Consider the following 56,689-nt stretch of genomic DNA (forward strand, 5'->3'; position numbering starts at 1 on the left):
GGAGGCCGTCCCATCTCCAGTGTCGCCCTCCGGTTCCGCTTCGCTCCACCTACGGCCAACACTGGAGATGGAAGCGTCAATGCACTAACAATCCGCTCGGACCACTCGGTGGGGGCTGGTCACCTCTTCGCCGTGCAGCACGAGCGGGTAATCGACCCCGAGCTGCGCGGTCGGGAGTCCCGCGTCCCACGCAACCACCGTCGCCAGCGTGGGCACCGCCTTGAGCTGGCTTTCATAGATGAAGTGCAGGTCGCGCTCGTCCATACGGTCGGCGCCGAAGCCGATCGCGAGCGCGTACAGCATCGCGTCGCGCTCGGTATAGCTGAAGCGTTCGCCCGCCGTCTTGAGATCAAGAATGTCGGGATAGACGAGCGGCATGATCATGAATCCTTCGCTCACGCCCAGAGTTGCGGCTTGCGGCGCTTGCCGACCTCTGTTGCAAACGCGACCGCGACCGAAAGTGTGTTTTGCGAGCGGTCTGTCATACATTCCCACGAATGCCGCCGCGAACTTCCCGACAGGTTCGGCGATTGCGCTGTAACGTCGCACCATGATCGACCAATCATTCCGAGCGGTGCAGCCCCGCCACGCGCCGGAGCTGCGCGTCGGTATCATCCCGCTGCCGAACTTCACGATGCTCGCCTTTGCCGGCTTTATCGACACGTTGCGGTTGGCAGCGGACGAGGGCGATCGGTCGCGCCAGGTCCGATGCGCCTGGACCGTTATGAGCGAGCACCGCGACGCCGTGGCGGCGAGCAACGGCGTCATGCTGCAGCCGCCGATGGCGCTGCAGCCGCCCCTAGCATTCGACTATGTCATCGTCGTCGGCGGCACGCTCCATGATGGCGAACGCGAAAGTGCCGGCCTGCTGTCCTATCTTCGCACCGTCGATGCGGCGGGCGTGCCGCTGGTCGGCCTGTGCAATGGTGTGTTCGCGCTGGCCCGCGCCGGCTTGATGGACGGGCGCTACGCGTGCCTCAGCTGGTTTCACCACCAGGATTATGTAACGGAATTCCCCGGTCATCGGATCGTTTCCGACCGCATGTTTCTTGTCGATGGGAAGCGAATCACGTGCCCTGGCGGTGTCGGCGCCATCCACCTTGCCAGTTGGCTGATCGAGCGGCACCTGGGTACTGGAGCGGCGGCCAAGGGGCTGCGAATCATGCTCGAGGATGGGGCACGCCCGGGCGAGGCGCCGCAACCTGCTCCGCTGACTGTAGGCGTCTCGAACCTTGAGGATGTTCGCGTCCGGCGCGCGGTGCTGGCGATGGAGCGTATGCTCGATCAGAATGTCCGGCTTGCCGATCTTGCGCGGATGGTCGGATCCACGCCACGCACCCTGACACGGCTGTTCGTCGCGCATCTCGGCATTACCCCCGCCGCGGTGCTGAAATCGATGCGCGTCGATCGCGCCCGCCGGCTTCTGCGCAACACGCAATGGTCAATCGCGGAGATCGCGGCGGATTGCGGATTTTGCGATGCCTCGCACCTCATCCGCCATTTTCGCGAGGTGGAGGGGGCGACCCCCGGCGCGGTTCGCGCGGCCGGCGGCCCTCATCCCGCGTCGAGCGGCTAGTCACCGAACACGACGGTCGTGGCGCCGTTCAGAAAGGCTCGGCCATTCAGGTGGAAGGACACGGCCCTGGCGAGCACGCGCCGCTCGATGTCCCTGCCCTTGCGGATAAGGTCGGCGGGCGTGTCCTGGTGGCTGACGCGCTCGACATCCTGTTCGATGATCGGTCCCTCGTCGAGGTCGGCGGTCACATAATGCGCCGTCGCGCCGATCAGCTTGACCCCTCGCGAGTGCGCCTGATGATAAGGCTTGGCTCCCTTGAAGCCAGGCAGGAAGCTGTGGTGGATATTGATGCAGCGGCCCGACAGATGTGCCGCCAGGTCATCGGACAGGATTTGCATATAGCGGGCGAGGATCACGAGATCGGCGCCGGTATCCGTCACTAGCGCCTTGATCCGCGCCTCCTGCACGGCTTTGTTGCTTTTGGTCACCGGCAAAAAGTGAAATGGAATTTCGCCGAAATCGGTGTCCGCGAACGTCTCGCGCGGATGGTTGGATAAGATTCCGACCGGCTCCATGGCCAATTCCCCGATGCGCCAGCGATACAGCAGATCCACCAGACAATGGTCGAACCTGGAAACGAGGATCAGCACCTTCTTGCGCTCGTCGGCCGGCCCGAGCGCCCACGTCATCCGGCGCGATTCGGCGAGGGGCGTGAAGTCCGCCCTCACGGTATCGAGCTCGACCGCGCGCGACAGGCTGAAGGTGATCCGGACGAACAACCTGCCGGTTTCGCTGTCGCAATAGTGATGTGCCTCTCGCACGTCCGCGCCATGGCCGAACAGCGCAGTCGTGATGCTCGCCACGATCCCCGGCTTGTTCGGGCAGGACACCGTCAGTCGGCAGATCTGGGGCTCGGGCAGCTGCGCAGCGATGTCCGGCGCGGCCGTTTCGAGTTCGCTCGCCATGTTCATTATCTCGTCTCCGACGACACGGGAAGATTGTGGACCGCGTGCGCCAGGTGCCGGGTCAGGTAATTGGTAAAGGACCGCAGCGCGCGGACCTCCCACGCGCGTTCCGAAGCCGGACGCCAAAGAACAATTTCCGCCTGACCATAGATCGTCCGCGTAGCGCGGCCCGGGGGGAAGTGAGCGTCGGACAAATCGAGCGGGCATCCGCCGGCAAGCAAGCGTGACGCATGGTCGCCCGCAATTTCCCACCCGATTTCGCGGGCCGAGATATCGACGATCGAAAACGCAATGGTTTCAGCGAGCGCATGGAGCCCGTCGGCCGCCGATGCGGAATCGGCGATCAACAGCCATTCGTCCGGCCCGAGCCGCAGCGCGTGGCGACGGCCCGTGGAGGCGCTGGCCAGCGGCGCGAGGTCGAGTCCGCCGCCCCACGCCACGGAAAGCCTTTCGACGTCCGGCGCGCGGGCGCGCAGCGACCACAAATGGCACGGGGGAAGCTGGCGGATCGTGATTCCGGGGTCCGTCGCCAGCGGCATCGCCGGCATGTGATCAGGATCAGCCATTGAGGCGATGTCCCTTCGGATCGAGGAAGACCGGGTCGCAGACGCGCCACAGCCTGGGCTCCCCCACAAGGCTCGTGACGCGGACCAGCTCGCCGATGCGCGCACGGCCGTTGCGCAGGAGCCCGAGGGCGATCGGCCCGTCCAGCGCCTCGCTCCAATAGGCGGAGGTGACATGGCCCTGCGCGCTGAACGGGGTCGGCGCTGCCTCACCGATCAGTTGCGCGCCCTCGTCGGGCACCGTCTCGTGTCCGATCGGCCGCAATCCGACGAGTTGCTTGCGACCGGGCGCAGTCAGCCCGGGCAGGCTCAGCGAGCGCTTTCCCACGAAGTCCGGCTTGGTCTTTCCGATCGCCCAGCCAAGCCCGACATCGTCCGGCGTGGTGGTGCCGTCGGTTTCCTGCCCGACGATGATGAAGCCCTTTTCGGCGCGCAGGACGTGTATCGTCTCGGTGCCATAGACGACCGCGCCATGCTTGCGGCCCTCGGCGCAGATGGCTTCCCATACCCTCATGCCTTCGCTCGACGGCACATTCACCTCGAACCCCAGTTCGCCGGTGAAGCTGACGCGGAACAGGCGAGTCGGTACGCCCGCAATACGCCCCTCGCGCACCGTCATGTGCGCGAACGCCTCGGCCGACACGTCGACATCCTCCACCAACGGCGCCAGGATGGCGCGGGCGCGGGGTCCCTGGACGGAGATCACCGCCCACTGTTCAGTCGTCGAAGTCAGCCAGACACGAAGATCGGGCCATTCGGTCTGGAGATAATCCTCCATGAGGTTGAACACGCCCGCCGCCCCGCCGCTGGTCGTGGTGACGTGGAACCGGTCCTCGGCGATCCGGCCGACAACGCCATCATCGAAGATGAAGCCGTCGTCGCGCAGCAGCACGCCGTAGCGGCAGGCGCCGACCTTCAGCTTCGTCCACGCATTGACGTACATTCGGTTCATGAACTCGGCCGCATCGGGCCCGACGACTTCGATCTTGCCGAGCGTCGAGGCGTCGAGAACCCCCGCGACCGCGCGCGTGATCCGGCACTCCCGCCGAACCGCCTCGTCCATGCTCTCACCGGACTTGGGGAAGTAGCGCGCGCGTTTCCACAGCCCGACATCCTCGAACACCGCCCCCTGCGCAGCGGCCCAGTCGTGCGTAGGCGTCCGGCGGACCGGCGCGAACAGTTCGCCGCGATTATTGCCGGCCAACGCGCCGAAACTGACAGGCGTGTAAGGCGGACGGAAGGTGGTAATGCCCACCTGCCCCATCGGTCGATGCAGGGCATCGCCGACCACCGCCATTGCGTTGAGGTTCGACGTGCGCCCCTGATCGGTCGCCATGCCAGTCGTGGTATATCGCTTGAAGTGTTCGACTGAATGGAAGCCTTCGCGGACCGCCAGCCTCAGATCCTTGGTCGTGACGTCGTTCTGATAGTCGATGAACGCCATGCCGCCGTCGGCGGCGACGCTCATCGGCACGTCGCGCATATCGACCTCGGCCTCGGTGGAGGAACAGGTTGGTGGGCCATGGATCGCGCCCGGGTCGCCCCCTGCAGCGCCCTGCCCGGCCGCAAAGCCATCCTTAAGGGCCGAGGAGAGCGCGAATTCACCACGGCACGCCCCCGCGCAACGCACCGCCTGGGTGGCCGCGTCGGGAACATAGCCTTCGACCCGCTCCTCCCAACGCAGCTTGCCGCGCGACTGAGAGAATAGATGGACCACCGGCACCCAGCCACCCGCCATCAGCACCAGATCGCAGCGGAGCGTCCGCCGCTGGCCATCGGCCTGCTCGATCTCGACCGCCGTGACTCGCCTGCCGCCTTTCGCCCGGATCGGACGGGCAGCCGCGATCACCTCGATCCCCAGTCGCTCAGCCTCCGCCGACAGCGCGGGCGCGATCGATGCACGCATGTCTAGGACCGTCGTCGCGATACGGGCGCGCGCCATATCGAACGCCGTTTGGTAACCGCTGTCCGTGCGGGTCGCGACGACGCAGCGGCTGCCCAGCCGCACCCCGTAGCGATTGACGTAGATACGCGCCGCACTGGCCAGCATGACGCCGGGCCGGTCGTTGCCACGGAACAGGACGGGCCGCTCGTGCGCCCCCGTGGCCAATACGACCTGGCAGGCGCGGACCTGGCGCCACCGTTGCCGCAAGATGCCGGGCGTTGAACCGGCGAGATGATCGCTGACTCGCTCGACCAGACCGACCATGTTCTGCGTGCCGTAGCGGAATGCGGTGGTACGCGTGAGGATCGTGACGTTGGGCCGTGACGACAGCTCGGCGACGACCTTTCCGACCCAGTCCCAGGCGGCGAGGCCGTCGATCGCCGCCGCCGGGTCGCCCAGCAACGCGCCGCCCGCTTCTGCCCCTTCGTCGCACAGGATGACCCGGCCCGGCCCCGCGCTAGCCGCCAGCGCCGCCGCCAGCCCGGCCGGCCCCGCGCCGACGACGAGGACCTCGCAGTGGTCGAACTGCGAGGCATAGCTGTCGGGGTCGCGGTCCACCGGCGGCGGTCCCAGCCCGGCCATGCGCCGGATGGCGGGCTCATAGACCGACTTCCACGCCGCGCGCGGCCACATGAATGTCTTGTAATAGAAGCCGGCGGGTATGAATGCCGAGAAGATATTGTTCACCGCGCCCAGATCGAGCGTCAGCGACGGCCATCGGTTCTGGCTGCGGGCGACGAGCCCGTCATGGATTTCAAGCGTCGTGGCCAGGATGTTGGCATCAATCCGCCCCCGACCGCGATCGACGGTGACGAGCGCATTCGGCTCTTCGACGCCGGCACCCAAGACGCTACGCGGGCGATGGTATTTGAAGGACCGGCCCATCACATGCACGCCATTGGCCAGCAGCGCGCTCGCCAGGGTGTCGCCAACATAGCCCGTCAAGGTGCGCCCGTCGAAGCTAAAGCTCACCGGGCGGCTGCGATCGACCCTTCCCTTGTCGCGCAATCGGAATGACTGGCTCATTGCCCGGCCTCACATTCAGGGCCTGGCGTGCCGGCCGGGTAGCTTCCCGAAAACAGGTCGGTCACCGTATGACGCCGGGCGTTGAAGAAGCGGCGGCAGCCGTGGACATGATGCCAGCGCTCGGCATGGTCTCCCGCCGGATTGCGGCGCCGATAGAGATAGGCCGCCCATTCTTCGTCTTCGCACTCACGCGGATCGATCGGGCGGAGGACATGGGCCTCGCCGGCGTAGCGGAACTCGATTTCGGGGCGCTGTCCGCAAAAAGGGCAATCGATCAGCAGCATCGGACAGTCCTCAATGCGCGACGGCGGCTGCAGCCGCCTCGTTGATCAGTCGCCCGGTGAGGAAGCGATCCAGCGAAAACGGCGCGGCGATCGGATGGGGATCGCCGGTGGCCAACGTGTGGGCGAAGATGTGGCCCGACCCGGGCGTCGCCTTGAACCCCCCGGTACCCCATCCGCAATTGGCGTACAGTCCGGGGACCGGAGTCTTGCCGATGATCGGCGAGCGATCCGGGGTCAGATCGACGATACCGCCCCAGTTGCGCAGCATACGCATGCGCGCGAATTGGGGGAACAGCTCGCAGACCGCCCCGATCGCCTCGGCCGCGACATGCGCGCTGCCCGCCTGGCTGTAGCTCACATATGCATCAGATCCCGCGCCGATCACCAGTTCGCCCTTGTCCGACTGGCTGACATAGCCATGCACCGTGTTCGACATGACTACGCAGTCCAGGACTGGCTTGGTCGGCTCGGACACAAGGGCCTGCAAGGGATAGCTCTCGATCGGCAACCGCACGTCCGCCATCGCCATGACCTGCGAACTCCGGCCGGCAGTCACGACACCGATCTTGCGGGCGCCAATGAAACCGCGCGATGTTTCGACGCCCGCAACCGCGCCATCGATCCTGCGCCGGATGCCGACAACTTCGCAATTCTCGATAATGTCGACGCCGCGCGCGCTCGCGGCGCGCGCAAAGCCCCAGGCAACCGCATCGTGCCGGGCAGTGCCACCCGAGCGCTGCAAAGCCGCACCGACGATCGGGTGGCGCGCCTCGGGCGACATGTTCAGCCCGGGGCAGAATGCCGCGACCTGCGCCCGCGTCAGCCACGCATTGTCGACGCCGTTCAGCCGATTGGCATGCACGTGCCGCTTGATGCTTTGCACATCGTGCACGGTATGCGCGAGCATCAGGACGCCGCGCGGGCTGAACATGACGTTATAGTTGAGTTCCTGGCTCAACCCCCGCCACAGTGTCAGCGCGTGATCGTACAGCGCCGCGCTTTCGTCGAACAGATAGTTGGACCGGATGATCGTCGTGTTGCGGCCAGTATTGCCGCCCCCGATCCAGCCCTTCTCGATCACCGCGACGTTGGTGACACCATATTCCTTCGCCAGGTAATATGCCGTCGCCAGGCCGTGCCCGCCGCCCCCTATGACGATCACGTCATAGGATGGTCTCGGGTCCGCCTTGCGCCATTGATGCGGATAACGGGACTGACCGTCGAACGCGCTTCGCAACAGAGTCAGGGCGGAAAATCTCATGCCCGTACATTCGATCGAAATTCGGCCGGGCTATAGTATCGTTCAGCCAGTCGATCGTAGGATTTGGCCAATCGTGTCACGCCGTTGAATTCGATCACGTCCATTCGAACAGCGCCCGGACCTGTTGCAAGCTCACCTTCATCGAAGCAGTACGGGGCAGTGCATCGACCTGAATGAATTCGGTCGGCACCTGATATGGCAACAGCGTCTCACGAAGGTACGATCGGAGTTCATCGGCCTGGGGCGCCTCGGCGTCCGGCTTGAGCGAGTAGGCGGCAACCGGAACCTGTCCCAATCGCCGATCCGGCATGCCCACGACAGCCGCCTCGTGGATCGCCGGGTGACGTTCGATAGCGGCAGCGACATATTCGGGCTGGATCTTGAAGCCGCCCCGGATGATTGCGGCGTCGGCCCGGCCCTTGATCCACAGGAAGCCATCTGCGTCTAGAGCGGCGAGATCGGTCGTCGTAAGCCACGTTTCGCGATCGCCGACCTGCGAGCCCCGCAGTTGCAAGATGCCCGCCTCGCCCGGTGCCAGCACCTCGCCGGTCTCGGCCGAAGCAATGCGCGCCTCCACGCCAGGATTGAGCCGTCCGACGGCGCCGCGCTTCTCCGGCCAATAGGCTTTGAAATCGTTCAGCGTCCAGCCGGCAATGCCGCCAAGCTCGGTCGCGCCGTAATTCTGAAGAACCGGGATGCCATAGGTCTGCCAGAATTCGTCGGCGAGCGCCGGATCGAGCGGGGCCGCGCCCGTACGATAGGCGGCGAGGCTCGACAGGTCTTCCTTGGGAATACCCGCGGCAAGGACCATCGCAAGCCCGGCCGGCGGGGTCTGAACGACCTTGGGACGGTGACGCTTCACCGCATCGTGGAATTCGTTGACGGTGAACTTTTCGAGCAGGCAGGCCTTGCGGCCGGCGAGGAGCGCGTTCAGCAGCGCCACCAACCCGCCGATATGGCCGAACGGCGCAAGCAGCAACTGTGTGCCGGAGCGGAGCCGCGGCGTATCGTCCTGGCTGCGTCCTGCCTCGAAATTGGCGGCGCCGAGCACCGACTGCGCGAAGCGCGAGCGCTTGAGCGGAATGCGCTTGGGCGGCCCCGTGGTGCCGCTGGTAAGCATCTCGACGGCGATATCTTCGGCGAGGGTGCGGAATCCGCCGGCGCGGTCAGGGGCGAACTGCTGCAGCACCTCCACGCCGTCGTCCAGCGCATCACTGATCGCAACGCAGAGCGCGCCGCTCGCGAGCGCAGCGGCGCGAACCTCATCACGCGCCCAATCGACGCTTGACGCAATGATCACCGGAATCTCCAGCCGCTCGATATCGGCAGCGAGCGCGGCGTCGGGCAGCGTCGGGTTGAGCGTGACGAGGCACCGCATAGTGGTGACGGTCGCCAGAACCGCGGCGACGATCTCGGGCCGGTTGCGCAGCACGACGCCCACTCGCACCTCGCCGCCGAGCCCAGCCCGCGCGATCGCTGCTTCGACTGCCAGCTTGCGCGATCTGAGGTCGTCCCAGCTCCACCACTGCCGATGGAACTCGATCGCCTGCGCCGCCGGATCGATCTCCAGCACCGCTTCCAGCGTCGCTCGCATGCGATCTGCCGCACTCATGTTCACATCATCCTCACGTCAGGGGCCGCGGTAGGGACGCGGCGCGCGCGCGCAGCTGAGTGGGCGAAGAAAGCACCATCCGGTCGTGCATCGCGCGCTTCAGCAGCAGGTGAAGGGGATATTCCCAGGTGTAACCGATCCCCCCATGCGCCTCGACCGCGGCGCGGGCGGTCTTGACGGCGACGTCCGTGGCATGCGCCTTGGCCAACGCCGCCGACCAGGGTGCTTCCGGGGCAGACACGTCCCAGGCATGCGCCGCATACCAGCAGAAGAACCGTACAGGCTCGATATCCACGGCCATGTTGGCAAGCGCGTGCTTGATGGCCTGGAACGACCCGATCGGGCGTCCGAACTGCACGCGGGTTTTTGCGTATTCGACCGACATATCCAGTGCGGCACGCCCGGCCCCGGCGGCATCGATCGCCGCCAGGATCATCAGCGCATCGTAAAGGCGCCAGGCGGCAGCCCGGCCACCCAGCGGTTTCGCGTCCGCCATCTCCAGCATAGCCCCCGCATGCGGCCGCGATGTGTCGAGCGGCGGATATTCGCTGGCATGTAGTTCGGCAGCGTCTCGCGCGACCAGACACAGCCCCTCTTCGACGCCCACGATGAACAGGTCGGCATCGGCTGCACCCTCGATACAGCGCTTGTTCGCCCGGCTGTCGCGCAGCGACGCCCTCCATTCGTCGGGGTTCCAATGGTCGGAGGTTTCACTGAACGCAAAGCCGACTTTGGCGTCGCCAGCGAGCAGCGGTTCGAGCCATCGCGCCTTGAGCGTGCTGTCACCATAGCTCGCGATCGCCCAGGCGCCGACCGCGCTACGGATCGCTGAGGTCGGCGCGGCGTGACGGCCCAGTGCTTCGCCAGCTACCGCCAGCGTCAACAACCCCATGCCAAGTCCACTCTCCGCCTCCGGCACGAGAATTGCCGGCACCGCGAGGGACTTGAGGGCCTCGTCCATGGCCGCAGCCAGGCCCGGCACCGCTTCGTCGCGCGTCAGGATGTTGCCGCTGAGCTTGTCGGTCAGCAGCCGTTCGACCGCGTCCTCGAATTGCTTCTGCTCGTCTGTAAGATCAAAATGCATGCGCGTTCTACAGAGCCTCGTCCTTTGGGAGGCCGAGGCCTCGCTCAGCAATGATGTTGCGCTGAATGTTCGACGCCCCCCCGGCGATCGACAGCGCCAGCGATCCCAGCACCTGGTTCAGCCACTGCGCTGGATTGCGCTTCCCGGCCGCGCCCTTGACAGGCAGGTCCATGCCGCGGTCCCCCAATATATCCTGAGCAACCTGCGCAACCTCCAGCGCGATGCGTGTGCCGGCGAGTTTGTTGAGCAAGGGCAGCATGCCCGCCGATCCCCCCCCGACGGTGCGCGCGAACTGATAGTAGCCGCAGAACAGCTGGGCTTGGACATAGCCCTCCAGCGTCATCATGCGATCGCGGATAACCGGGTCCTCGGCCGCCGGCCGGCCGTTGATCTCGATGCTGCGCGCCAGCCGCCAGAGCGATTCAAGCAAGCCGAGCGTACGCACGCCCCCGATATTGCTGCGTTCGTGCTTGAGCGTGGTCTTCGAGATACCCCAGCCGCCGCCACGCGCCCCGACGATCCAGTCGGCCGGAGTCCGCGCGTCCTCGAAGAATACCTCGCAAAATTCGGATTCGCCGGTGATCTGATGGATCGTGCGGATCGTGATGCCGGGCTGATCGAGTTCGAGCAGGAGGTAGGAAATTCCACCGTGCTTGCCTGCATTCGGCTCGGTCCGCACCAGCGCGAACATGTGCGTCGCGCTATAGGCCTGGCTCGTCCAGATCTTCTGACCGTTGATCACCCACTCGCCGCCGTCCAGCTTCCCGCTGGTCTTCAGCGAGGCCAGATCGCTGCCGGCGCCCGGCTCCGAATAACCCTGCGCCCAGCGATATTCGCCTAGGATTGTCTTGGGAATGAACATCCGCCGCTGCGATTCGCTGCCGTGCTCGAGCAGCGTCGGGATCAGCATGGACATCCCGGCGCCGGGGACTTCCATCGGTGCGCGCGCGCGCTCGAAACAATCGCGGATGATGCGTCCGCGCATCGGATCGGGAAGCTGTTCCGAACCGCCATAGACCTTGGGAATCGAGCGGTACAGATAGCCACGCTCGGTCGCGAGCAGGCGGAACTCGCGAACAAAGTCGGGTTCCGGCTTGCCAGATTTTGGCAAGCGCCCCGTCCATGTGCCGTCGAGAAAGGCCCGAACTTCGTCGAAGAACAGCCTGTCCTGTGGCGAATATCCTAAATCCATAAGTCACCCGGAAAGCGTGGGATTGGGTCGGACATGAGCGTGCTCACCACGATCCGACATTTGGCATTGATGCCCATGGTTCGCACGCGGCTAGGGGCGCGCCGGCCTGCAGCAACTCCACCGAAATGCCGTCGGGAGAGCGCACGAATGCCAGCTTCCCGTCACGCGGCGGCCGGCTCAACGCGACGCCGTGATCGGCAAGCCGTCGGCATGCAACGTAGATGTCATCGACCGCAAAGGCGATGTGGCCGAAATTGCGGCCCTCGGCGTAACCCTGGTCATCCCAATTGTGGGTCAGTTCGATCGTCGGCGCCCGATCGGCGCGTGCCGCGGCCCCGTCACCCGGCGCGGCCATGTAAACGAGCGTGAAGCGGCCAGCTTCAATGTCAAAGCGGTCGATTTGCTCAAGCCCGAGCGCGTCGCGGTAAAATGCCAGCGACGCTTCCAGATCCCGCACCCGCACCATCGTGTGAAGGTATTCCAACGCGTACCTCTCCAGAACGAACGGCGCCCCCCGCAATCGGAAGGCGCGTGTACCGCCAAACTGCCGTTATGACGGCAAGCCGATCCGGGCCGCCCAAGCGGCGGACGTCCGGCGCGGCCATTCTGCACGCGAATGCACACGGCAATTAATGTGAAAAATCCGGCCTCGCCGCGAAGCACGCACTTCACGGTTTGCCTTCGTTGTACGCTTATCGCGAATGTCGCATGGCGGGTGTTCCTGGCGGGACGCGGTCGTCGCGACGGCTTGGAGCCAGCGGCACCCCGCCGGTCGGCCCATCACATGCTGGAGAGGCGGATGGCCGACGATGGCCTGATCATGGGGCGGATCACAGATGAATCAGTGGGCAAGATGCGTCAGCGGATCGGCTTCCCCAATCCGACGCTGCGGCACGGCTGGCTCGACAAGCCGCACAACATCTATGCTTCCTACGACGCGTTTCGGCGGTTCGCGATCTATAACGGCAGCGACAATCCGTTGTTCATCGACGAGGACTATCCGCAGCACACGCGCTGGGGAGAGAGCATCGCACCACTCGGCTTTGAAGGGACGATGGGCCTCAAACGGCCAAAGGCAATGGAAGTGGCATTCGAGCGCGAAACCCGCGGCGCCCTGCGCGGCGTCCAGCTATTTCACTCAGGTGGCGAGAATTTCTATTTCGCGCCGATTACCTCGGGGCAGCGGCTCTACGTCTCAAGATATGTGAGCTCGGTGGAGGTCAAGGAGTCGCGCTTTGGGGGGCAGTCGGTCATCGTGGGCAATGGCAAATGCTATTGGAACGATGACGACACCGTGCTCGTGCAGGGTACGGAAACCTTCGTGCATGTCGAACGGCGGCGATCGTCCGCCGAGGAAGCGACGCCAAAGGCCAAGGCCGAGCCGATCGTCACTAGCTATAGCGACGAAGACCTCGCCGCGATCGAGGCCGCCTATGATGCCGAATACCGCCGCGGCGCCAATACCTGGTATTTGGAGGACATCGCCGTCGGCACGCGACTTCCCACCATGGTCAAGGGGCCGCTGACGATCACAGACCTCATTAATTTCTTCATGGGCGCCGGCTGGTACTCCTATGGCGCGCCCCCGTTCCGCCTGGCCTACGAGAACCGCAAGCGAATCCGCGGCTTCTATTCGAAGAATGAATATCAGGCCTGGGACACGATCCAGCGCATCCACTGGGAAGCGTCGCTGCTTAAGGATGTCGGCGTCGCCGGCATCTATGACGTCGCGGTCATCCGGCAGGCCATGCTCAACCATTATTGCAACAACATCGCCGGTGACGATGCCTGGGTCTATCGCGTGAAGTACGACCTGCGCAAATTCAACTATATCGGGGACACGACCTGGGTCAACGGCGTCGTCACCGAGGCGCGGGTCGATCAAGTGCTGGGACCGCTGGTCGAGATCGATCTGTCCGGCGTCAATCAGCGCGGCGAGGAGAATATTCGCGGCTCCGCCACGATTCTGGTCGCCTCGCGCGACACGGGTCTGGCCAAGCTGCCGCCGCCCGCTCAACCCACCGTACACCGTGCTGACGACTGGCGTATGACCTAGCCGCCGCCCTGCGCCCCGCGCCGTGAAAATCTTGAAAAGAGGTACTGGAATGATAGCAAGCACAACGGCGCCCGCCCCGTTGTTCGCCCCGGGCGCGGCGCTCGTCGTCGGCGGCAGCGGCGGCCTTGGCTCAGCGATCGCAGCGAAGCTGGCCGAACAGGGCGCACCGGTGATCGTGTCGTATCGCAAGGCCCGCGATGAGGCGCAGAACCTTGTCGAGCAGATCCGCTCCGCTTCGGGCGAGGCCGAGGCCGTGCGGTTCGACCTGCTCGACCCGGCATCGGTGGCCGACGGCATCGCGGACGCCGCAAAGCTATTCGGCGGGATCGGTGCGCTGGTCTATGCGCCTGGCGCCAAGCCGGCCTATGATTTCGTCAGCCGCGTACCTGCAGACGAATGGCGCCGGATCATCGAAGTCGATGTGATCGGCCTGGCCAATCTGATAGCCGCGGCGCTCCCGGCGCTGCGCGCATCGCAGGGCGCGATCGTCGGCATCACCACCTATCAGGCCGGCCGGCTCGAGCCGCGCGGCGGGCTTTCGGCGGTGCCCAAGGCCGCCGCGGAGCGCCTGCTCGCCGTCACTGCGCGCGAGGAAGGTCGATATCAGGTGCGCGCAAATGCGGTCCGAGCCGGCTGGTTCGACAATCGCGGCGTCAAACGAACCGACATCCAGACGACGCAGGAAAGCCTGCTGGGGCGCCGCGGCCGTCCGGAGGAGCTGGCCGAGGCGGTCGCATTTCTGTTGTCCAGGCGCGCCAGCTTCATCACCGGGGCAGTGCTGAACGTGGACGGCGGACAGAGCCTCTGACCATCCGCGAGAGGCACGGCGCTTCATTCGTGTGCCTTCGCGACGCGTGGGTCGAAAACGCACTATTCGCTCCATGGCGCCGCATATACCATCCCTGCAACGAACGTTCGCGAGATATTGAATGGCAAGCCAATCCGCCGAAAAACTGGAACATGACAAGCTTGCGATCGAGGATATCGACGTCAGCGATCCGACGATCTTCCAGAAAAACCGGCAAGGGCCGATCTTTGCGCGCCTGCGCGCCGAGGATCCGGTGCATTATTGCCGGGAAAGCCGCTACGGCCCCTATTGGTCGGTCACGCGGTATCAGGACATCATCGCGGTCGACAGCAACCATCAAGTGTTCTCGTCGGCGAACGCCACCTCGCTCGACGAGACGCGTGCGAAAGGGCGTGGCCCCAATGCCACGCCAGTCGGCGGATTTCTGGGCATGGACCCGCCCGAACACGACACCCAGCGGAAGATCGTTTCACCAGCACTCGCGCCGGCCAATCTGGCGCGCTTCGAGCACCTGATCCGCGAGCGCACCCGCAATGCGCTGGCCGGGCTGCCGATCGGCGAGGAGTTCGACTGGGCGCAGACGGTCTCGGTCGAACTGACCATGATGATGTTGGCGACCCTACTTGGCGTCCCGTTCGACGAGCGCAAGCAGCTCAAGCGCTGGTCGGACGTGATCGCCGGCGTTCCGGGCGACGGCGTGGTGGAATCTTGGGAGCAGCGCGACAGCGAACTCAAGGAAATGACCCGCGCATTCCTGACTTTGCGTGAAACTCGTCGGATGGAGGAGCCGTCGTCGGACCTGCTGTCGATGCTGGCGCATTCGCCCGTCGCGCAGAACATGAGCGACCTGGAATTTGCGTCCAACGTCTCGATCCTGGTCGTCGGTGGCAACGACACGACCCGGAACAGCATGTCGGCCGGCATCCTCGCCTTTCACGATCATCCGGATCAATGGGCGAAGCTGAAGGCCAATCCGGCGCTCGTCGACAGCGCGGTGCCCGAGATCATCCGGTGGCACACGCCGATCATGTCACAGGGGCGTCGCGCTACCCAGGATCACGAACTGGGCGGCAAGGTTATCCGCAAGGGCGACAAGGTGATGATGTGGTACGTTTCGGGCAATCGCGACGAGAGTGCGATCCCTGACGCCGGCCAGTTCATCATAGACCGCGCGCGCCCGCGCCAGCATCTCTCGTTCGGGTTCGGCATCCATCGCTGCCTGGGCAACCGGCTTGCCGAGATGCAGTTGCGGATCTTTCTGGAGGAGATCCTGGCTAATGATTGGGCGAGGATCGAGGTCACCGAGCCGGTCGGTTATGCGCTGTCGAGCAGCGTGCGCGGTATCAACCGCCTACGCGTTCGCATCCATGCCTGACAATTCGAACGCAAAGTGAAGCAGAGTAAGATGCCCAAGCTTGTTTTCATCGAGGCCAATGGCGCGGAACATGTCGTGGAGGCGCAGGCCGACCTGTCGGCAATGGAAGTCGCGGTCCGGTTCAACATTAACGGGATCGACGGCGATTGCGGCGGCCAGGCCGCGTGCGCGACATGCCACGTCTTCGTCGACCGCCCCTGGATGGAGCGGGTCGGCAAGCCGAGCGAGCATGAAGTGCAAATGCTCGAGCTCGCCGAAGGTGCGGCGGACAACAGCCGCCTCGCATGCCAGGTCATCGTGACGCCGGAGCTGGACGGGCTGGTGCTGCACATGCCCGCGGCGCAGTTTTGACGAGCCGCAAGATGAAACAAACATGACTTCGAGCGGCCGCGCGGACTGGTTCGCTGGCGCATCGAAGAAGGAGAGGTCGACGTGACGGTGCGATTTGAACCGATGGCCGAAGGCTTTGCTCTGCAGGCATTCGACATCAATCTCAGTCAGGACGTGTCCGAACAGGACCGCAAGATCATCATCGATGCCTGGACGCAATCTGGCCTGCTGCTGTTCCGCGGGGTGAATGATAGCGAAGCGGGCCACATGCGTCTGAGCCATTGTTTCGGAACGCCCGAAATATCGGTGAAGAAGGAGTTCAATTCAGGTCAGAACCCCTACCTGCTCGACCTCAAATATACGTCTGCCGACAAGGACGTGATGCGCAATGCGGTCGACTACCATGGCGAGTCACGCGCCGGCTTTATCGGCTGGCACTGGGATCAGGCCTTCGCCCCGCGCATCATTCGCGGCGCGGTGTTGCGCATGCTTGTGCCCGCAGCGACGCATGGCGAGACCGGCTTCATCGACGCGATCGCCGCCTACGACCGGCTGCCGCAGACGCTGAGGGAGCGGATCGAGGGTCTGGAGGTGGTCTATCAGTACCGCGCCAAGGCTAATCCAATCTGCTTCCCGCCCGGCGTGAGCGATCAGTCGAGCGGCCGTGACGACGCCGCGATGCGACGCGACTTTCCCCCCACGGTCCATCCGATGGTGATCACCCAGCGGGAAACAGGCCGAAAGATCCTGAAGCTTTCCCCGATGTATGCCGACCACGTCCTGGGCATGACGCGCGAGGACAGCCAGAAGCTGTTCGAGGAGATCGCGGAGTATCTGCTCGACGAGCGTCATGCCTATTTCCACCAGTGGCAGGCGCAGGACATGATCGTGTGGGACAATTGGCGGATCCTGCATTCCGCCCGCGGCCATTCGTTCGATGATTTCCGCCACCCGCAGCGCACGACGATCGGCGGGGACTATGCGCTCGGCCGATATCTCGACACCGAGATCGACAGCAATCGGGTCGGCAGGACGGCCATCGACTGATGGCGGCGGGGGATGCAGGGCCGAACCGTTCCCGCGCTTGAGCAACCCGTAGCGGAGACAGGTCTGTGGATTACGATATCGTCATCAGGAATGGATCGATCGTCGACGGCACGGGCACCCCGCCATTTGCCGGCGACGTGGCGGTCAAGGACGGCCGGATCGCGGCGGTCGGCGCGGTGGCCGGTGGGGCGGCGGAGGAGATCGACGCCGCAGGCCGGATCGTCACGCCCGGCTTCGTGGACATTCACACCCACTATGACGGCCAGGTCACCTGGGAGCATCGGTTGCGCCCCTCGTCCGGCCATGGCGTGACGACCACTATCATGGGCAATTGCGGCGTCGGCTTCGCGCCAATCCGCGAACACCAGCGCCAGCTGGCGATCAAGCTGATGGAGGGCGTCGAGGACATTCCCGAAGTCGTCATGACCAAAGGCATCCCCTGGGCGTGGGAAAGCTTTCCCGACTATCTCGACTTTCTCGACACGCGCCAGGCCGATGTCGATTTCGCGGGGTATCTGCCGCATTCGCCACTGCGCGTTTACGTGATGGGCGATCGCGGCGCCAATCTCGAGCCACCGACGCAGGACGACCTGGCCAAGATGCGCAAATTGACCACAGAGGCGCTGAAGGCGGGCGCGATGGGCGTTTCGACCTCGCGCTATCTCGGCCATCGGTTCCGCTCGGGCGAGCTGGCGCCATCGGTACCGACCGAGGCGGACGAGTTGAGCGCGCTGGCCGAGGGTCTGGCGGATGCCGGTTGCGGAGTGTTCCAGATGATCCCAAACAGCGCCGCGGAGGCCGAAGCCGAATTTTCGCTGATGGAGCGGCTGGTCGAGGTGTCGGGCCGACCGCTGACGTTCAGCCTGCTACAGAACGCGGCGCGGCCAGCCAATTTCGGGACCTATCTAGAACTGCTTGCCGAACGCGGTGCCGACAAGCAAATCAGCGGGCAATTCTATCCGCGCCCGGTGGGCCTGCTGTTCGGACTGGACCTGAGCTATCATCCCTTCTCGCTCTGCCCGAGCTATCGCGCGATTGCCGGGCTTACGCTAGCGCAAAAGGTCGAGCGGCTGCGCGACCCCGAGTTCCGCCGGAAACTGCTGTCCGAAGCGCCGGAGGACCCCAACCCATTCTTCATCCAGATCGTAAATTCGACCGATGCGCTCTTCGCGCTGGGCAATCCGCCCGACTATCACCAGTCGCCAGACCGCACCATCAACGCGCGCGCCGCCGCAATGGGAATCAACCCACGCGAGCTGATCCTGGACGAATTGCTGCGCGACGAGGGGCACGCGATCCTCTATGCGCCTTCGACGATCCAGATCGACGATTACCTCGCGCATGCACGTGAGGCGTTCGACACGCCGGGCACGCTGATCGGCCTGGGCGATGGCGGCGCGCATTACGGCATGATCTGTGATGCGGCCTACCCCACGTACCTGCTGACGCAATGGGCCGGCGAGGCCGGCAGCGCGTCGCTGGGTCTCGCGCAGGCGATACGGGCGCTAACCGATGTGCCGGCGCGGACCATCGGGCTGCACGATCGCGGCATCGTGGCGCCGGGTTACAAAGCCGACCTCAACGTCATCGATATCGACCGGCTGGAGCTGGAGATGCCCAAGGTCAGCCACGACTTGCCTGGCGGCGGGAAACGGTTGACGCAGCAGGCCACCGGCTATGACGCGACCGTGTTGTCGGGCGTGGTCACCTATCGTCGTGGCGAACCCACGGGCGCGCTGCCTGGCCGGCTGGTGCGTGGCGCGCGCGCCGCGCCGGCGCACTAGTCACGCATCAGCCACACAGAATTCGGGCAGGCGACTGCCGCAAACCGCCGTGCATCGCCGCGGCGGGATCAGGAGAGCGACATGAAAGCAGCGGTACTCAACGCCCTCGACGGCACGTTCCAGGTCGAGGCGATCGACATCAGCGAGCCGCAAGGCCGCGAGGTGCTGGTCGAGGTGAAGGCATGCGGTCTGTGCCATTCGGACCATCATTTCGCGACGACCAACTTCGGCATCCCGTTGCCCGCGGTGCTGGGCCATGAGCTGGCCGGCGTGGTCAAGGCGATCGGCCCAGACGTGCGCGACTTCGCCGTCGGCGATCATGTCGTCGGCTCGCTGCTGCAGTTTTGCGGACATTGCACCGATTGCCTGAGCGGCCGCACTTATCAATGTTCGCATCCCGAGGAGACGCGACGCGGCGCCCACGACGAGGCGCGGCTGACGCGGGAGGGGGCGCCGGTGACGCAGGGCTTTGGCATGGGCGCGTTCGCCGAGCTTTCACTGGTCCATGAAAATCAGCTGGCGAACGTGCCCAAGGAACTGCCCTTCCCGCAGGCGTCGATCCTGGGCTGCGGGACGGTGACCGGCGCGGGGGCCGCGATCAACACGGCCGGCGTGAGACCGGGCGAGACGGTGGCCGTGGTAGGCATCGGCGGGGTCGGGCTGAACGTCATCTCGGGCGCCGCGCTGGCCGGCGCGTCGCGCATCATCGCGATTGACATCCAGCCCAGCAAGGGCGAGCTGGCGGGCAAGTTCGGGGCGACCGACTTCATCGACGGATCGGACGAGGATACGGCGGCGCAAGTCCACGCGCTCGTACCCGGCGGGGTCGATCACGCGTTCGAAGTGGTCGGCATCAAGGCGACGTCGCAGCAGGTCATCAAGATGGTCCGCAGGGGCGGCACCGCGTACATGATCGGAATGCACGCGCCGGACAAGACGATCGACGTCAACGTTACGCTCGACCTGTTGCGCAACCAGATCGCGATCAAGGGCGTGGTGCTGGGATCGAGCAACATCAAGCGCGACATTCCGATGTTCGCGCAGCTGTATCTGCAGGGCAAGCTCAACCTCGACGATCTGATCTCACGCGAGATCAACATCGCCGAAATCAACGATGCCTATCAGGAACTGATGCAGGGCGAGATCGCCCGCAGCGTCATCACGTCCTTCTGAACGAATGGAGGCACATTTGACCTATCGTCTGCTGATCGACGGCAAGCTCGTCGATGGCGCGTCCACGATGGACGTGATCAATCCCGCCTCGGGCACTGTCTTTGCGACTTGCGCGCGCGCCGATCCGGGACAGCTGGAGCAAGCCGTGCAGGCCGCGAAGCGGGCTTTCCCCAGCTGGTCGTCCCTGCCCTATGCCGAGCGCGGCGCCGTCCTCGCCCGCGCTGCAGACGCGATCGAAGCGCGGGCGGGCGAGCTCGCCACCTTGCTGGTCAAGGAACAGGGCAAGCCGCTCCCCCATGCGCGGGGCGAGGTCGCCGGCGCGGTAGGCGCTTTGCGGTGGTTCGCCAACCAGAAGCTCGACATCGAGACGCTGCGCGAAACCGAGCAGGACAGGATCGTCGAACAGCGCACACCGCTTGGCGTGGTCGCGACGATCACGCCGTGGAATTTCCCGCTCGCGCTGCTGGCCATGAAAGTCGCGCCCGCGCTGATCACCGGCAACACCGTGGTCGCTAAACCGGCGCCTTCAACACCGCTGACCTCGGCGCTGCTGGGCGAGATCGTTGCCGATATCCTGCCGCCCGGCGTGCTCAACATCATCATCGATGCGAACGATCTTGGCGGCCTGCTGACCGGTCATTGCGATGTCGCGATGGTCAGTTTTACCGGGTCCACGGCGACCGGAAGGCGGGTGATGGAAAGCGCCGCGAGTAACCTCAAACGGCTGCTCCTCGAGCTTGGCGGCAACGACGCGGCAATCATCCTCGACGATGCGGATGTGAGCGAAGTTGCCCAGCGCGTGTTTAACGGGGCGATGGCGAATGCCGGGCAGGTCTGCCTTGCGGTGAAGCGGGTTTACGCGCCGCGCGGGATGTACGACGCGCTGTGCGACGAACTCACGCGGCTTGGCAGCGCCCTGGTGGTCGATGACGGGCTGAACCAGGGCGCGCAGATGGGGCCCGTGCAGAACCGGCAGCAATATGAAAAGGTCCTCCAGATCATTGAGGATGCCAGGGCTCGAGGTAACATCCTGGTCGGCGGCACGGCGATCGAGCGCGACGGTTATTTCATCGCGCCTACCGTCGTGCGCGATCTGCCCGACGACGCGCGCCTGGTGCGCGAGGAACAGTTCGGTCCGGTCCTGCCGGTGTTGGCATATGACAGCATCGACGAGGTTGTCTCGCGCGTCAACGACAGCGAATATGGCCTCAGCAGCACGATCTGGACCAAGGATGTCGATCGCGGGATGGCGCTTGCGTTGCGGATCGAAGCCGGCACCGTTTGGGTCAACAAGCATCTGGACGGCCCGATGGACATTCCTTTCGGCGGCGCCAAGCAGTCGGGCATTGGTCGAGCCAAGGGCGTCGAAGGCTTGAAGGCGTTCACCCAGGCCAAGGTCATCAATATCTCGAAGGGCTAGCCGTGCGCGTGACGCCGTGACGCGGGCGAGGCCGGCCGAGTGATGCGGGGCCGACCAGGCGCCAGCCGGATTCGCAATAGTGGCTTGTCGGCGCGCATGTGAAATGTCGAGCGGGTCGGTTGCGATCCTGGGCGGGCGTGCCGTGCATGGCGGGCCGCGCTTCCTTGCGCCTCGAATGAATTCGACGTCGGGCGCGCCATGGCTGGGGGTTTGATATGTATTCCGAATACAAGGCGTTGCGGCTCGAACAGCGTGGCGCGGTGATGATCATCACGCTGCACAACCCGCCGATGAACGCCAGTTTCCCGGCCATGCACCTCGAGCTTTCACACATCTTCACGACGATCAACCGCGACCCGGCTGTCAAGGTCGTGGTGCTGACCGGCGCGGGGGAAAAGGCATTTTCGGCCGGCGGCGACGTCAAGAACATGCTGCGCAGGCTGACGACTGCGGATCATGCCGCGTGGCTGCGCGGCATGCGCGAGGCCAAGGACATCGTCTATTCGATCCTGCGTCTGGAAAAGCCTTTGATCACGCGTATTAACGGCCACGCCATGGGCCTGGGCGCGACGCTCGCGGTGCTCGGCGACTTCTCGTACATGATCGAGACGGCACAGATCGCTGACACGCACGTCAAGGTTGGCCTGACCGCAGGTGACGGCGGGTCGATGATGTGGCCGCTGCTGATGGGGTTCACCAAGGCGCGGCAACATCTGCTAACGGGCGACCCGCTGACCGGCAAGGAAGCAGCCGAGCTCGGCCTGATCACAGGGTCTGCCGCCAATATGCACGAGCTTGACGAGTTGTGCTTCGGCATGGCCGAACGTCTCGCCAGCGGTGCGACGCTAGCGATCAACGCGACCAAGAACAGCATCAACCTGCTGCTCCGGCGGCTGCTGGAAGGTGTAATCGAAGCGCATCTCGGTGCCGAGACGCTGACCTACCTGTCCAAGGATCACCTGGAAGCGGCCAAAGCCTTCAACGAAAAGCGCGGGCCCGATTTCCGGGGTGAGTGACCGGGCAGCCGAGATGCCGACGCCTGACCGCGCGAAGATTCAGATGAGACAAGAAGGAGAGCGTCAGATGTCAGTGCGAGGCGCACTTTCCCGCGTGCCGAACATGGACATGCTGCGCCTGCCAGTGCTCGCGTCGCCAATGTTCATCGTTTCCGGGCCGGAACTGGTGATCGCGCAATGCCAAGCCGGAATCATCGGTTCGTTCCCGGCGCTCAACGCGCGGCCGAAGGAAGCACTCGACGACTGGCTGGCGCAGATCAGCGAGCGTGTCGCCTTCCCCGGCGGTCGGCGCCCGTTCGCCGTCAACCAGATCGTGCACAAGAGCAACGATCGCCTCGATCACGACGTGGAGTTGTGCATCAAATACAAAGTGCCCATCGTCATCACCTCGCTGGGATCGCGCCGCGACGTCAATGAGGCGATCACCGGCTATGGCGGCATTGTGCTGCATGACGTCATCAACGACCGGTTCGCGCACAAGGCGGTCGACAACGGCGCGTCCGGATTGATTGCCGTGGCTGCGGGCGCGGGCGGGCATGCCGGGACGCTGTCGCCGTTCGCGTTGCTGCAGGAAATTCGCGCGTGGTTCGACGGGCCGCTGATCCTGTCGGGGTCGATTTCGCACGGTGCCTCGATCCTCGCGGCGCAGGCGGCGGGTGCCGACATGGCCTATATCGGTTCGGCCTTCATCCCCACACGCGAAGCGACGGCGGCCGACGCCTATAAGCAGATGATTGTGGACGGATCATCGGCGGATATTCTCTACACCAATGCGATCACGGGCGTTCACGGCAATTATCTGATCCCATCGCTCGTACGCGCCGGCTTCGACCCGGCCAACATGCCAGTCGGCAATCCCAAGGCGATGAATTTCCAGAGCGGCGGCAACATGGAAGCCAAGGCGTGGAAGGATCTGTGGGGCTGCGGCCAGGGCCTGGGGACGAGCCGCGATGTGGTGCCGACCGCCGCGTTGGTCGAGCGGCTGGCGCAGGAATATGACGCCGCCCGCGCGGCACTTAGCGCCGTGGCGTTCCCCTGACGCTGCCGCAAGACAATTGGAGAGGTTGTGCAGGAAGATACCGTCGCAGCATTTGAGCGGTTCGGGCTAAAGCCGCCCGCTTCCCGCCCCGCCATCCCGCATGGCGCGCAGACCATCGCTGTGCTGCTGGATGAACCGCTGCGCAAGCATCGGGGCGGCGAAGCGCTGATCGACCGGCACAGCCGCTACAGCTATGCGGAGCTGGATGATGCAATCAATGCGGGCTGCCAGGCGCTGGTCGAATTGGGCGTCTGCAGGGGCGACCGGATCGCGGCGTCGTCGATCAACAGCGCGGACCTCGTCATCGCGTTTCTCGCCGCACAGCGTCTGGGCGCGGTGTGGGTCGGGATGAATCGCGTCCTGGCGCCGCGCGAGAAGCTGTACCTGCTGCAGGACAGCGAAGCCGCGCTGCTGCTGATCGACCAGGAAAGCCTAGGGCTGCTTGCCCCAGTGCTGGACGAGGCCGGCCTGAACCTGCGCGTCGCGACGCTGAACGGCCAACCCGGGCCGGACGGATGGCGCGAGTTGGTGTCCAACGCCGCAGGCGCGCGCCGCCCCCGCATCGCGATCGACCCGTTCGCACCGGCGTTGATCTCGTACACCAGCGGCACGACGGGCCGGCCCAAGGGCGCGGTCCACAGCCAGCACAACATCGCACTGCTGGCTGCGGCGTGGATCGCTCGGGGCGACTGGGACGTCGGGCTGCGCCGGGGGTGTGCGCAGGCGCTGACGATAAACAACATGATGATCCGCGCCGCCGTCCAGGCGCTCGCCGGCGGGGGCACGATGATCTGCATGGATCGCACCGACGCGGAGGGCGTGGCCGACTGGATCGAGAACGAGCGTATCGAAGTGCTGTTCGCCGTGCCGACCATGCTGCATGACCTGTTGATGAGTCCGAAGGTGAGCGATCGCAAATTCCCGTCGCTCGTCCGACCGCTCAGCGGCGCGGCCAAGCTGCCCGAAAATGTCCGCGTGGCGTTTCGGGAGCGGTTCGGCACCGAGGTGCAATTCGCCTATGGACTGACCGAAGCGCCGACCGCAGTCACGCAGACCGATCCGACCGAGCCATTCGTGCCGGGCTCCAGCGGGCGGGCATTCCCGCATCTCGAGATCGCCATCCTCGATGGGCATCGTGAAGCGGTTGCCGCCGGCGAGGAGGGCGAGGTTGCCATCCGTGCCCGGCAAAGCGGACCCTGGGCGGGCGTGTACACGCCGATGCTGGGCTATTGGCGCCGGCCCGACGCCACGGCCGAGGTGCTGCGCGATGGCTGGCTGCTGACGGGCGATGTCGGCCGGCTGGACGACGAAGGCCGGCTGTTCATTGTCGACCGGCGCAACGATGTGATCATCCGCGGCGGCGCTAACATCTATCCGGCCGAGGTCGAGCGGGCGATCGAGGAATTCGCCGGCGTCACGGCCGTCGCGGTGCTGGGGCTACCCGACGAGCGGCTGGGCCAGATCGTCGCCGCAGTGATCCAGCTGGCGGACGAGCGGATCGACCTCGAACAGCTCGACGCCTGGCTCCGGACGCAGCTGGCCGCCTATAAACTGCCCAAATTCTTCTATCGCGTCGATGCGATGCCGCGCAACGCAATGAACAAGATCGTCAAGCCCCAGCTTGCCGAGCGCATCGCCGACGGAAACCTGACGATCGCGTTCGAGGCCCGCGCAAGACACCGATCGGCAAGCCCGGCACCCTGAGCGAGCTTTGCGGCCGGAGACCAGAGATGCAGATCGTCGATGCTCATCATCACCTGTGGGACGCCGCCGACCCCCGTTACATGAATTTTCGAGGTGGCGGACGGCAGCGCTTCTGGGGCAACTTCAACGAGACCAGCGCGCGTTACCTGGTCGATGACTATCTGCGCGATTTCAGGCCTGCCGGCCTGGTCAAGTCGGTGCATGTCGAAGCCGGGTTCGACCCTTCCGATCCAATCGCCGAGACGCGACTGCTGCAGGCGATGGCTGACGATCCCACCGCCGCCGGATTTCCCCATGCGATCGTCGCACTGACCGACCTTTCGGATCCGCAAGTTGAGCGCGTGCTCGAAGCACAGGCGAGCCACGCCAATGTCCGCGGCGTCCGGCAGATGCTGAACCGTGATGAGACCTCGATGTTGTGCCTCGCCGATCGCGACCATCTGGCGGACTCGCAGTGGCAACGCAATTTCGCGCTGCTGCGCGGCTATGGCCTGTCGTTCGACCTCTCCGTCAATCCCGCGCAGATGCCGCAAGCGGCGGCCTTGGCCCGCGCCCATCCCGACATCCCGCTTGCGCTATGCCATCTGGGCTTTCCGATTGAGCGCCATGGCTGGGGGATCGAGTGCTGGCGAGCTGGGATGGCGGCATTGCGCGACTGCCCGAACGTGTGCGTCAAAATGTCGGGGATCGGGATGTTTGACCGCTATTGGACGCGCGAGAGCGTGCGGCGGATCGTCTGCGAGGCTCTGGACCTGTTCGGCCCTGACCGGATGATGTTCGGGTCGAACTTCCCGATCGACAAGCTGATGGCGTCGGCGGTCGAGCTCAAACAGGCGCTGCTCGATGTCACCGGCATGCTGTCGGACGAGGAGCAACGGCAACTGTTCTTCGGGACGGCTTCGCGCTTCTACCGCATCTGATCGCGGCACCGTCAGCTTGTCGCGGTGACGGGCCCGGTCCGGCGCGGGACCTGGAGCATGACAACCGCGATCACGGCCAGCGCCACCGCGCCACCCGCCGTGTACAACGCGCCCTCCGCACCAGCCGGCCGGACGAGGCGCGAGGTGAGCAACGGCCCGACGGCCGAACCCAACAGCGCCGCGCCCATGAACTTGCCCGCCGCGCGTCGCGATGGGTCGGCCGCGATCAATAGCGGCATCAGAAACGGCGCGGAGAGCGCGAAGGTGAAGCCGTACGCCGCCGCGGTCGCCCAGAACAACCAGCCCGGCGGCTGCAGGTGAAAGGCCATGATCGCGCCGAGCGCGATGACCGCGCCGATGGCCAGCGCCCTGGGATAGACGATCCGCTTCGCGACGGCGGCGGCGATGACGCCGCCGCCGATCTGGCCCGCCAGTAGCGCGACGAACGCCCCGTGTGCGGCCTGAGCGTCGAGCCCGGCGCCGCGCGCCAGCGGCACCAGGTAGCTCAGCAGCGACATCGTGCCGGCCCATACCAGCATCACGACCGCCAGCGCCAACCAGCCGCGCGCCGGCATCCGAGCGCTATCCCGCTGCTTTCCATCCGGCGCATCGTGCATGTCGCTGGGGATGAGGAAGGATGCGAAGAAGCCGGTGCTGACAACCGCCGCGGTGGTCACGAACGCGGCGTTGATCCCCCAACGCGGCAGCAACACGGCGGCAAGCAGGCTCGACACCGCGAGCTTGAGCAGCGTAATCGAGATTTCCGAATAGGCCATCAGTCGCGCAGGCCCCGCCGAGCGCGCGATGACGCCCATGCCGGTCCATAGCAACAGACCCTGTGGAACGCTGCAGATCGCCGACAGCAAGAGCACACCGGTGCCGCTCTGCCGGGTATAGAGGAGCTGCAGCGGCACCAGCGTCGCGACGCATAGCGCGATCAACAGCCGCTGCCGCTTCCGCTTGAGCACGGCATCCGCCGCCAGATTGACAATCCCCATCACGAGCGCCTGGATCGTCATAGCCAGTCCGATCTGGCGGAGGTCCAGACGACCTTCCTCGACCAACCCGCCATAGAGCAATGGCGCGATGCCGTACATCGTCATGGCCGAGACCATCACCACCACGCCGGCCAGAGCGCTGGCGGTATGAACGCCGCGGGGCGTCGGGCTTTCTTCGCTGATCATCGCTCGCCTTTCAGGGTGTTCGCAGGTGGCGGCTAGGCCGCGACGCGCGACGGTGTCGGGCGATCAGCCAGCGCCTTCAGGAGCGCGGCGGCATGAGTCACGATCGAGACCGGCCAGTCAGTGCCCGGCGCGGCCTGCGCATCGATATGACGGCGATCGCCAAGGACGATCAGCTCCCGCACGCCCTCGTCGAGCGCGTGGACTTCCTCGCACCATGCGCCCGGCTGCTGGATGCGAAGGTCGCCCTGACGATAGACTCGATCCCCGATCCGGTAGCTGCCCGCGATCACGATCCGCACAAGCTCCGTCCCGAACCGCGCGCGCGGCATGGCGCAGCCATTGGGCTCGACGTCGGTGCAGACAAGCACCGGACCGAGCGCCGGATCACCCATCAGCGAGATCGCGGCACGCACGCCCGGCGCGACCGCTTGCCAGTTGGCGGCATCGGCATAGGAGCCCGTCAGTTTTCCCATTCGCAACCTGGGCGCCAGCGTTGTGACAATCGCCGAGGGCCCCGCACCGTGCGCAGGATCGTCCGAGAAGATGTCGCCGCCCGCCATGCCGAAATCCGCGGCGATGTGCTTGAGCAGTTCGTTCTCGGGATTGGGATGAAACTCGACCGCCGGACGCATCTTCTGCCCGCGGCTGTCGCCCATGATGACTATTTCCCACTGGCCCTCGTCGCCATAGGTCACGTCGCCATGACCGGGATAGACGCGCCACCCCTCCTGGAAGCGGAATTCACCCGGGCCGTACACATCAGGGTCCATATGAATATGCCCCTTCAGCGCGACACGGAAACTGTCGCTGGCATGGGCATGGGCCGGAGAGACCGGCAGCGTGGAGCCCGGCGCGGCGTTCAGCAGGCTGACAATCGGACCCGCAGCCTCGTCACCGACCATGATCAGGTTGAAGACGAACGCACCGCCCTTGAATTGATACCAGCCCTCGGTCGAGCGGATGCTCATGTCGATATGCTCTTCGAACGTCTCCGGCGTCCCACGCGTACGAAACATGGTGCTCTCCTCTCGAACAGATTCAGTTGCGACCGCCGTTGGGCTCTGCCGCGTCAATCAAAGGTGATGCTGATCCGCCGAGTCACTGGGCGTGACTGGCAGCCCAAAATATAGTTCTCGGCCAGATCGTCCTCCGCCAGCACTTCGTTGTGATCCATCGCCGCCTCCCCTTCGACGACAGTGCAGACACAGGCGCCGCATTTGCCAACGAGGCAGGAAAAGGGCGGGTTCAGATCCGCCTCCTGCATGATGGCGACGAGGGTGCGATCGCTTGGCCAGGCAATGCTGTAAGTGCTGCCGCCAAGCGCGACCTCGAGTTCGGCGGAGAACACATCGGTCCGTTCGCTCAATTCAGCCACGGCTTGCTCCATGGTTGCGCTCCCTTGTCAGCGTTGAATGGCGTGCACGAGACGCATGCGCAGACTATATCAGCGCTCATCTGGCGGCGCCTTTGGCCGGCCCTGCGACTTCGGCCGCCAGGACTCGGCCTCGATTTCGCTCGATCTTAACGACGGTGTTGTGCTTGCTCGCCATGGCGGCCATGTCCTCGAGCACCGCAGCCGCCCGCTCACCTTCCAGCGCATAGGGCTGGAAGATGTCCGCGCCCGCACCGGCGATCGGCACCAGGCTCACCGAGCGAATACCGGATTTGCCAAGCTTGAGCTCGGCCAGCACCGCGTCCTGATGCTCCAGTGTCCGTTCACTGGCGACCACATCGCCGAGCGAGTAGAATATCGGCTTGCCCTTGTAGATCTCGACTGCTTGCTGGACGTGCGAATGGCCGCCGAAGATGACGTCGGCGCCGCTGTCGATGAAGTCGTGCGCGAGCGTGACCTGCCGCTGGTGGATCCTCTTGTTGCCGCCCGGGACCGGCGCGAACTGCCCCCAGTGGAGCGACAGCAAGACATGATCCACGCTTCCCCGGACGCGGGCGATATCCTCCTTGATGATGTCCGGATCGAGCGGCATGACGCCCGATCGTTCGTCCGTCACGAAGCCGATGATCCCCGAGTTCTCGATCTGGGTATAGGCCAGCACCGCGATCCGTATGCCGCCGCGCTCGATAATCAGCGGCTTTCGCGCATCGGCCAGGTTGCGCCCCGCGCCGACCTGTTGCACCCCGGCCCCGGCTAATGCGGAGAGCGTTTCCTGCAACCCGTCCCGCCCGGTATCGAGCGCGTGATTGTTCGCCATCGAAACGGCGGTGACCCCGGCCGCCTTGAGCGCGCCGGCAAATGCAGTCGGGGTGCGGAACAGTCCCGATCGCTCGGCCTTGTCGGCGAGGGGCGATTCCAGATTGGCCAAGACAATGTCCGCCTTGCGGAACACCGTCGAAATCCGTTTCAGCGGATAGGCCATCGATTCTTCGATCGAGTTGAACTCGATCTGCGGGCCAGGGCCGGTGTAGAAGGCCATGAGCCTTGGCCAGCTCTCGAAATCCTTCTGATATTGCTGATAAGCCGGATCGCCGCGCGCCTTCCATTCAGCGAGGCGCGCATCGTACACGAGCCGCGGGACCGGCGGCATGCCCGGAGCGGCGCCCTCGAGCAGATACCGGCTGCGGTTCGCGACCTGCCGGATATTGACGCCGGACCATTCGATGTCGCCCCCCAGGACGATGGTCACCTCGTCTTTCGGCGCAGCCTGCGGCCGGGCCGGGCTCGACAGGGAAAGCAGCGCGACCAACATCGCTGCATGGAGTTTACCGCGTGCGGTTGGCATAGCTGCCTCCGTTGAGATTGGGTGAAGGCCCGTCGTCACTTTCGCCGGCAGCCTCGGCCGACCGCAGCTTCGGCGCGAAGAGGATGGACAGCGAGGCGTAGATCACGACGAAGGCGACCATCCAGCGCAGACCCTCGACCGGGAGGGACTTGACCAGATAGGCGGCGACGAGCACCGCCGGCAGGCCGCCCAGCGTCAAGCCGAGCGCGGTGCGGCCATCATGCTGCCCCGTCCGGATGAAGCCGGCCCCGCCGATGAGCAGCGGGAACAGATTCGCGCCCATCATGATCGGGAACGCCGCCAGTGGACTCATCCCCAGCAGGCTGAGCAGGATCAGGCAAGGCGCGTAATAGCCGATGCCCAGCATCATCAGCCCGCCGAGCACGAAGCTGACCGCGATCGCCAGCGCCAGCTTCGCGCCCTCCAGCCCGCTGGCCTCCCCACCCGGCGGTAGCATGCCGAGATTCTTCGCGATGAACAGCGCCGCCGCGATCGCCAGCGCCGCTGCGATCACATATTGGATCGCACGCAGCGGCAATCTCCCGACGACACGCACGCCGACCATCGATCCGAGCGCAGCCGAAGCGATCATGCCGATCAGGGTCGAGGGGGCGACGGGGACGGCAGCGATGAAGATGAAGGATTGCGCGGCGCAGGGCAGCGCGTTGCCGACGTTCAGCGTGCCTGGAACGAGCCGATCGGGCACCCGCTTGAACAGCCTGAACACCGCCATCGTCGTCGCGAAGGAGCCGATGCCGAGCGTGTCGAAGAACAAGGTAACGGCACCGGTGATCAGGTCACCCGGCCGCATCAACTGCGCATCCCCCCGCCGCCGCGCGGTCAGCGCATGCCGCACCCACACCGCGACGAACCACAGCGAGGTCAGCGCGATCGCGCAAAGCAGGACCAGCTCTACGTTGCTCATGAAACAGCCTCGTCAGCTTGGGGTGCGGGGGTCATTGCTTGACGATCTCGCCGCCCTTCATGACGAACTCGACGCGTTCCATTGAGGTCATGTCGCGCAACGGGTCGCCCGAGGTCGCGATCATGTCGCCATAGCGACCGGGCTGGATGCTGCCGATCTTGTCCGCGGCGCCGATCAGCTCAGCGGAGTGGATCGTGGCCATCTGAAGCGCCGCCATCGCCGGGATGCCGGCCTTGACCAACAGCACCAGCTCATGCGTGGCCTTGCGCGGGCGGGTGTCGGTGCCGAACGCGATTTTCACGCCCATATTGTACGCGATGATCACGTTGCGACCGGTCAGCCGCCCGATGGTGGTGATCTTGGCCCGGCCGGCTTCGCTGAGCATGTCGGGACGCGCCGCCGCCATCTCGGCGAGGTCCACGCCCGCCTGCATGGTCGGCACGAACCAGCTGCCATTGGCCTTCATGATCTTGAAGGTCTCGGCGTCGGCGAACGTGCCGTGTTCGATCGAATCGACGCCGAGCCGCGCGGCATGCTCCACGGCAGTCTTGCCATGCGCATGCGCTGCCACCTTCATGCCCAGCGCATGCGCGGTATCGACGAATGCCTTGATTTCCTCGTCCCTCAGCAGGATCGCGCGCGGATCGTCACCGTCGCTCGACATGCCGCCTGAAATCGCGATCTTGACGAGATCGGCACCCTGTTTGTGCCGCAGCCGCACCAGCTCGATGGCCTGTTGCGGGCCACTGACGATATTGTCGTCCCATTCCGGCTTGTGCAGTGCCGGATCGAGGCCCGAGCTCATGTCGCCATGCCCCCCGGTCGGCGCGATCATTCCGCCGGCAACCCACAGGCGCGGACCAAGCACCTTGTTAGCGGCGATCGCCTTCTTCAGCGTCACCATGACCGGGGTGTAACCGGACACGTCGCGGGCCGAGGTGAACCCCTCCTCAATCAGCATGCCGGCGTTGACGATGCCGGTGATGACCTGATCAGTCGGCGGCTTCTTGACCAGATGATTGAGGATCGGCGCTTCGAAGTCGATCGACATGTGCACATGGCAGTCGATCAGCCCGGGCATCACCGTCTTGCCCTTGAGATCGACAACCTCATAGCCGGCCGGCGTGACATAGCCCGGCGCCACCTGCTGGATGACGCCGTCGCGGATCAGCACCGACATTTGCTCGCGCGGCTGCGGCGATACGCCGTCGATCAACCGGCCGGCATGGACGACGACATCCCTGGCCAGGCTGGCGCCCGACATGCACAGGGCGATCGCGGCCACGGCCGACCGGCCCAACATCATCAACACCGAACCGCGCATCGCTGATTCCTTCTTTCACTCTGGCTTGGTCGTGGCAGTCGCTCAGCGCGCCAGATGCTCGTCGGTGCGCGCGCCGATCGACGCGATGACGGCGGCGAATTCGGCGCTGACATCGGGTGCCGCATGCGGCGCCATGCCAGCGATATCGCCGAAGATCTCCACCGAGGTGCAGCCTTCGTCGCCGGCGGTCAGCGGACCATAGAATTCGTCGGGGCCGGAGGTCGCGACGTCGCCCGGCCGCAGCACCCGGCCATCTGGGAGGATCATCGATCCCTTGACCACGACCTCCATGCGCTGCGTGCCGTGCGCGTGGCGCTGGAGAACATGGCCTGGCGGCAGCTGGAGCAGCATGACCGCGGGCGGGCTCGCCGATTTGTCGCCGAGCACGACCACGCCCAGATCGATGCCCTGTTCGTGCGCGATCTCCCGCGAGAATTCGAAGCCCTTGGTCGTCATTTCGGCGAGTACGTCGCACTCGCCATGTTGGTAAACAGCCATGATCGCCCTTCCCTCAGGATGAAGTCGTTTGCGTCAGAAGAAGATGTCGGGGCGAGGCAGTCCCGCCTTGTCGCAGGCCGCGAGGTAATTCGCGACATACGCCTCCGGCGTGATGGTCTGCGTGACCTCCAGCGTCTGCGGATCAATCTGCTCGAGCGTGCCGTGGCTGATATAGACGGCATCGACGGGCTCGGACCCGGCGAGGAATTTGTGGATCACGCCCGGCGGCTCGAAGATGTAGGTGCCGGGGCGGTATTCGTAGCTGCGGTCATGGCCCCAACAGCCCGAATTGGTCCAGCCGAACACCGGACCCAGATGCCGGTGCAATCCGCTTTCGGCACCGGCGCGCGCGCGGATTTGCGTGACCACCACGCCATCCTCCAGCCGGGCATGAAGGATGCGCACCGATAGGCCGTCCAGGAATTCGATCCACGGAATCTCGTCGCTGTGCATGTGGAACGTGGTCAAGTCGATTGGCGCGGCGCGCCGTTCGACCTCGATGCCGCTAGCCGTCATCGCATTTCTCCCGATCGGACCAATTTGGCCGTCTGTTTTGCCTTGCCGAGCATCATCGGTGGCGACTTTGCACCGTTCTGAAATACGATCAGCACGGTGCAGCCCTCGGGTCCGACCTTGATTGGGCCGTAGCCTGTGCCCGCCGAGGCCCAGCGCACGTCACCGGCGGCAAAGTCGATCTTGCCAACCATCTGCGAGCCCTGGGTAATATATTCGATGTAGTTGCAGTCGTGCGTGTGCGGATCGACGACCTCACCCGGCGCAAACTGCGCGAGCACCATCAGCGGGCCCGCCCCGGCATCGTCGGGATCAAGCGGGAAACCGGCATAGCGGACACCGTCGCCAGCCCGCGTCCACTCGATATCCCGCGCAAAAATATCCTTGTGCCCGCGTCCGGCCATTGGTGCTCTCTCCGCCTTGGTTGCGGCTGACATGGTCTATTCCGACCACGGCAAGCCACTGCGCTGCCGGCTATTATCGGCCAGCAACGTCCATCGCCGCGCATCGCCCGACCTGCGCCATCGCGATCGGGCCTCTCATGGGGGCGGCGACGGCCTGCCGCCCGCCGCCCAGCGCACCATCCTAATAGTTGAAGGAGATGCTCGCCCCGACGATGCGCGGTTCGCTGAACTGCTTGCTCGAGAAACCGAGCGAGTTGTTCAGCGGGGTTGCCGAGGTTGCATAGATTTCCTCGAACAGATTGCGTGCGAAGATGCTGGCGGTGACGCCGTCCAACCCCATGATGTCACGCCAATCGAGGCGCACGTTGACGATGCCGAAGCCGTCCTCGCGCACCGCTTGCCGCGCACTCTCGCCATAGATCTGGATGTAGCGGTTCGCGGCCGTGAGGTAGTAAGCCTCCGACTGATAGGTGAACTGGCCGGTGATCGACACCGTGCCCTTATCCCCGGCGAGCGGGATGTCGTAAGTCGCGTTCGCATTCAGCTTGTGACGCGGGGCGTTCTGGAACGGATTGTCCTTGAGGTCGATATTCGTGCCGGCCGGGGCGGCGCCATAAGGGTCCGCACCGATCCACGAGGTATAGCGGGTACCGTTGAACGAATAGTTCAGGCCGAACGTCAGCTCGCGCGTCGGCGCTACCGTCAGCTCGACCTCGACGCCCTCCAGCTCACCCTTCGCCACGTTGGCGACATAGGACGCGACCGCATTGTTGAGGACGGAGGTGAACGACCGCTGGATATCCGAGTAGGTCGCCTTATACCCCGCCACGTTCAGCCGCCCGCGCATATCGCCGAGATTGAAGTCCCATTTGAAGCCGACTTCGACATCTTCGATATTCTCCGAGCCATATTGCAGCTGGAAGTTCGGTGCGCCGATCGCGGATGAGTTGTTGAGGCCACCCGGCACATATCCTTTGCGCGTCGAGGCATAGATCATGAGTTTGGGTGTCGGCTTGTAATCGATCGAGAAATTATAGTTGGTGCCGCTGGTCTTGAGCGCCTGGGTCGTCAGCGTAGGCGACGGCGTGTAGACGCCGGTAACCGGATTGGTGACGGCAGCGCGCGTGAGCAGCAGGAAATCATCCTTCGTGTGACGGACGCCGGCGGTCAGGTGAACGCCGTCGAGCAAGCCATCCAGCCCGAGCGTGGCCTGTCCGTACCACGCACTCTGATTGGCGCGCCCGCCAACGGTGAATGGCCGGTTGGCGCCATAGCCCAGATTGACGGTGGTCACGCCGCCCAGGCTCTTCTGCACGCCACCGACATTGACCAGATCGACCGTGCTCGGCGCGTGCTGGTAATAATAGCCGCCGACGAAGGCCAGGCGATCGCCGAACAGTGTGCCCGACAACTGCGTCTCGTTCGAATAGAATTTTTCGCCCGGACCGACCGCGATCTGCGCCGTGTTGCCGGCCTGGTTGCCGGAAAGGCCGGCGCCGACGCCGACATAAAGCGTCAGCAACTCGTCGGGCACGCCGCTGACGTTCAGGCCGGCATAGCCGCGCGTACGCTGATAGCCGAAGATGTTCTTGAGCTGCAGCTGAAGCGGGCCGAGTTCCGGCAAGGTCAATTCGGTCCGATTGATGACCGATTCATGCGTGATACGTTCGTTGAAATAGGTGGCGTTGCCAGACAGCGTGCGGCGCAGCTCGTCCCCGCCACGCGCGGTGCGCGCGGATTCAGCGGCGAGATTGGCCTTGGTCGACGCCATGATGGCTAGGCGCTGTGCCACGCAGGCGGACACGGTCGACGCCCATCCCGATGCCACAGCCGCCCCGCAGGCCGCGTCGAACGCGGTCGTATTGGCCGGCAGATTGAACAGCGGGAAATTCGGATTGTACCCGACCGCGAGATATGCGCCGGAGGCTTGGCTCGCATGGAAACGGTTGTAGATCGTCGTGTTCTTGAACCAGGACGCCGGCTGGAACAGCACCGTCAGCCGCTGCGCCTCGTTATTGGTCTCGTCCAGCTTTCGGTCGGTGCCGATGACCGTGGTATAGCCGTTGCGGTGATTGTACTGAGCCGCGGCGCGGATCGCCAGAACGCCATCGATGATCGGTACGCTGACCGCCAGCGTCCCCTGGAAATAGCCGAGATTGCCAAGCGCAAGGCCGCCAGTCGCCTTGAAGTCGTTGAGATCGGGTGCCGCCGGCGTGATCAGCACCGCGCCGGCGGTAGAGGAACGACCGAACAACGTGCCTTGCGGCCCCTTTAGCACCTGCACCGATTCAAGATCGTACATCGGCGTTCCGGCGCTGGTATCGATGCCCAGATTGTTCGTCGGCGTGGGAATTTCCGCGAAATAGGTGCCGACCGTAGGCGTGCTGGTACTTTGACCCGAGAGGCCGCGCATGCCGTAGGTGCCGCCGGTCTGGCCAAAGCGGCTGGCAATGCTGAGCGAGGGGACCTTTTGCTGAAGGTCGCTCTGGTCCGACACCTGTTCGCGCTGCAGTTGTTCGGTGGTCATCGCGGTCACGGCCTGGGGCACGTCCTGCAGGCGTTCGTCGCGGCGACGGGCGGTGACGACGATATCACCGAGCGGGCCGCCTTCATATTGGTCCGCACCTTGACGATCCTGCGCTGCAGCGGCGGGGCTGGCCTGCGCCGCAGCGCCAGCTGGGCTGGACTCATCGGCTGCGAGCGCAGGTGTAGCGCCAACGCCCGCGAGGATGGACGCGCCGATCGTTGCGAGCAGCAATGACTTCGACTTCCTGATCTTCGGCTGTGCCATCTTCAATACCCTCCCAAAGTGCCGTTGATTTTTATCCAGCATGCTCGCCGGTGTTCCTAAAGAGTGATGCAACCAAGCCGGCAGCGATAAGTGCGTTTTCCGGCTGCACCTGCAATTTTGCTCATCATTGGCCGCGGCGGGCACCCCCTTCGGCATGGTGACCCTCGCCTCGCCTCTTCAGTTTCCCTGCGTTGCTGCCCATCCGGACGCGGGGGGCGGGCTCCCGCCATCCAGTCGTGCGAAGCGCCGAACCGCGCGCTCCAATACGCAGTAGTTCCGGCGAACAACCCATGGGACAGGTCATTGCGTCAGTGCGTGCGCCGAAATCCGCTGCTTGAGCATCGCGGCGTGGGATAGCGGCACGAGATAGAAGATGGCGCGCGCCGGGAGAGACGTGAGGTGGATCTAGTGGAACTTGCCGATCTGTGCCGGCGCGCCTTAAACAACCCGCTGCAAGGGTCGGCCCGATGATGCGTCCCGGCGCAGCGCCGCCTGCGGGGCAGCGCGACCATGACCTCGTGATCGTCGGAAGCGGTGCGGGCGCGCTGATCGGGGCGCTGCGTGCCCGCGCGCTCGGCTTGTCGCCCGTCATTCTCGAGAAGCAGGACAAGATCGGCGGCTCGACCGGGCTGTCGGGCGGCGTGTTGTGGGTGCCGATGAACCCGGTGATCCAGCGCGCGGGCGTGGCGGACTCCTATGAACTGGCCTGGTCCTATCTCGAGCATCTGGTCGGCAGGGACGGCGGGCGCGGCGCCACGCCGGAACGGTGGCGCGCGTTCTTGAGTAGCGGCCCGGAAATGGTCGATTTCCTCGAGGGATGCGGCATTCCGTTCAAACATTGCACGCACCGCTCGGACTATCATGACGAACTTCCTGGCGGATTGGCGGAGGGTCGCTCGATCGAATCCACGATCGTCGACGGACATATGCTCGGCCCGTGGTTCGCGCATTTGCAAGGCACCGCCAACCCCTATCCCGTGATGGGGTCCGAGATGCGCTACATCCTGCTGGCGCAGGCCCGGCTGAAGGGCACGGTGATGGCTGCGCGGATGTTGCTGCGCATGGCGAAGCAGCGCGTGCTCGGCCGGCACTATCTCGGCATCGGTGCCGCGCTGACTGCGCGGCTGCTCAAGCTGGTGCTCGATGCCGGCATTCCAGTGGTGATCAATGCGCCCGTCAAGCGATTGCTGACGGAGGGCGAGCGCGTCGTCGGCGTCGAGTATTCCCACGGCGGCGGCGACCATCAGCTGTTCGGCCGGCGCGGCGTGCTGCTGGCGGCGGGCGGGTTTTCGCATTCGAAGCGTCTGCGCGCGCAGCATGGCCCGGCGCCGAGTTCGACCGACTGGACCGCCAGCAATCCCGGAGACACGGGCGAGATGCTGGAGCAAGCCATGCAGCTCGGCGCGGCCACCGACATGATGGATTTCGCGTGGTGGATCCCCACCACGATGCTGCCCGGCGGGCAGCGCGCCTTCGTTGCCGCCGAACTGGCCAAGCCGGGGTGTATCGGGGTCGATCAGGCGGGGAACCGGTTCGTCGACGAGGCGGGGTCCTATGTCGCGTCCGGCCTGGCGATGTACGAGCGGCAGAAGAGCCAACCGGCAGTGCCCTGCTGGGCGATCATGGACCAGCGGTACCGCAATCGCTATCCCTGGGCGGGCAAGCTGCCATTCCAGATGCCGGACAGCTGGCTCACCACCGGATATGTCAAACGCGCCAATTCAATCGAAGAGCTGGCGCGCCTGTGCGGGATCGATCCGCGCCAGCTGATCGCGACGGTCACGCGCTACAATCAGTTCGTCGATAATGGCAGGGACGACGATTACGGGCGCGGATCGCGCCAGTACGACACCTATTACGCCGACCCGTTCCACCGGCCGAGTCCGACGCTGGGGCGCGTCGATCAGGGTCCATTCTACGCTGTAAAATTCTATCCTGGCGATGTCGGTACTGCCGGCGGGCTGGTCTGCGACGACAAGGCCCGCGTGCTGCGCGAGGAAGGCTCACCGATCCAAGGGTTGTTTGCCGCCGGCAACATCACCGCGCCGACCTTTGGCCGAACCTATCCCGGGGCGGGCGCCAGCATCGCGCCCTCGGCCGTGTTCGGCTACATCGCCGCCACCACGGCGGCCGAGCAAACGCAAGCATGACACCGTCCCCCCGCGCGATGCACGCGTGGCTGACGATCGTCGTCCGCACGCGCCCGAAATCGAAAAATCCATACCGGAGAGCCGCAACGTGAATATCGCCAACCCGTCCATGCCGATCGCCGAAGCGCCCGGCCTGACCTATCAGCAGCTGCTCGATCGCGAGGACATCGATCCGCCCCCTCCGCCCGTCTCACGCTTTCACAATCCGGTCGATCTGGGTGTCGAGCCAATCAAGGCGAGCCGCTACACCAGCCGCGAATTCTTCGAGCTCGAAGTCGAGAAAATGTGGCTCAAGACCTGGCAATATACCTGCCGGGAGGAAGAAATCCCGAACGCCGGCGACACATATGTCTTCGACCTGGTCGGCCGGTCGGTGCTGATCGTCCGCCAGCAGGACGGGGCGATCAAGGCGCTGCAGAATGTGTGCCGGCATCGCGGCCGCAAACTCGCAACCCATGGCGGATGCAAGAGCCGGCTGCGCTGTCCCTATCACGGGCTGACCTGGAATATCGACGGATCGTTTCAGCATAATCCGTTCGCCTGGGATTTCCCGCAGGTCGATGAGGCCGCATTCGGGCTGCCCGAACTGCGCCTCGAGACCTGGGCGGGTTTCATCTTCATCAATTTCGACGCGGACGCCGCGCCGCTGCTCGGCCTGCTCGGCGCCTACCCCGAGCATATGGACCACTTCCAGATCGACGACAGCTACAAGGCGGTCCATCTCGGCAAGGTCGTGAACGCCAACTGGAAAGCGTGTGCCGAGGCGTTCCTCGAGTCTTCGCACGTCATCGGCACCCATCCGCAGGCGGCATCCTATGCCGGTTACGACCAGGTCCAATATGATCTGATCTCCGATCACGTCACGCGCTTCGTGGTGCCGATGGGCGTGACGAGCGAAGTGTGGACCGGGCCAGAGCTGTCCGACGAACAGAAGATTCGCGCAGCGCTGGGCAATGGCAGCCGCGGCGGCCCTCCCGGTGCGGCGCTGGCCAAGCCGTTGCGTGAAGGCCAGACGATGCGCAACTATCTGGCGGAGATCGCGCGGGAGAATCTGGAGCGCGATACCGGGTACGATTTTTCCGCAAGGTCGGATGGCGAACTGCTCGACGGCTTTTCCTACGATGTCTTTCCCAACACCCACATCTGGGGCGGGTTCACGGTCAAGATTTGCTACCGCATCCGCCCCTATGGCATGGACCATGAGCGCAGCCTGCTCGAGATTTTCCTGATGAAAATCAAGCCAAAGGGCACCAACCCGGCGCCAGCGCAATATCGCCTGCTCGGACCCGACGAGCTATTGGCCGACGCGCCGGAACTGGGCGGTTCCTATCTTGGCGGCCTGCTCGACCAGGACGTCGCCAATCTCGGCCCGCAGCAGGATGGGTTGCGCGCGCTGGGGCCGGACGGCGAGCTGACGTTCGGGCGCTATTCGGACATGCGCTGCCGCAACCTGCACCGCATGATCGACGACTATCTCGCGCGTTGAACCTTCCCGATGATCGCCGCCAGCCCGAGCGGGCGGCCCAACATGTGAGCGCTTGTCAGTGGCAGATAACGTAATCAAGGGACACGAGGCCGTCGCTGGTGCCCTGCTGGAGCATGGCGCGGACCTGATCTTCGGCGTCCTCGGCAATGCCAACATCTTCGTTCTCGACAGCTTCCGTCGGCTGGGCGGCCGGTACGTACCGGCCGCCAATGAAGGCGGCGCGGTGCTGATGGGGCTGGCCTATGGCCGGTGCGCGGGGAAGGTCGGCGTGGCGACGGTGACGCACGGGCCCGGGCTGTGCAATTCGATCACGGCGCTGGTCGAGGGCGTCAAGTCGCGCATCCCCTTCGTGCTGCTTTGTGGCGACACGGCGCACACCAATCGCGAGAGCACCCAGAATATCCCGCAGCGCGAGCTGGTCATGTCGATCGGTGCGGGGTTCGAAGAGGCAATCTCGCCCGAGACGCTGCTGGGCGACATCGCCCGCGCGTTCCGCCGCGCGGAACTGGAGCGGCGGCCGATCGCGCTCAACTTTCCGGCCGATTTCCAATGGGCCGATGTCACTTATGAAAAGGTGACGCTGCACCGGTTCGAGCGGCGCGCGATGGTGCCGGTCAGCGACGATCTCGACAATGCGGCCGGGATGATCGCCGCCGCGTCCAAGCCGATCATCGTCGCGGGCCGTGGTGCCATCTCGCCCACCGGCAAGGCCGCGCTGCTCAGGCTGGCCGAGCGGACCGGCGCGCTGCTGTCGACGACCGTGCAGGCGCGCGACCTGTTCGATGGCGAGGCCTATAATCTCGGCATCTTCGGCACCTTGTCGACGCCCGCAGCGGTCGATGAGATCGTGGCGAGCGATTGCGTGCTTTTCTTCGGCTGTTCGATGAACGCTTACACGACCAGCCGTGGCGCCTTCATCGAAGGCAAGAAGGTGATCCAGTGCGACAATGATCCGGCCGCGATCAGCCGCTTCGTCGATCCCGACGCCGGGCTGCTCGGCGAGACCGATCTGGTCGCGCAAGCGCTGATCGACCTGCTCGATATGGCCGAAATCCCGCCAAGCGGTTACCGCGATCCGGCCCTGCCCGAGCGGCTGGCTGCATCGACGCTGCCGCTACCGAACACCGCGACCGCGACGACCGTCGATTTCTACACCGCGCTGACCACGATCGGGAATGCGATCCCGCGCGATCGCGTGCTGGTGAACGATTGTGGCCGGTTCGTCGTCGAGGGGCTCAAGGTGTTTCGGATCGCAAACCCGCAGCTCTATTATTTCGGGATCATGTCCGGCTGCATCGGCCTGGGGCTTGCGTCCGCCGTGGGAGCCTCATTCGCCGCGCCACATCTACCGACCTTGCTGGTCACCGGCGATGGCGGCTTCATGAACAACGGCCTGCTCGAGTTCAACACCGCGGTCCGCCAGGGCGTCGATCTGATCTGCGTCGTCTGCAACGACAGCGCCTATGGCATGGAGGTGGCGGAATTCACCCATCGCGACATGCCGCACGACATTGCGTTGATGAACTGGCCCGAGTTCGCACCAGTCGCCAAAGCGCTGGGCGCGCAGGGCGTTACGGTGCGCAACGACGCCGATCTCGCTAACGCGGTGGAGGCGATCAAGAACCGCAAGGGTCCGCTGCTGATCGATCTTAAGATCGACACGCTGGCGATGCCCAACCCGTTCCACTGAGCGCGCGCCATGGACCTTTTACTGAGCGACGAGCAGCAGGCACTGCAGGACTCCTTCCAGCGCGGCGTCATCAAGGAGCTGCCGATGGACCGTTTCCACGGCGCCAGCCGGGCGCCGGAGGATGGCAGCGCGTCGAAGACCTTCGCTGAGCTCGGCTGGCTGCGCATCAGCCTGGCCGAGGCGCTAGGCGGGCTCGGCATGGGCCATGCCGAAGAAGTACTGCTGTTCCGGGAGTTGGGCCGGAATCTGGGGCCGGTGTCGATGATGGCGGGCGTGCTCGCCGCGCGCGTTGCCGCGACGGCGGGCGACACGGAGCGCGCCGAAGCGATCCTCGACGGCGAGACGGACGTCGGCCTGATCGTCGCGGAGCGCGACGACGCGCCGTCGGACGCGCCAGATCGATTCGCGCGGCTGTTTACGTCGGCGCCTTGCAGCACAGCGGTGATGGTACGGGCGGACCATGCGGTTCTCGTCGAGCTGCCCGATCCGGGTCCGGCTTTGCCCTGCCTCGACGAGACGCTGACGATGCACCGCGTCGATCTTCGCCGCGCGCGCGAAATCGCACGGATCGATGGGCCTGACCTGTGGCTGCACGGTCTGTTGCTGACCGCCGCCACGCTTGTCGGCCAGGCGGAGAGCGCGCGCGACATGATCCTTGAATATGCCAAGGTGCGCCACACCTTCGGACGGCCGATCGGCGCCTACCAGGCGGTCCGCCATCCCATCGCGGAGATGACGGCGCGCTGCGAGCATGCGCGATGCCTGACCTATTACGCTGCCCTGGCACTCGACATGGGGCGTGACGACGCGGCGATGCAGGTCGCCGCGGCGCGTGTCGTCGCACAGGAGGCGGCCGCCCGGAACGCCGATGGGAACATCCAGCTGCACGGCGCAGTGGGAATCACCGACGAGCTCAGGGCGCACCTGTTCATGAAGAAGAGCGTCATGTTGTCCAACCTGTTCGCCGGAAAGAAGCCCGCGCTTCGGCGCGTGCTCGACCAAGCGCTGATGGAGGTCTGACGATGGACCTCGTCTATACCTCGGAACAGGTGGAATTTCGGCACAAGGCGCGCGCCTGGCTCAAGGACAATGTGCCCGGTCCGCGCCCGTCCACCCGGGAAGATGCCGCCGCCTATGACAAGGCGTGGCAACGCAAGCTCTATGAGGGTGGCTGGGCCGGGCTGAACTGGCCCAAGGCCTATGGCGGAGCCGCGCTGACCGGAATCCAGTGTCTGATCTGGTTCGAAGAATGCGAGCGGGCCAATGCGCCCGGCTATGGTTTGATGTCGATCGCGCAGACGCATGCAGGACCGACCTTGATCGCACGCGCCAACGAGGATCTGAAAACTTACCACCTGCCGAAGATACTGCGCGGTGAAACGCTGTGGTGCCAGGGGTTTTCCGAGCCGGGCGCGGGATCTGACCTTGCCAGCCTGAAGACGCGCGGGGTGGTCGAGGGCGACCATATCGTGGTGACAGGCCAGAAGACCTGGACGACGGGCGCCAGCACGGCAGATTATCAGGAACTGCTGGTGCGCACCGATCCCGGCTCGCAGCGCCACAAGGGCCTTAGCTGGATCATCTGCGACATGCGATCGCCGGGTATTACGATCCGCCCGATCAGGACCATGATGGGCGAATCCGCGATCAACGAGGTCTTCTACGATCAGGTCCGCATCCCGATCTCGAACGTGGTGGGCGAGATCGACGGCGGATGGAGCGTGGCAATGTCGACACTGGCATTCGAGCGCGGCACGACCTTCCTGCGAGAGCAGATCAGCTTGAGCGCCAAGGTCGAGCGGGCGATCGACCTGGCGCGCCGCACCCGTCTTTCCGATGGGCGCCTCGCGATCGACGATGCGGTGATTGCCGACAAGCTCGCACAGTTGAAGGCGGAAGCACTGGGCCATCGCGCGATGGCCGTCGCCAACGTCTCCAATGTCGATCGCACCGGATCGCCGGGCCCCGAGGGATCAATGGTCAAGCTGCTGGTCGGCATGACTCACAAGGCGCTGGGCGAGGTCGTGACCGAGATCATGGGCTTGGCGATGCTCGACTATGACCACAACCGCGCGAGCAACCCCTGGGCTTATGACCACATGTTGAGTTGGATCATGACCATCGCCGGCGGAACCTCGGAGATCCAGAAAGAGATCATCGCCGATCGCGTGCTCGGCCTGCCCCGGGCGCGGTAGCGCCGCGGTCGCGCCGGCGCGGCGCGCGCCGTTCGATCTGCGTGCAGTCATTCCGCGACCGCGCCGCCGACCGCTTCTGCGACCAGCAGGGCGCCAGCCCACGCCTTGCGCACGGTCTCGCGGTCATCGTCCGCATTCTTGGCGACGATGACCTCCAGCGAGGCGTCGCAGTCGATCACGTCGGTGGCGCGCAGCGAGCTGTTGACCGCGTCCTCAAAGCCCCAGGCGATAAGCGCGATCCGGTTGGCCAGGGCGAAATGGAATGCCGCCAGCGGGCCTTCCGATACCCAGTGAGGCTTCGCACCCGCATTCAGGAAAGGCGCATAGATCGTCGCGAAGGAATAATCATTGTCGATCAGCGGAACCGCGATCTCGAGGCCGTCAATATCGGCCATCTTCAGCTGTGGCCTCTCCAGCAATGGCGACTCCTCGGGCAGCAGCAATCGCGGCCGGCTCTTGTAGATCGTCAGAAAGTCGTAACGGTCCATGTCATGCAGCCTGCCGGCGAGGCACATGTCGATTTCTCGCTCGGCGAGCTGGTTCATGAGGCCGGTCGTGTCGCTGAACACCGTTTTCAACACGATTCCGGGATTGGTTTCCGTAATCGAGTCGATCAGTGCCTTGCGGGTCGGGAGCCAGAAGGATGAGTCGGCGAGACCCAGGATCAGCTCGTTCTTGCCCGACCCGAGCGCGCGCGCGACAGAGTGAATGCGCCGCGACGCGTCGGCGATCTCCTTGACCGCGTCGTAAAAGGCCGCGCCCTCGCTGGTGAGCTTGGCATATCGTCCCTCGCTGTCGAACAGCAGGAATCCGAGGTGGGATTCAAGCTGCTTGATCTGGCGCGACAGCCAAGCCGCCTCGACCCCGAGCTTGAACGCGGCGGCCGGCAGGGACTTGGCGCGCGCAACGTGATAGAATTGCACGATCCGCGCCAGGTCTTGGTCCATCCTCATCCGTCTGATCTTCCTTTTTTGGCGCCCGCCCCAGGACCGAGGGGCGCGGCGTCACCGCATCAGATCGACGTCGTCAGCAGATTGCGCGCGGTAGCCCAAAAGGTACGAACCGAGCGCCGTTCGTCATCCTTGTTGCGCAACGCCAGCACCTCGATCATCGCGGTGCAATCGACGATTTCCCTGAGCACCAGGGAGTTGCTCATCATGCTCTCGAATCCCCAGGCAATCATACAGACCCGGCGGGAGGCGGCAATATACATGGCGGCATACGGACCCTCCGGCGCCCAATGCGGCCGCGCTCCGGCATCAAGAAACGGCTGATAGATCAGGTCGAAGGCATAGTTGTTGTAGATCATCGGACACACGATATCGAGACCAGCCATATCCGACATGGTAATCTGTTCTTTTTGCGCCAGTTCGGATTCTTTGGGAATGAACAGGAACGGCCGGTTTCTGTGTATAACGATGCTGTCGAATTCGTCATGCCCCTGCACCGCGCCGATGATGGCGATGTCGATCGTTCGCTGAATCAGCTCGTCGAACAGCTCGGTGCTGGTCTTGGCGACAGTCGAAATCGCCATGTCGGGATGACGCGTCCGGAAAGAGGCGAGCAGCGCCTGCCGCTCAGGAATCCAGAAGGTCGAGCTGCTGATCCCAACCGCGAGCTGGCGGCTCTTTTTCTGCTCCAGCGATTGCGCGAGCGCCTGGGCACGGTTCGCGGCCTCGGCCAGATGCTTCGCCGCGGTGAAGAACTGGCGCCCTTCCGGCGTCAGGGTGACCTGCCGGGTCGTGCGAGTCAGCAACTGACACCCCAGCTGCGTTTCAAGCTGCTGGATTTGTCGCGAGAGCCAAGTCGGATCGACGTGCAGTTTCTGCGCGGCCCTGATGAACGAACTGCCTTCGGCCACATAGTAGAATCGGACGGCCCGGGCGAGATCAATATCCATGGATCACACTGAAATTTCTCATATGCAACGCAGGAATGCCGCGCTGGCGGAGCCTGTCAATCCATCCCCTCGACACAGGTGCGCGATCGACGTGATGCTGCTGGGCAGGATGGTCGCACGAAACCACGTCTGCGATTGCTGTGAATCCGCCAGCCGCCTGGTCAGGAAGCACTTTTCATCGCCGACATCGCCCGGCACGCTTTGCATCAGCTTGGCCGACGAGCAACGCCCTCCCCCCGGCGCGAGAACATGAAATTGCAGCAACTGCCAGCAGCGCGCCACGAAGAATCGACTGCTCAGGCGATGAGCGCCGACGAAGCTTCAATCCGTCGCGACCTGGCAGCGTGCTATCGGCTGGTCGCGCTCAACAGCTGGGACGACCTCACCGCAACTCACATCTCAGCGCGACTTCCGGGAGCAGCGGATGAGTTCCTGATCAATCCTCACGGCCTGCTGTTCGAGGAAATCACCGCATCGAGCCTGGTCAAGGTGAATCATGCCGGCGAGACCCTCGCACCGACCCCCTATCCCATCAACCCTGCCGGCTTCGTCATCCACAGTGCGATCCATATGGCACGCGCCGATGCCGGCTGCGTCATCCATCTGCACACGCGCGACGGCATGGCGGTGTCCGCCCTGGAAGAAGGACTGTTGCCGCTGACGCAGCAGGCAATCCTGGTGATGAGCGAGCTATCGTTCCACGATTATGAAGGGGTGGCAACCGACCTGGACGAGCGCGTGCGGCTGCAGCGCGATCTGGGCCAGAAGAACCTGATGTTCCTTCGCAACCACGGCACCTTGGCCGTGGGCCGCACGGTGCGCGAAGCGTTCCGCTCGATCGCCAATCTGGAGACCGCCTGCGCGGCACAGGTCGCGGCGCTGTCGATGGGGCGCCCGTTGCACTTCCCCGATCCGCACGTCGCCGCCGAAGCGGACCGCAAGTTCTCGCGCGACATGATGGCGGCGTCCGCGGAACGCAACTGGCCGGCGCTGCTGCGCAAGCTCGACCGGGAGAGCCCCGGCTATGCGGACTGAAGGGCGACATTTTTTTGCGGCGGATGAGGGCTCGATCCAAGATCGCTGCCGACCAACGAGGAACAAGCAAGTCATGGCAACCGACACATACACGGAGCTGCGGGCGAGGCTTGACCGGTGAGCATCGACTCCCTGACGGGCCTCGCCGCGGCGCAGGGCATTCCCTCGCTTCGCCCGACCATCTCGGGCAGCAGGCAGGTCGTGACCGCGGGCCATTACCTTGCCACTCAGGCGGCACACAACATCCTTGAAGTCGGCGGCAATGCGATCGACGCCGGTGTCTGTGCGACGCTGGTTATGGCCGTGGTGCAAAGCGAGATGGTCAACGTCGCCGGCGTCGCGCCGATGGCCATCTATCTTGCCGAGCGTGACGAGGTTCTCACGATCAGCGGCCTGGGCTGGTGGCCCAAAGCGGTGACGCCCGATCTGTTCATGCGCCATCATGACGGGCGCATCCCGGAAGGCATTCTGCGCACCGTGGTCCCGGCCGCGCCGGACGCGTGCATCACTGCGCTCGCGCAGTTCGGCACGATGAGCTTTGCCGACGTAGCGCAAAGCGCGATCGGCTTCGCGCGCGACGGCTATGTCATGTATCCGTTTCAGGCCAGTCTTTTGGAGACGTTCCAGGACACGTTGGCGCAGTGGCCAAGCTCGGCCGCAATCTACCTGCCCGGCGGGCGACCGCCCAAGGCCGGCGAGCTGTTCGTCCAGGCCGATCTCGCCGCGAGCCTGCAATATATGGCCGATCGCGAGCACCGGGCGGCCGGCGCCGGACGCGTTGCCGGGTTGGACGCCGCGCGCGACGCATTCTATCGCGGTGACATCGCGCGCACGATCGTGGATTTCCACGAGCGCAACGGCGGACTGCTGACGATGCAGGATCTGGCGGATTTCCATGTCGATGTAGAGCCGCCGGTGTCCAAGCGCTTCGGTGCCGCGACCATCTATTCATGCGGGTCCTGGTGCCAGGGCCCCAGCCTGCTGCAGATCCTCGCGGTGCTCGAAGGAATCGATCTTGCCGCGATGGGTCACAACAGCACGGCCTATGTCCACTGCATCGCAGAGGCGATCAAGCTGTGCTTCGCGGACCGGCATCGCTATTTCGGCGACCCGCGGTTCCAGGATGTGCCGATCGCGCGATTGCTGGACCCGGGCTATTGCGCCGAACGCCGAGCACTGATCTCCCCGACGCAGGCGTGGCGCGAGATGCCGCCGCCCGGCGAACTGGGCGCGACGCAGGCGCGGCATCCGGCCAGCTTGCCGGGACAGCCGCCGGCGGTCCCGGCGCTCGACACCTCTTACGTCGCCGTCATCGACCGGCATGGCAACGTCTTCTCCTGCACGCCGAGCGACGTGTCGACCGATACGCCCGTCATTCCAGGCACCGGCCTGTGTCCGTCATCGCGGGGCAGCCAGTCCTGGGCCGATCCCTCCCATCCATCCAGCGTCGCCCCGGGGAAGCGTCCGCGGCTGACTCCCGCGGCATTCCTGTTTCGCACCGACGACGGCGATGTCGGCGCGTTCGGTACGCCGGGGGGTGATGTGCAGCTACAGGCGCTGGTGCAGGTGTGGCTCAACATCGAGCTGTTCGGCATGTCGCCGCAGCAGGCCGTGGAAGCGCCGCGATTCGCAAGCTACAGTTTCCCCGACTCGTTCGAGCCGCATGCCTATCATCCCGGTCGTTTGAATGTGGAGGGACGTATAGAATCGGAGCAGACCGATGAACTCGCCCGGCTTGGCCACGATGTTGTCGGCTGGCCTGATTTCGCATGGCGCGCGGGCGCAGTCTGCTATGCCCGCAAAAGATCCGACGGCATGCTCGAGGCTGCGGCGGACCCGCGCCGGCCAGCCTACGCGCTCGGCCGCTGATGCGTTGGCCCGGCGGCGCCGACCAGGCCAGGGTCAAAACGGCATGAAATATCCGCGCCTTCCGCAGGCCGAAAGTCGCGAATGGGCGGCAAGCTGGCAAATCCCGCTTGTCGGCCTGATCGGCATGGCGATGTCGGGCACGCCCTATATCATGCTTGGTACGCTTATGACGGCCATTGCCGAGGATACCGGCTGGACCAGGCTGCAAATCTCGTCCGGGACCGGCATCATGAGCGCGATCATCGTGCTGCTGGCGCCGATTATGGGAATGGCGATCGATCGCTTTGGATCGCGCCGGATCGGCCTGCCTGGGCTCGCGATGTTCTGTCTTGCGCTTGCCTCGCTCGCGCTTGCAGGGCCGAGCCAACAGGCCTGGTGGGCCGGATGGAGCTTTGTCGCAATCGCCGCGCTGTTCATCAAATCGACGGTATGGACCGCCGCGATCGTGACACGGTTCAGCGACAGCCGCGGCCTCGCGATCGCGGTGGCACTCACCGGCTCCGGCGTGGCGACGTTCAGCCTGCCCTTGATCCTGACGCTGTTGCAGCAATCCTTTGGCTGGCGCGGCGCGGTTGTAGGGTTGGCGGCGCTGTACGCGCTGCTGTCGCTCCCGCTCGCCTGGCGCTATTTCTACGATGCCGCCGATCAGCGGCGACGTGAGAAGCTCGACACCGCGCCCATTGGCCGTTCCACCCTGCCCGGCCTTTCCCCGCGCGAAATCTTCAGGTCGCGCAAATTCTTCCAGATCGGTCTTTCGGGCCTGCTCGCCGGGATCGGGGTCACCGCGCTAACCGTGCACTTCATCCCCCTGCTCAAAGATAGCGGCTTCGCCCCGCTTACCGCGGCGACGATCGCATCGGGCATCGGGCTCGCCACCATCTTCGGGCGCCTGACCACAGGGCTGCTGCTAGACCGGTTCAAGGCCTCGACAATAGGCTTCGTGACATTCTCGCTGCCGGTCCTCGCTTGCATGTTGCTGTTGCTCGCGCCGAGTATTCCGATGGCGTTCGTGGTCGCAGTGCTGATCGGCTTTGCGGCCGGCGCGGAATTCGACGTGCTCGCCTATCTGGCCGCCCGCCAGTTCGGCGTGCGCCATTATGGCCTCGTCTTCGGCACAGTCGTCGGCCTTTTGAGCTTCGGCGCAGGATTGGGGCCGATGCTGGGCGCGCACTTGTTCGACTTGTACGGCAGTTACCGGACCATGCTGCTGACGGTTGCGGGGACGTTCAGCCTGTCGGCGATCCTGATCGGCACGCTCGGACCCTACCCGGTGCATCGCACTCCCGCACGCGATCTGGAAACCCGGCCCGCCTGATGGCGTCGGCAAGCAACCTGGGCGGCCGACCCGCGCCCGCCCGCAAGTCGTGCGGACTTCGCTTCGCTGCCGCAATATTCGAAGCAATGGTGCAATGGACGCCTTCCCAACCGGGCGATAGGCGTTTTGGGACGCCACGCCGATCCCGACCGCCGCCGCATGGGCCGGAAACGGCAGCCTGAACTTCCACGACGGGGAACGCCGCTATGGGTTTCGAGAACATCATCTTCGAACAGCGTGACGGCGTCGCCCGGCTCCGCCTGAACCGGCCCGATCGGCTCAATGCCTTCACGATCCCCATGCATGCCGAGGTCGCTGCGGTGCTCGATCTGCTGGAGGCTGACGAGGAGTGGCGGGTGCTGCTGTTGACGGGCGAAGGACGCGGCTTTTCGGCCGGGCTCGACCTCAACGAATCCATGCCGGTGCCGGGGCAGCCACCGCGTGACCTCGCCGTGCCGCTGGAGCGCCGCTGGGGACCGCTGGTCCGCCGCCTGTCACGATTGCGGGCACCGGTCGTCTGCGCGGTGAACGGCGTCGCGGCGGGCGCGGGCGCCAATGTCGCGTTGGCGTGCGATGTGGTGATCGCGGCCAAAAGCGCACGCTTCATCCAGTCGTTCGTACAGATCGGGCTGGTTCCGGATGCAGGCGGCACCTGGATTCTGCCCAGACTCGTCGGTCAGGCGCGCGCAATGGGCCTGGCACTGACCGCGGAGCCCTTGCCCGCCGAGACAGCGGCGGAATGGGGACTGATCTGGCGCGCGGTGGAGGACGAGCGCTTTGCTGAAGAGGTCGAGGCGCTGGTCGCCCGCCTAGCCAGCTTGCCGCCGCTCGCCCTTGCCGCCGTCAAGCGGGCGATGCGCGCCAGCAGCGTCGCCACGTTGGAACAGCAGCTGGATCTGGAGCGCGACCTGCAACGGCAACTCGGCTTCAGCGCGGACCATCTGGAGGGCATCACCGCCTTTAACGAAAGGCGTCCCCCCGCCTTCACGGGACATTGAAAGGCATTCGAACGATGGGCGTCCTCGACGGAAAGGTCGTGCTGGTCACGGGCGGCGGCAACGGGATCGGTCGCGAATGCGCGCTGCTCGCCGGCCATGAAGGCGCCAAGGTGCTGGTGAACGACCTGGGCGCGGGCGTGAAGGGTGATGACGAGGGCTCGGCCGGCCCCGCAGAGCAAGTCGCCCGCGAGATCCGCGCCGCCGGCGGCGAGGCAGTGTCGAATTCGGAGAGCGTGGCCAGCCAGGCGGCCGTCGAGAACATGGTCCAGCAGGCGCTGGAGACGTTCGGCCGGCTCGACGCCGTAATCAATCCCGCCGGCATCCTGCGCGACGGCATGTTCCACAAGATGGCCGCCGCCGATTGGGACGCGGTGCTGGAAGTGCACCTGCGCGGCGCGTTCAACGTCTCGCGCGCGGCCGTGGGCCTATTCCGCGACCAGGGCAGTGGCGCGTTCGTGCATTTCACTTCCACCTCGGCGCTCATCGGCAATCTTGGCCAGGCGAATTACGCGGCCGCCAAGCTCGGCGTGGCAGGCCTTTCGCGCATCCTCGCCATGGAAGGCGCCGCAAAGGGCGTGCGCTCGAACGTCATCGCGCCCTTTGCCTGGACGCGCATGATCGGGACGATTCCGATCACCGACGAGGCGTCGGCACAGCGGGTGGAGCGAATGCGCACCGGCATGCGCGCGAATCAGGTCGCCCAGCTTGCCGTCGCACTCGCGGCTGATGCCGCCGCCGATGTCACCGGTCAGATCTTCGCGGTTCGCGGCAATGAGGTTGTCCTGTTCAGCCAGCCGCGCCCGATCGGGTCCGTGACGCGCACGGACGGCTGGACGCCAAAGACGCTGCTCGGTGGGGGGCTGCAGGCGCTCAAGCCGAAATTCACGGACCTTGGCGCCTCCGCCACCGTCTTTCCCTACGACCCCTTCTGATCGGACCTCCATGCGCCGCGCCGCCATCGTCAGCCCCGTCCGCACGCCTGTCGGCAGGTTCCTGGGCGGCCTGAGAGACGTTCCGGTCGAGCATCTCTGCCGTACGGTCGTTGAGGCCGTTCTGGCGCGCAGCGGGGTTGATCCCACCGCGATCGAGGACGTGGTGTTCGCGCAAAGCTATGCCAACAGCGAAACGCCCTGCGTGGGCCGTTGGGCCGCCCTAGCCGCAGGCCTGCCGATCGAGGTGCCGGGCATGCAGCTCGACCGGCGTTGCGGCGGCGGCCTCCAGGCGATCGCCACGGCGGCCATGATGGTGCAGACCGGCGCCGCCGACGTCGTGCTGGCCGGCGGTGTCGAGAGCATGAGCAATATCGAACATTACACCACGGCGATGCGCGGCGGGGCCCGCCAAGGCTCCGCGATGCTCTACGACCGGCTCGACCGCGGGCGCGAGCGATCGCAGCCGGTGGAGCGGTTTGGCGTGATTTCCGGGATGATCGAGACCGCCGAGAATCTGGCCAGCGAGTATGGCATCACGCGCGAGGAAGCGGACGCCTATGCAGCCGAAAGCCACCGCCGCGCGGCAAGCGCGTGGCTACAGGGCCTGTTCGCCGGTGAAGTGGTCCCGGTGGCCGTGCCGCAGAAGAATGGCGAACCGACGATGTTCGACACCGACGAAGGCGTCCGCGCCGACACGACCGTCGAGGCGCTGGCAAAACTGAGACCGATGATGAAGGATGGCGTATCGACTGCCGGCAACTCCAGTCAGCAGAACGATGCGGCGTCGGCGTGCCTGATCGTGGCTGAGGATCGGCTGGAAGCGCTCGGACTGACGCCAATCGGCTTCCTGGTCGGCTGGGCGGCGGTCGGCTGTCATCCGGCCACGATGGGCATCGGCCCGGTGCCCGCCGTCGCCCGCTTGTTCGCCAAGACCGGCCTTTCGTGGAAGGATATCGGCCTGGTCGAGCTGAACGAGGCGTTCGCGGCGCAGGTGCTGGCCGTGCTCAAGGGCTGGAACTGGGACGAGCGCGACAAGCTCAACGTCAACGGATCGGGCATCTCGCTCGGCCATCCGATCGGCGCGACGGGGGTGCGTGTCATGACGACCCTGTTGAACGAGATGCAGCGGCGCGGGGTCCGTTATGGGCTGGAAGCGATGTGTGTCGGCGGCGGCCAGGGTGTCGCGGCGGTGTTCGAACGAGCGTGAAGCAGCGCCTGCCGGGTGGGGCGCGAGTTCGCCCCCGAGTTCAGGCCACCGCGCTGTCGCGAATATCTGCCGCCTCGATCGGTTCGTCTTCGAAGGTCGCCTCCACCAGCACGTGATTGGGGTCGCGGTGCTGAACCTGCACCAGCGATATCCCCGGCACCGGAATGGCCATGTAATCGCAGCCCGCGGCCTTCACCTTGTCTAGATAGGCTGCTAGCCCGGTAACGCGGAACGCGATGTGATCGCGCATGCCCGCCAGCACTTCGTCGGTCTCGATCACGTGCACGATCGGATAATCGCCGCCGTCCGGATAGAGCCATGCCCCGCCGATCGAAAAAGGTGGCCGCCATCCTGGTCTGAGGCTCAGGAAATGCTCATAGAAGCGCAAGGTTGCGGAAAGATCCCTGGTCCTGATCGTTACGTGATCGAGCTTGATCATTTGCCTTGCTCCCTCGCAATTCGTGGATCACTGCGCGCGGCGCGCGCCAGCCTTGGCGCTCAGGACGCCGGCGCCGGGGCATCCACGATCGCCTCGACCTGTAATTTCTCACCCGCGGCGATGACCAGCGCAGAGACGTGACGCATGAGTTCCGGGTCGATCCCATGGCTGGTGGCATCTTCCATCCAGCGGGCCATGACCAGCCTCACGCGATCAGGCAGATGCGCGGCCAACCCAGCGCGCGCCTTAAGCGGGCCGACCTCTCGGCACAGCGTGAGCCTGCGCGCAATGAGCGCCACGATCTGTTGATCGATGCGCTCGATGTCGTTCCTGATCTGATCGAGCCGTGTCAGTTCCTGTGTGCTCATTGTGCCTCTTTGACGGACCCTGTCCGCGTTGCGTCCGCCGGTCGAACGATGATCATGGTGCTATTTGGCCAGCCAGAAATCGCGGGGGTCGCCTGCGAAGTCCGGATCGGCAACGAGGAAAACATCGTCCCACAGGTCGCCAGGCACCATTTCCCAATGTTGCACCGCGAGCCCGTTTTCGAACCGCCATCCACCCATGCCGAGAAATTCGACTGGTCGATCGTTATGGCGAGCGCCGGTGAGCACCCGGACGATTCCATAATGGTCGTCGGCGATGATTTGATCGATCTCGATCAACCGAAAGCTGTTCTTGGCGATCGCAGTGCGGCGCGCACCATAGGCCTGGACGAAATCCCCCCGTCCGGCGGCGGCAAGCCGAACGCCCCCGGTATGGATGACGAAATCCGGCGAGACCCGCGCGGCGAACGCCGATCGTTGATGCGCCAGCAGCGTCGCTTCGCGCATGTCGGGGCCGAGCGCAGGATCGTTCTGAATTCTGACCACGCCCTGATAAAGGTCCGCCAGCCACCGGGCGTTCGGGTGATCTTCGGTCATCATGACAGCTTGTCCTTTGAGATGGTCGGAGCGTCGGATCGCGCGGCGCCGGTTGATGGCGTTCCCAAAGAAATCCTCGTCATGAACTTCAGAACCACCTCCCGCAAAGGCGGCGCGCCAGCCGTGTCGAGCCAGTGATCGATCGAAGCGCGCACGATGGACAGCGTGACCTCGGCCGCGAGCTGCGGATAGGGTTCGGGGAGCGCCAGGCGTTCACTCCGCGCGGCGATCTCCGCCGACAGCGCGTCCAGCACGCCGGCGTCGGACCGATATTTCTCGGCAGCCAGCGCCGGCTCAGCCTTAAGCAGCCGCATCCGCCTGACCCATGCCCGATCAGGATCGGTCGGGTAGAGCCTGGCGCAAGCCTGGGCCAGCGCGTGCCACAGCCCCTCTTCGGCCGGGCGTTCGCGCAATGCCTCGACGAGAAGGTCGCTGTTATGGGCCAGCAACCCTACGACCGCAGCTTCCTTGTTCGGGAAATAATTGCGGAAAGTCCTCAGCGAAACGCCCGCCCGCTCTGCGATGTCTTCGATCCGAAGCTGCGCCAGCCCGTGCTTGTCAGCAATGTCGAGCGCGGCATTGGCCAGCGCCGCCCGCGTCGCGATCTTCTTGCGTTCCCGCAGAGGGATGGTGGATGACATGATGCGCGCCTCCCGCCTTACATGCCGTAATCAGGAAGCGAATCGATCTTTTTGGGATTGAGCCCGAAGGCGCGCCGCAAAAGGCCTGATCGGACCAGGCCGTTGCGAACCTTGATCCCAAGCCATGTGCGCGGCACGAACATGCCGGTAAACAGATGGCCTTGCTTTTCCAGCACCAGCGGCCGCTGGCCGATCTCGTACTTCGTGAATGCCTGCCGGTGATCGCCCGCGGCGGCAACGAGTTCACCGGCCAGCCGATACGTCCCGACCAGGGCCAGCAGCCCCCCCGCACCCGAGAATGGCGACGCACAATGCGCGGCATCCCCCGCAAGGACCACCCGCCCTTTCGACCAGCCGGGCATCACGATCTGCGCCTGCGCGTCGAGATAGAAGTGCGGATCAACGTCGGCCTGCTCCAGAAGCATCGATGTTTCCCAACCGACACCCTTTAACGCGTTGCGCAGGATCTGGCGCTGATGCTCGATATCGCGATAATGGTATTCAAGCGGTTCCTTCTGATGGAAGGCGAAATAGGTCATAGGCGCCGCGTTGCCTGCCGACTGCACCATCACCGATTTGCCGGGCTCATTGTAGATCGTGCTTCTGCGCGCTTCGGCGAGCGGCGTCCCGGCCTTGGCGACAGCGAAATAATGCTCCTTGAACCGGACGAACTGGTTCGACGGCCCAAATACGATGCGGCGGACGCCCGAGTGAAACCCATCGGCGCCGATGACGAGGTCGAACCGGCGCGGGGGACCATGTTCGAACGTTATGTCGACGCCCGTTTCATCCTGTTCGATCCCGCTGATCGCGTTTCCGAAGATATATTCGACTCGATCGAGCGTGTTTTCGTACAGCAGCTGGGCGAGCTCGCCGCGACGGATTTCGGCGGCGCCACCACCCTCTTGCTGAATGGCTTGCAGATCGAGGCTGCCGATCACGCGGTTTCTCGCATTCACGAAGTTCGCGCCGATATCGTCGACTGAACGTCCGCGTACGACGCCCATCAGCCCCATGCGCTCGACCACCTCGATCGCCTGGTCGCGAACGTCCACCCCCTGCCCGCCTTGACGCAGCGCTGGCGCCAGCTCCACCAACGTGACGGAGAAACCTCCGCGCGCGAGCCAGAAAGCAAGCGCGGTACCCGCAATGCTCCCGCCAGCAATCAGAATGTTTTTGTTGGTCATGAGCACCTCTTCACGATTCACCAGTACTCACTATTTGCCTGATATGCAATATTGCCTAATAGGCAAAAATTAGCCGGGGTGCCATTCACGGGTGCCATCAGATTGATCTGCCCCCTTCTGAGTGGTCCAAAATTGATGATATTTGGATGACGAAGGAGACGAGGAATGCCGAGCAAGAAGCATCGCCCGGAAGAGATTATCGGCAAGCTGCGTGAAGCGGAGGTG

General features: G+C 64.9%; 52 protein-coding genes and 1 pseudogene. 25 read left to right on the forward strand and 28 right to left on the reverse strand.

Going from position 1 to position 56,689, the window contains the following annotated elements:
- Positions 1 to 88, forward strand: a pseudogene (locus M9978_RS20340) (integrase catalytic subunit); the annotation flags it as partial.
- On the opposite strand, the gene M9978_RS20345 reads toward M9978_RS20340, so the two are convergent.
- The gene (locus M9978_RS20345) at positions 85 to 384 is read right to left on the reverse strand and encodes a MaoC family protein (protein WP_254296464.1); all 300 of its coding nucleotides are present in this window, start codon (positions 382 to 384) and stop codon (positions 85 to 87) included. The pseudogene M9978_RS20340 and the gene M9978_RS20345 overlap by 4 nt on opposite strands.
- Before the next feature lie 166 nt (positions 385 to 550).
- On the opposite strand from M9978_RS20345, the gene M9978_RS20350 reads away from it, so the two are divergent.
- A complete protein-coding gene (locus M9978_RS20350) occupies positions 551 to 1,576 on the forward strand; it encodes a GlxA family transcriptional regulator (RefSeq protein WP_254296467.1) in 1,026 nt (341 codons plus the stop codon).
- Here the strand turns inward: M9978_RS20350 and purU are convergent.
- The 9 genes from purU to M9978_RS20395 all read right to left on the reverse strand — a co-directional run bounded on the left by purU (position 1,573) and on the right by M9978_RS20395 (position 11,932).
- Complete coding sequence (purU, locus tag M9978_RS20355; RefSeq protein WP_254296597.1) at positions 1,573 to 2,481, reverse strand: formyltetrahydrofolate deformylase; 909 nt, start codon at positions 2,479 to 2,481, stop codon at positions 1,573 to 1,575. The genes M9978_RS20350 and purU overlap by 4 nt on opposite strands.
- 5 nt (positions 2,482 to 2,486) lie before the next feature.
- Positions 2,487 to 3,047 (reverse strand): sarcosine oxidase subunit gamma, encoded by a 561-nt coding sequence (locus M9978_RS20360; RefSeq protein ID WP_254296470.1) that lies wholly within the window; start codon positions 3,045 to 3,047, stop codon positions 2,487 to 2,489.
- Complete coding sequence (locus M9978_RS20365; protein WP_254296472.1) at positions 3,040 to 6,015, reverse strand: sarcosine oxidase subunit alpha family protein; 2,976 nt, start codon at positions 6,013 to 6,015, stop codon at positions 3,040 to 3,042. The genes M9978_RS20360 and M9978_RS20365 overlap by 8 nt, the downstream gene beginning before the upstream one ends.
- Positions 6,012 to 6,299: a sarcosine oxidase subunit delta gene (locus tag M9978_RS20370; RefSeq protein WP_254296475.1), complete on the reverse strand. Its 288-nt coding sequence runs from the start codon at positions 6,297 to 6,299 to the stop codon at positions 6,012 to 6,014. Before M9978_RS20370 ends, M9978_RS20365 begins: the two co-directional genes overlap by 4 nt.
- A gap of 10 nt (positions 6,300 to 6,309) precedes the next feature.
- Positions 6,310 to 7,560 (reverse strand): sarcosine oxidase subunit beta family protein, encoded by a 1,251-nt coding sequence (locus M9978_RS20375; RefSeq protein WP_254296478.1) that lies wholly within the window; start codon positions 7,558 to 7,560, stop codon positions 6,310 to 6,312.
- A gap of 94 nt (positions 7,561 to 7,654) precedes the next feature.
- Positions 7,655 to 9,172, reverse strand: a complete 1,518-nt coding sequence (locus M9978_RS20380) for a class I adenylate-forming enzyme family protein (protein WP_254296481.1) — start codon at positions 9,170 to 9,172, stop codon at positions 7,655 to 7,657.
- Positions 9,173 to 9,185: 13 nt separating this feature from the next.
- On the reverse strand, positions 9,186 to 10,307 hold the full coding sequence (locus M9978_RS20385) for an acyl-CoA dehydrogenase family protein (protein ID WP_254296484.1): 1,122 nt from the start codon (positions 10,305 to 10,307) through the stop codon (positions 9,186 to 9,188).
- Positions 10,264 to 11,448, reverse strand: coding sequence for an acyl-CoA dehydrogenase family protein (locus M9978_RS20390; RefSeq protein ID WP_254296486.1), 1,185 nt, complete (start codon positions 11,446 to 11,448; stop codon positions 10,264 to 10,266). Before M9978_RS20390 ends, M9978_RS20385 begins: the two co-directional genes overlap by 44 nt.
- A 43-nt stretch (positions 11,449 to 11,491) precedes the next feature.
- On the reverse strand, positions 11,492 to 11,932 hold the full coding sequence (locus M9978_RS20395) for a lactoylglutathione lyase (protein ID WP_254296490.1): 441 nt from the start codon (positions 11,930 to 11,932) through the stop codon (positions 11,492 to 11,494).
- 315 nt (positions 11,933 to 12,247) lie between these two features.
- On the opposite strand from M9978_RS20395, the gene M9978_RS20400 reads away from it, so the two are divergent.
- The 12 genes from M9978_RS20400 (at position 12,248) to M9978_RS20455 (ending at position 26,120) form a co-directional block, all read left to right on the forward strand.
- Positions 12,248 to 13,504 carry an FAS1-like dehydratase domain-containing protein gene (locus M9978_RS20400; protein ID WP_254296492.1) on the forward strand — a complete coding sequence of 419 codons (1,257 nt, stop codon included), beginning with the start codon at positions 12,248 to 12,250 and terminating at the stop codon, positions 13,502 to 13,504.
- Positions 13,505 to 13,553: 49 nt separating this feature from the next.
- The gene (locus M9978_RS20405; RefSeq protein ID WP_254296495.1) at positions 13,554 to 14,312 is read left to right on the forward strand and encodes an SDR family NAD(P)-dependent oxidoreductase; all 759 of its coding nucleotides are present in this window, start codon (positions 13,554 to 13,556) and stop codon (positions 14,310 to 14,312) included.
- Positions 14,313 to 14,433: 121 nt separating this feature from the next.
- Entirely contained in the window at positions 14,434 to 15,687 is a 1,254-nt protein-coding gene (locus M9978_RS20410) for a cytochrome P450 (RefSeq protein WP_254296498.1), read from the forward strand.
- Between the two features lie 30 nt (positions 15,688 to 15,717).
- The gene (locus M9978_RS20415; protein WP_254296501.1) at positions 15,718 to 16,038 is read left to right on the forward strand and encodes a 2Fe-2S iron-sulfur cluster-binding protein; all 321 of its coding nucleotides are present in this window, start codon (positions 15,718 to 15,720) and stop codon (positions 16,036 to 16,038) included.
- Between the two features lie 81 nt (positions 16,039 to 16,119).
- Positions 16,120 to 17,064, forward strand: a complete 945-nt coding sequence (locus tag M9978_RS20420) for a TauD/TfdA dioxygenase family protein (RefSeq protein WP_254296504.1) — start codon at positions 16,120 to 16,122, stop codon at positions 17,062 to 17,064.
- A gap of 65 nt (positions 17,065 to 17,129) precedes the next feature.
- Positions 17,130 to 18,848 (forward strand): N-acyl-D-amino-acid deacylase family protein, encoded by a 1,719-nt coding sequence (locus M9978_RS20425; protein WP_254296506.1) that lies wholly within the window; start codon positions 17,130 to 17,132, stop codon positions 18,846 to 18,848.
- Positions 18,849 to 18,929: 81 nt separating this feature from the next.
- Positions 18,930 to 20,021 carry a Zn-dependent alcohol dehydrogenase gene (locus M9978_RS20430; protein ID WP_254296510.1) on the forward strand — a complete coding sequence of 364 codons (1,092 nt, stop codon included), beginning with the start codon at positions 18,930 to 18,932 and terminating at the stop codon, positions 20,019 to 20,021.
- 4 nt (positions 20,022 to 20,025) lie between these two features.
- The gene (locus M9978_RS20435; protein WP_254296512.1) at positions 20,026 to 21,441 is read left to right on the forward strand and encodes an aldehyde dehydrogenase family protein; all 1,416 of its coding nucleotides are present in this window, start codon (positions 20,026 to 20,028) and stop codon (positions 21,439 to 21,441) included.
- A gap of 215 nt (positions 21,442 to 21,656) precedes the next feature.
- Entirely contained in the window at positions 21,657 to 22,457 is an 801-nt protein-coding gene (locus M9978_RS20440; protein WP_254296515.1) for an enoyl-CoA hydratase-related protein, read from the forward strand.
- A gap of 139 nt (positions 22,458 to 22,596) precedes the next feature.
- Positions 22,597 to 23,496, forward strand: a complete 900-nt coding sequence (locus M9978_RS20445; protein ID WP_254296520.1) for an NAD(P)H-dependent flavin oxidoreductase — start codon at positions 22,597 to 22,599, stop codon at positions 23,494 to 23,496.
- 27 nt (positions 23,497 to 23,523) lie between these two features.
- A complete protein-coding gene (locus M9978_RS20450) occupies positions 23,524 to 25,200 on the forward strand; it encodes a class I adenylate-forming enzyme family protein (RefSeq protein ID WP_254296522.1) in 1,677 nt (558 codons plus the stop codon).
- A gap of 26 nt (positions 25,201 to 25,226) precedes the next feature.
- Positions 25,227 to 26,120 carry an amidohydrolase family protein gene (locus M9978_RS20455; RefSeq protein ID WP_254296524.1) on the forward strand — a complete coding sequence of 298 codons (894 nt, stop codon included), beginning with the start codon at positions 25,227 to 25,229 and terminating at the stop codon, positions 26,118 to 26,120.
- 11 nt (positions 26,121 to 26,131) lie between these two features.
- On the opposite strand, the gene M9978_RS20460 is transcribed toward M9978_RS20455, so the two are convergent.
- The 10 genes from M9978_RS20460 to M9978_RS20505 all read right to left on the reverse strand — a co-directional run bounded on the left by M9978_RS20460 (position 26,132) and on the right by M9978_RS20505 (position 36,497).
- A complete protein-coding gene (locus tag M9978_RS20460; RefSeq protein ID WP_254296526.1) occupies positions 26,132 to 27,304 on the reverse strand; it encodes an MFS transporter in 1,173 nt (390 codons plus the stop codon).
- Between the two features lie 32 nt (positions 27,305 to 27,336).
- Positions 27,337 to 28,320, reverse strand: a complete 984-nt coding sequence (locus tag M9978_RS20465; RefSeq protein WP_254296528.1) for a hypothetical protein — start codon at positions 28,318 to 28,320, stop codon at positions 27,337 to 27,339.
- A 53-nt stretch (positions 28,321 to 28,373) separates the two neighbouring features.
- On the reverse strand, positions 28,374 to 28,691 hold the full coding sequence (locus M9978_RS20470) for a 2Fe-2S iron-sulfur cluster-binding protein (protein WP_254296530.1): 318 nt from the start codon (positions 28,689 to 28,691) through the stop codon (positions 28,374 to 28,376).
- Positions 28,692 to 28,755: 64 nt separating this feature from the next.
- Positions 28,756 to 30,042 carry a CapA family protein gene (locus tag M9978_RS20475; protein ID WP_254296532.1) on the reverse strand — a complete coding sequence of 429 codons (1,287 nt, stop codon included), beginning with the start codon at positions 30,040 to 30,042 and terminating at the stop codon, positions 28,756 to 28,758.
- Positions 30,023 to 30,967 carry a sulfite exporter TauE/SafE family protein gene (locus M9978_RS20480; protein ID WP_254296534.1) on the reverse strand — a complete coding sequence of 315 codons (945 nt, stop codon included), beginning with the start codon at positions 30,965 to 30,967 and terminating at the stop codon, positions 30,023 to 30,025. The genes M9978_RS20475 and M9978_RS20480 overlap by 20 nt, the downstream gene beginning before the upstream one ends.
- Before the next feature lie 31 nt (positions 30,968 to 30,998).
- Positions 30,999 to 32,291: an amidohydrolase family protein gene (locus M9978_RS20485; protein ID WP_254296535.1), complete on the reverse strand. Its 1,293-nt coding sequence runs from the start codon at positions 32,289 to 32,291 to the stop codon at positions 30,999 to 31,001.
- A 42-nt stretch (positions 32,292 to 32,333) separates the two neighbouring features.
- On the reverse strand, positions 32,334 to 32,789 hold the full coding sequence (locus tag M9978_RS20490; protein WP_254296537.1) for a cupin domain-containing protein: 456 nt from the start codon (positions 32,787 to 32,789) through the stop codon (positions 32,334 to 32,336).
- Positions 32,790 to 32,822: 33 nt separating this feature from the next.
- Positions 32,823 to 33,305, reverse strand: coding sequence for a cupin domain-containing protein (locus M9978_RS20495; RefSeq protein ID WP_254296540.1), 483 nt, complete (start codon positions 33,303 to 33,305; stop codon positions 32,823 to 32,825).
- On the reverse strand, positions 33,302 to 33,706 hold the full coding sequence (locus tag M9978_RS20500) for a cupin domain-containing protein (protein ID WP_254296543.1): 405 nt from the start codon (positions 33,704 to 33,706) through the stop codon (positions 33,302 to 33,304). Before M9978_RS20500 ends, M9978_RS20495 begins: the two co-directional genes overlap by 4 nt.
- A 181-nt stretch (positions 33,707 to 33,887) precedes the next feature.
- The gene (locus tag M9978_RS20505) at positions 33,888 to 36,497 is read right to left on the reverse strand and encodes a TonB-dependent receptor (protein ID WP_254296545.1); all 2,610 of its coding nucleotides are present in this window, start codon (positions 36,495 to 36,497) and stop codon (positions 33,888 to 33,890) included.
- A 467-nt stretch (positions 36,498 to 36,964) separates the two neighbouring features.
- On the opposite strand from M9978_RS20505, the gene M9978_RS20510 reads away from it, so the two are divergent.
- From M9978_RS20510 to M9978_RS20530, 5 genes are read left to right on the forward strand one after another with little or no spacing between them, the layout of a single operon-like run.
- Entirely contained in the window at positions 36,965 to 38,647 is a 1,683-nt protein-coding gene (locus M9978_RS20510) for an FAD-binding protein (protein WP_254296548.1), read from the forward strand.
- 25 nt (positions 38,648 to 38,672) lie between these two features.
- On the forward strand, positions 38,673 to 40,133 hold the full coding sequence (locus tag M9978_RS20515) for an aromatic ring-hydroxylating oxygenase subunit alpha (protein WP_254296550.1): 1,461 nt from the start codon (positions 38,673 to 38,675) through the stop codon (positions 40,131 to 40,133).
- 58 nt (positions 40,134 to 40,191) lie between these two features.
- Positions 40,192 to 41,823: a thiamine pyrophosphate-binding protein gene (locus M9978_RS20520; RefSeq protein ID WP_254296552.1), complete on the forward strand. Its 1,632-nt coding sequence runs from the start codon at positions 40,192 to 40,194 to the stop codon at positions 41,821 to 41,823.
- Between the two features lie 9 nt (positions 41,824 to 41,832).
- Positions 41,833 to 42,843, forward strand: a complete 1,011-nt coding sequence (locus tag M9978_RS20525) for an acyl-CoA dehydrogenase family protein (protein WP_254296554.1) — start codon at positions 41,833 to 41,835, stop codon at positions 42,841 to 42,843.
- 2 nt (positions 42,844 to 42,845) lie between these two features.
- Positions 42,846 to 44,018, forward strand: a complete 1,173-nt coding sequence (locus M9978_RS20530; RefSeq protein ID WP_254296556.1) for an acyl-CoA dehydrogenase family protein — start codon at positions 42,846 to 42,848, stop codon at positions 44,016 to 44,018.
- A gap of 47 nt (positions 44,019 to 44,065) precedes the next feature.
- Here the strand turns inward: M9978_RS20530 and M9978_RS20535 are convergent, their stop codons facing one another.
- Genes M9978_RS20535 through M9978_RS20545 form a run of 3 tightly spaced genes read right to left on the reverse strand, consistent with a single transcriptional unit; the run spans position 44,066 to position 46,200 of the window.
- Positions 44,066 to 44,971, reverse strand: a complete 906-nt coding sequence (locus M9978_RS20535; protein WP_254296560.1) for a LysR family transcriptional regulator — start codon at positions 44,969 to 44,971, stop codon at positions 44,066 to 44,068.
- Between the two features lie 59 nt (positions 44,972 to 45,030).
- Positions 45,031 to 45,918 (reverse strand): LysR family transcriptional regulator, encoded by an 888-nt coding sequence (locus tag M9978_RS20540; protein ID WP_254296563.1) that lies wholly within the window; start codon positions 45,916 to 45,918, stop codon positions 45,031 to 45,033.
- Positions 45,919 to 45,936: 18 nt separating this feature from the next.
- A complete protein-coding gene (locus M9978_RS20545; RefSeq protein ID WP_254296565.1) occupies positions 45,937 to 46,200 on the reverse strand; it encodes a hypothetical protein in 264 nt (87 codons plus the stop codon).
- A 21-nt stretch (positions 46,201 to 46,221) separates the two neighbouring features.
- Between M9978_RS20545 and M9978_RS20550 the strand changes: the two genes are divergently transcribed.
- The 6 genes from M9978_RS20550 to M9978_RS20575 all read left to right on the forward strand — a co-directional run bounded on the left by M9978_RS20550 (position 46,222) and on the right by M9978_RS20575 (position 53,274).
- Positions 46,222 to 46,953 (forward strand): class II aldolase/adducin family protein, encoded by a 732-nt coding sequence (locus M9978_RS20550; RefSeq protein ID WP_254296567.1) that lies wholly within the window; start codon positions 46,222 to 46,224, stop codon positions 46,951 to 46,953.
- A 117-nt stretch (positions 46,954 to 47,070) separates the two neighbouring features.
- A complete protein-coding gene (locus M9978_RS20555) occupies positions 47,071 to 48,822 on the forward strand; it encodes a gamma-glutamyltransferase family protein (protein WP_254296570.1) in 1,752 nt (583 codons plus the stop codon).
- Between the two features lie 43 nt (positions 48,823 to 48,865).
- Positions 48,866 to 50,137: an MFS transporter gene (locus M9978_RS20560; RefSeq protein WP_254296573.1), complete on the forward strand. Its 1,272-nt coding sequence runs from the start codon at positions 48,866 to 48,868 to the stop codon at positions 50,135 to 50,137.
- A gap of 206 nt (positions 50,138 to 50,343) precedes the next feature.
- On the forward strand, positions 50,344 to 51,135 hold the full coding sequence (gene paaG, locus M9978_RS20565) for a 2-(1,2-epoxy-1,2-dihydrophenyl)acetyl-CoA isomerase PaaG (protein WP_254296577.1): 792 nt from the start codon (positions 50,344 to 50,346) through the stop codon (positions 51,133 to 51,135).
- Between the two features lie 14 nt (positions 51,136 to 51,149).
- Positions 51,150 to 52,067, forward strand: a complete 918-nt coding sequence (locus M9978_RS20570; RefSeq protein ID WP_254296579.1) for an SDR family NAD(P)-dependent oxidoreductase — start codon at positions 51,150 to 51,152, stop codon at positions 52,065 to 52,067.
- A 10-nt stretch (positions 52,068 to 52,077) separates the two neighbouring features.
- Positions 52,078 to 53,274: an acetyl-CoA C-acetyltransferase gene (locus M9978_RS20575; protein ID WP_254296582.1), complete on the forward strand. Its 1,197-nt coding sequence runs from the start codon at positions 52,078 to 52,080 to the stop codon at positions 53,272 to 53,274.
- 40 nt (positions 53,275 to 53,314) lie between these two features.
- Here M9978_RS20575 and M9978_RS20580 read toward each other — a convergent pair whose 3' ends face one another.
- The 5 genes from M9978_RS20580 to M9978_RS20600 are packed head-to-tail and all read right to left on the reverse strand — an operon-like array spanning position 53,315 to position 56,464.
- Positions 53,315 to 53,713 (reverse strand): VOC family protein, encoded by a 399-nt coding sequence (locus M9978_RS20580; protein WP_254296585.1) that lies wholly within the window; start codon positions 53,711 to 53,713, stop codon positions 53,315 to 53,317.
- Between the two features lie 59 nt (positions 53,714 to 53,772).
- Positions 53,773 to 54,081 (reverse strand): chorismate mutase, encoded by a 309-nt coding sequence (locus M9978_RS20585; protein ID WP_254296586.1) that lies wholly within the window; start codon positions 54,079 to 54,081, stop codon positions 53,773 to 53,775.
- A gap of 60 nt (positions 54,082 to 54,141) precedes the next feature.
- Positions 54,142 to 54,639, reverse strand: a complete 498-nt coding sequence (locus M9978_RS20590) for a nuclear transport factor 2 family protein (RefSeq protein ID WP_254296589.1) — start codon at positions 54,637 to 54,639, stop codon at positions 54,142 to 54,144.
- Complete coding sequence (locus M9978_RS20595) at positions 54,636 to 55,277, reverse strand: acyl-CoA-like ligand-binding transcription factor (protein ID WP_254296592.1); 642 nt, start codon at positions 55,275 to 55,277, stop codon at positions 54,636 to 54,638. The genes M9978_RS20590 and M9978_RS20595 overlap by 4 nt, the downstream gene beginning before the upstream one ends.
- Positions 55,278 to 55,294: 17 nt before the next feature.
- Positions 55,295 to 56,464: an FAD-dependent monooxygenase gene (locus tag M9978_RS20600; RefSeq protein WP_254296594.1), complete on the reverse strand. Its 1,170-nt coding sequence runs from the start codon at positions 56,462 to 56,464 to the stop codon at positions 55,295 to 55,297.
- Positions 56,465 to 56,689 lie beyond the last annotated feature (225 nt).

Source organism: Sphingomonas tagetis (assembly GCF_024211275.1).
GTDB lineage: Bacteria > Pseudomonadota > Alphaproteobacteria > Sphingomonadales > Sphingomonadaceae > Sphingomonas > Sphingomonas tagetis.

What these genes read in the sequence shown, in the direction of transcription:
- M9978_RS20455 (WP_254296524.1), top strand. Translation starts at nt 25,227, where the DNA reads ATGCAGATCGTCGATGCTCATCATCACCTGTGGGACGCCGCCGACCCC.
- M9978_RS20485 (WP_254296535.1), bottom strand. Translation starts at nt 32,291, where the DNA reads ATGCGCGGTTCGGTGTTGATGATGTTGGGCCGGTCGGCCGTGGCCGCG.
- M9978_RS20575 (WP_254296582.1), top strand. Translation starts at nt 52,078, where the DNA reads ATGCGCCGCGCCGCCATCGTCAGCCCCGTCCGCACGCCTGTCGGCAGG.
- M9978_RS20380 (WP_254296481.1), bottom strand. Translation starts at nt 9,172, where the DNA reads ATGAGTGCGGCAGATCGCATGCGAGCGACGCTGGAAGCGGTGCTGGAG.
- paaG (WP_254296577.1), top strand. Translation starts at nt 50,344, where the DNA reads ATGGGTTTCGAGAACATCATCTTCGAACAGCGTGACGGCGTCGCCCGG.
- M9978_RS20465 (WP_254296528.1), bottom strand. Translation starts at nt 28,320, where the DNA reads ATGTTTCGTACGCGTGGGACGCCGGAGACGTTCGAAGAGCATATCGAC.
- M9978_RS20490 (WP_254296537.1), bottom strand. Translation starts at nt 32,789, where the DNA reads ATGGCTGTTTACCAACATGGCGAGTGCGACGTACTCGCCGAAATGACG.
- M9978_RS20595 (WP_254296592.1), bottom strand. Translation starts at nt 55,277, where the DNA reads ATGTCATCCACCATCCCTCTGCGGGAACGCAAGAAGATCGCGACGCGG.
- M9978_RS20560 (WP_254296573.1), top strand. Translation starts at nt 48,866, where the DNA reads ATGAAATATCCGCGCCTTCCGCAGGCCGAAAGTCGCGAATGGGCGGCA.
- M9978_RS20475 (WP_254296532.1), bottom strand. Translation starts at nt 30,042, where the DNA reads ATGCCAACCGCACGCGGTAAACTCCATGCAGCGATGTTGGTCGCGCTG.
- M9978_RS20540 (WP_254296563.1), bottom strand. Translation starts at nt 45,918, where the DNA reads ATGGATATTGATCTCGCCCGGGCCGTCCGATTCTACTATGTGGCCGAA.
- M9978_RS20390 (WP_254296486.1), bottom strand. Translation starts at nt 11,448, where the DNA reads ATGGATTTAGGATATTCGCCACAGGACAGGCTGTTCTTCGACGAAGTT.
- M9978_RS20525 (WP_254296554.1), top strand. Translation starts at nt 41,833, where the DNA reads ATGGACCTTTTACTGAGCGACGAGCAGCAGGCACTGCAGGACTCCTTC.
- M9978_RS20510 (WP_254296548.1), top strand. Translation starts at nt 36,965, where the DNA reads ATGATGCGTCCCGGCGCAGCGCCGCCTGCGGGGCAGCGCGACCATGAC.
- M9978_RS20430 (WP_254296510.1), top strand. Translation starts at nt 18,930, where the DNA reads ATGAAAGCAGCGGTACTCAACGCCCTCGACGGCACGTTCCAGGTCGAG.
- purU (WP_254296597.1), bottom strand. Translation starts at nt 2,481, where the DNA reads ATGGCGAGCGAACTCGAAACGGCCGCGCCGGACATCGCTGCGCAGCTG.
- M9978_RS20345 (WP_254296464.1), bottom strand. Translation starts at nt 384, where the DNA reads ATGATCATGCCGCTCGTCTATCCCGACATTCTTGATCTCAAGACGGCG.
- M9978_RS20410 (WP_254296498.1), top strand. Translation starts at nt 14,434, where the DNA reads ATGGCAAGCCAATCCGCCGAAAAACTGGAACATGACAAGCTTGCGATC.
- M9978_RS20495 (WP_254296540.1), bottom strand. Translation starts at nt 33,305, where the DNA reads ATGACGGCTAGCGGCATCGAGGTCGAACGGCGCGCCGCGCCAATCGAC.
- M9978_RS20470 (WP_254296530.1), bottom strand. Translation starts at nt 28,691, where the DNA reads ATGGAGCAAGCCGTGGCTGAATTGAGCGAACGGACCGATGTGTTCTCC.
- M9978_RS20580 (WP_254296585.1), bottom strand. Translation starts at nt 53,713, where the DNA reads ATGATCAAGCTCGATCACGTAACGATCAGGACCAGGGATCTTTCCGCA.
- M9978_RS20570 (WP_254296579.1), top strand. Translation starts at nt 51,150, where the DNA reads ATGGGCGTCCTCGACGGAAAGGTCGTGCTGGTCACGGGCGGCGGCAAC.
- M9978_RS20600 (WP_254296594.1), bottom strand. Translation starts at nt 56,464, where the DNA reads ATGACCAACAAAAACATTCTGATTGCTGGCGGGAGCATTGCGGGTACC.
- M9978_RS20445 (WP_254296520.1), top strand. Translation starts at nt 22,597, where the DNA reads ATGTTCATCGTTTCCGGGCCGGAACTGGTGATCGCGCAATGCCAAGCC.
- M9978_RS20350 (WP_254296467.1), top strand. Translation starts at nt 551, where the DNA reads ATGATCGACCAATCATTCCGAGCGGTGCAGCCCCGCCACGCGCCGGAG.
- M9978_RS20360 (WP_254296470.1), bottom strand. Translation starts at nt 3,047, where the DNA reads ATGGCTGATCCTGATCACATGCCGGCGATGCCGCTGGCGACGGACCCC.
- M9978_RS20535 (WP_254296560.1), bottom strand. Translation starts at nt 44,971, where the DNA reads ATGAGGATGGACCAAGACCTGGCGCGGATCGTGCAATTCTATCACGTT.
- M9978_RS20550 (WP_254296567.1), top strand. Translation starts at nt 46,222, where the DNA reads ATGAGCGCCGACGAAGCTTCAATCCGTCGCGACCTGGCAGCGTGCTAT.
- M9978_RS20505 (WP_254296545.1), bottom strand. Translation starts at nt 36,497, where the DNA reads ATGGCACAGCCGAAGATCAGGAAGTCGAAGTCATTGCTGCTCGCAACG.
- M9978_RS20480 (WP_254296534.1), bottom strand. Translation starts at nt 30,967, where the DNA reads ATGAGCAACGTAGAGCTGGTCCTGCTTTGCGCGATCGCGCTGACCTCG.
- M9978_RS20460 (WP_254296526.1), bottom strand. Translation starts at nt 27,304, where the DNA reads ATGATCAGCGAAGAAAGCCCGACGCCCCGCGGCGTTCATACCGCCAGC.
- M9978_RS20375 (WP_254296478.1), bottom strand. Translation starts at nt 7,560, where the DNA reads ATGAGATTTTCCGCCCTGACTCTGTTGCGAAGCGCGTTCGACGGTCAG.
- M9978_RS20435 (WP_254296512.1), top strand. Translation starts at nt 20,026, where the DNA reads ATGGAGGCACATTTGACCTATCGTCTGCTGATCGACGGCAAGCTCGTC.
- M9978_RS20585 (WP_254296586.1), bottom strand. Translation starts at nt 54,081, where the DNA reads ATGAGCACACAGGAACTGACACGGCTCGATCAGATCAGGAACGACATC.
- M9978_RS20530 (WP_254296556.1), top strand. Translation starts at nt 42,846, where the DNA reads ATGGACCTCGTCTATACCTCGGAACAGGTGGAATTTCGGCACAAGGCG.
- M9978_RS20405 (WP_254296495.1), top strand. Translation starts at nt 13,554, where the DNA reads ATGATAGCAAGCACAACGGCGCCCGCCCCGTTGTTCGCCCCGGGCGCG.
- M9978_RS20590 (WP_254296589.1), bottom strand. Translation starts at nt 54,639, where the DNA reads ATGATGACCGAAGATCACCCGAACGCCCGGTGGCTGGCGGACCTTTAT.
- M9978_RS20415 (WP_254296501.1), top strand. Translation starts at nt 15,718, where the DNA reads ATGCCCAAGCTTGTTTTCATCGAGGCCAATGGCGCGGAACATGTCGTG.
- M9978_RS20500 (WP_254296543.1), bottom strand. Translation starts at nt 33,706, where the DNA reads ATGGCCGGACGCGGGCACAAGGATATTTTTGCGCGGGATATCGAGTGG.
- M9978_RS20370 (WP_254296475.1), bottom strand. Translation starts at nt 6,299, where the DNA reads ATGCTGCTGATCGATTGCCCTTTTTGCGGACAGCGCCCCGAAATCGAG.
- M9978_RS20400 (WP_254296492.1), top strand. Translation starts at nt 12,248, where the DNA reads ATGGCCGACGATGGCCTGATCATGGGGCGGATCACAGATGAATCAGTG.
- M9978_RS20365 (WP_254296472.1), bottom strand. Translation starts at nt 6,015, where the DNA reads ATGAGCCAGTCATTCCGATTGCGCGACAAGGGAAGGGTCGATCGCAGC.
- M9978_RS20440 (WP_254296515.1), top strand. Translation starts at nt 21,657, where the DNA reads ATGTATTCCGAATACAAGGCGTTGCGGCTCGAACAGCGTGGCGCGGTG.